The sequence below is a fragment of the Rhizobium sp. BK377 genome (genome assembly GCF_014193935.1).
Lineage (GTDB): Bacteria > Pseudomonadota > Alphaproteobacteria > Rhizobiales > Rhizobiaceae > Rhizobium.
Genome location: NZ_JACIAC010000005.1, coordinates 112,622 through 167,893 on the forward strand (window position 1 = coordinate 112,622; position 55,272 = coordinate 167,893).

The following is a 55,272-nucleotide window of genomic DNA, read 5'->3' on the forward strand; positions in this document are numbered from 1 at the left end:
CCAGAAACTGTCGGGCAACTTCGAGGCCGATACCGCGGCCAGCACCCGTCACGACGACATTGCGGTTTTCGAACAATTTGGGATGAAACACGAAGCTCTCCTCCTTGCGGGGCCGACCCCGCTGCGTGCGCTATCAGGCCTAACATATGCGGCCATCAGCCAAAAGAAAGTCCGAAGGTCTAGGCACCAGGGTCGAGAAGCCGCGCGCCGGCGCCTTGCCTGCCGAGCACGTCGAAGGGATTACGCAGCGGACAGGCGTCGATCGAGAGGCAACCACAGCCGATGCAGCTCGTCAGATGGTCGCGCAGCAGACTGAGCTGCTTGATGCGTGCATCGAGATCATCCTTCCAGAGCGCCGACAGTTTCTGCCAGTCCTCGACTGTCGGCGTCCGGCTCTGCGGCAGGGTTTCGAAAGCGGTCTGGATTTCGGCAAGCGGGATGCCGACGCGTTGCGCCACCTTGATGATGCCGAGGCGCCGTAGCACATCGCGGCCATAGCGGCGCTGGTTGCCGCGGGTGCGGATGCTGGAGATCAGCCCCTTCGCCTCGTAGAAATGCAGCGCAGAAACCGCAAGTCCGCTGCGCTCCGCCACCTCGCCCACCGTCAGGAGCCTGCTCAAGGAGAATGCCGGTTTCTGCTGCATAGCCTATTGACCTCAATATTAGTTGAGGTTTTATAGACTGCGCTCCCGAGGCCGTAAAGCCGACATAAGAAGGAGCAATGCATGCAGAAACCCATGAGGCTTGCCATCATCTATGGCAGCACGCGCGAAGGGCGCACCTGCGACAGGGTGGTGAAATGGCTCGAAAGAGAACTCGCCCGCTTTCCGCAATTCGAGATCGACATCATCGACCCGCTGACATTTTCGCTGCCGCGAGAGCATGTACCGCATCATCCGGAGGCAACACGGCTTGCGGACAGGCTTCATCAAGCCGATGGTTTCATCCTCGTCACGCCGGAATACAACCACAGCTTCACCGCCTCCTTGAAATTCCTCATCGATCTGTTCGCTGAACCCTGGCACGGAAAGCCCATCGCCTTCGTCTGCTATGGCGGCATCTCCGGGGGATTGAGGGCCGTCGAACAGCTCCGCCTCGTCTTCGCGGAGCTTCACGCCGTCACGATCTGCGATGCCGTCAGCTTCACTTCCCCCTGGCGCCGTTTCGACAATGAAGGCTGGCTACAGGATTCGGAGGATGCGTTGCGCCGGCTTTCCCGAATGATGGCCCAGTTGCAATGGTGGACTGAAGCGCTGATCGCAGCCCGCAGCGACACGCCCTACGCCGGCATCGCCGCCTGAGACAACGACATCCGATTCCGTTTCTGGCAGGTACGGAACCGGCTGGACACCCGGACAGGACCTCCGTCCGGGTGTTTTCCTCCCAGCACCTGGTGCGTCCGAACCCTTACCGACCGTGCAGCCGGCTAGGAATTTTACGGTTGCGATATCGCAGGCCCGGTGATAGCTTCCGCCACAATTCACGGGGGAGCTCCGAATTGCCGGGGCTGAGATGTGAGGCGCATGCCTCCGGACCCTTCAAAGCTGATCTGGGTAATGCCAGCGGAGCGAGGTCCAAGTGTTTTCCGGCGCACAAGTGTCTCTATATCCGATGTCCGGCAATTTCGTCGGCATCATCCTTGAAGCGATCAAAGCTCTCGATCCCTATCGCGATCGTCTTCGCATCGAAACCGACGATATTTCCACGCTGATGGTCGGTCCGCCCGACGTGCTGTTTGCCGCCATGCGCGACCTCTTCGTCTCGGCTGCCGCAAGCGGCGAGCATTGCGTATTGTCCGCTGCGATCTCGCGGGGCTGCCCCGGCGAACCGGATGATGCAATCTGCGGCGCCGGCCTGTCCTCCAGCCGATCAGAGCCGCTCGCCGAGCGGATGGAAGCCGCGATCGCGGCAGTCAGGGATACGACCGAAACCGGTCAGCCAACGGCCGCCCAATTCTCTCTCTATGTCATGGGAACGGGCACTCATATGGACGAGATCTACGGCTGCATCGATTTTCTGAAGCGCTCGGGCACATTCGACCGCTCTAAGAATTTCTGCACCAAGCTGCGCGGTGATGCCGGTGCGATCTTCGCCACTATCCATGAAGCTTTCTATCGCTTTGGCGATCCCGAAGGTCATGTGACACTGGATATCACGGTCTCCGCGAACAGCCCGAGCAAAGCCTGAGACGCCGGACGGCAATGACCTTATCGAAACCGGATTCGACATTTGCGCCATTGAGGCGGGCCCTGCCCGCAATTCTTGCCGTGTTTGCCTTCCTGGCTGTCTGGGAGCTGTATGTCGATCTCTCCGGCATCAAGCCCTCCATCCTGCCCTCGCCTTCGCGGATCCTGACACAGGGCTGGCTGAACAGGCAGGCGCTGCTCGACAATACCTGGCCGACGCTTGGCGCGACGCTCGGCGGTTTCGCTTTGTCGCTGGTCTTCGCCTTCGCCTCGTCGGTCCTGATGGATTTCGTGCCCTTCATGCGCCGCGCCCTGCTGCCGCTCTTCATCGTCAGCCAGACATTGCCGCTAGTGGCAATCGCACCCCTGGTCGTACTCTGGTTCGGTTTCGGGATATTGCCAAAACTTCTGCTCGTCGCCCTCGTCACCTTCTTTCCGTTGCTGGTCGCCCTGCTGCAGGGTTATGAAGCGACGGACCGGGATATCGCCGAGCTTATGAGCTCCATGAAAGCGAGCCGCTGGCGCATCTTCTGCCTGGCGAGGCTCCCCTCCGCCATGCCCTTCTTCTTTGCCGGCCTACGCATTTCGATCACCTATGCTGTGGTCGGGGCCATCTTCGCCGAATATGCAGGCGCCGCACGTGGCCTCGGTATCTATATCCTCAATGCCAAGAACAATTTCCGGCCGGATCTCGTGCTTGCCGCCGTCATTGTTAGCGCCCTCCTGACCCTTTGCCTCTTCGGTCTCACGCTGGCGGTGCAGCGTTTCGTCATGCCCTGGCAATCTGCTGCGGAGAAACGCCCATGAGAGGAATGCTTGAGCTGAAGAACGTCTCGAAGTCCTTCGATGGCATGGAAGTGCTGAAGGACATTTCTCTTCATATCGCCAGAGGTGAATTCGTCTCGATCGTCGGCCCCTCCGGCTCCGGCAAGTCGACGATCCTGCGGCTGCTGACACAGGCGCTGCAGGCCGATAGAGGCGACATCCTTTTTGACGGCATGCCGCTCTTGCAAGCGCAGCACGTCTTCGCCTTCATGCCCCAGCGCGATGCGCTGATGCCGTGGCGAAGCGTCATCGACAATGCGATCCTTGGTCTCGAAGTGCACGGCATGCGCCGCAGCCAGGCGCGCGCCGTTGCAGCCCCTCTCTTTGAACGCTTCGGCCTTGCCGGTTTCGAAAATCACTATCCCGTGGCCCTCTCAGGCGGCATGCGCCAGCGGGCGGCCCTGCTGCGCACGGTGATCCAGCGGCAGGACATGCTGCTGCTCGATGAGCCCTTCGGGGCACTCGACGCGCTGACCCGCACCCAGATGCAGGAATGGCTGCAGGGCATGTGGACCGATCATCGCTGGACGGCCCTGCTGATCACCCATGATGTGCGGGAAGCCGTTTTCCTGTCTGACCGTATCTATGTGCTTTCCGCCCGCCCGGCGGCCGTGATCAGGGAATTCGAAGTGCCGCTCGCAAGACCGCGCACGCTTGCCGATCTCGGCTCCCCGGCCGCCCAGGCGATTGAAACCGAAATTCTTCAAACATTGCTGCATCCGCAAAGAACCTGAGGAGGTTATGATGCTTCTCACCCGCCGACAGACCCTTTTTGCCGCCATGGCCGCAAGCCTCGCCGGCCGCACTGCCTTTGCCCAATCCGCCGCCAAGGTGCGTATCGCGCTCGACTGGACGCCGAACACCAATCACATCGGCATCTATGTCGCTAAGGCGAAGGGCTTCTATGAGGCCGCCGGCCTCGACGTCGAAATCCTGCCCTACGCCGATACCAGCGCTGGCACGCTGGTCGCGAACGGTGTTGCCGATTTCGGCATTTGCGGAGAGATCGAGGCCTTTACCCAGCGTGCCGCCGGCGCTGATGTGAAACTCGTCTATGCCGTCGTGCAGACGGAAACCGGCAGGCTGATCTTCAAGGGCGGCCGCAACGATATCAAAAGCCCGAAAGATCTTGACGGCAAGACCTATGGCGGCTTCGGCGGCGCCTGGGAGGAAGCCCTCGTCTCCGCGATGATCCGTAACGACGGCGGCAAGGGCACCTTCCAGAACGTCACGCTAGGCACCTCGGCCTATGAGGCTCTCGATAACGGCGCCGTGGACTTCACACTGGAAATTTACACCTGGGAAGGTATCGCCGCCCAACTGGAGAATCGGCAGGTCGGCCGCTGGCGCTACAGCGATTACGGCATTCCTGACGAACAGACGACCGCGATCGCGTCCAGCGACGCCTATCTGTCGGCCAATCCGCAAAATGCCCGCGCCTTCATCCAGGCAACGCTCAAGGGCTACGCCTATTCGGTCGACAATCCGGACGAGGCCTGTGACCTGCTGATTGCCGGCAGTAACGGCGCGTTGCTGAATACCGAACTGGTCAAGGCATCGCAAAAGGCATTGGTCGAAGGTCATTTCTTCAAGGGCGGCAATGGCACGATCGGCGTCGTCGATCCGGCCAAGGCAGAAGCGATCGGCACTTTTCTGTTCGATCATGGCATCCTGCTCGATGCCAATGGTGCAGCGCTGAAGGAAAAGCCCGACTTTTCCAGCTATTACACCAACGATCTGCTTGGCTGAGACGACCCTGCCCTTGCCGGCAGCAGCTTTCCGCTGCAAAGTCCGGCAAGGAGCGAGGGAGTGACATGCAACAGCAGGACCGGATGGCCGGAGCGGATTTCTTGCGTGCAGCCGCCTGCCTGCTGGTTCTCATCCATCATCTCATTCTGCGCGTCGATCTCAACAAGACCGAGGGATGGCAGCCGATGCTGACCGCCCTGCGTTTCGGCAATTTCGGCGTCGCCATCTTCTTCATCCTGAGCGGCTTCCTGCTGGCCCTGCCGTTCTGGCGCTCCCTCGATCCCGGTTGCGCCATGCCTGACCTGCGCACCTATGTGCTGCGTCGCGCGGCCCGCATCATACCCGGTTATTGGGTAGCTTTGACGGCGGGCTTCATCCTCAGCGTCACACTGCTTGGGCATGCACTGACGCCGGAACTCGTTATGCGCTATATCAGCGGGCTCTTCTTCATGAATCAATGGCAGTGGCGCACTTTCTTTCCTGTCGAAGGCAACGGCCCGCTCTGGTCCATATCTTTCGAGGTAACGAGCTATATCCTGCTGCCGCTTGGTTTCCTCTGGCTTTTCGCTATCCCGGAAAAACACCGTTCTCCGCTCCTCACGCGCCTTGCCTGGCTCGGCATCATTGCCGCGACCCTGCTTGCCCACGAGGCCTTCCGCACGCTTGTTCCCCCCAATGAGATAGACCGCGGCTGGCAATATGGCATGCAGGGCGGCGCGAAGGAGTGGATGCCCAACTACAATCCCATCGGCTTTTTCGCCATTTTTGCGCTCGGTTCATTCGCAGCCGGCATTCAGATTCTGCTGCCGCGAAAGCCTCGCATCTGGTTCGACATCATCGCATTCGCCTGCCTGGCCGCTGCCGCCCTACACTTTCCGCTTTCGACAGGTGGACCTTGGGAAGCCTATGGACGGCTCGGAATCCCCTACGCCTTTCCGCTGTTTCCGGTTCTGATCGCTGTCGCGCTTGTGGCCCTCTCGCGCTCCGTGCTGCTCGCGGCATTGCTCGACAATACTTTCATACGCTTCACGGCAACCGTCTCATTCGGCATCTATATCTGGCAGGACATCGTTCTGACGTCGATTCAAACGATCGCTCCGGCCGTATTCGGGATCGGCAAAGACGACCCGCTGCGAGACTGGTTTATTGGTTGCGCATTTGCGAGCGCGATCATTTTTCTTCTCGCAAGCCTCAGTTATTTCGCTCTCGAACGACAGGTAATACGTCATGCCGCACGCATAACGCGTAAAGATTCAGTCGTTACTCAATATAGTTAGTACAAACTCACAAAAAAATGTCGGGGACATATTTCGAAATACTCCCAAATTTGGCTCGATTATGGTTACGAAAACAATAAGGAAGCTCGTGACAAATTGATCTAGCCCATGTATTTGTGCCGGCGCGGTGCATAATGTGAGTATTTCTACGGACGTTACTTAATGAATGTGTTTACGCCGAACAAGTTTCAAGACACGGCTTTCTCTGCAAAAGCAGTGAGGATGAAGGCTTTCGATGCAGCGAATTCCAATATTCGCCAGCCCCAAAGCTTTGCCTCGTTAAGTGGCCGGAGCAGGCTTCAGTTTGGCTTGAAGAGGGCTTTCGACATTTTCGGTGCCACAAGCGCGCTGGTCATCCTATTTCCCGTTCTTCTGACGATCGCTCTTTTTATCGTGATCGACGACGGCGGGCCGGTGTTTTTCCGGCAGATTCGCTGGGGTCTGAAGGGTAGCAAAATCACAGTCTACAAGTTCCGCTCCATGCGGGTGGATCTCTGCGATCCCACCGGCGTCGAACAGACCGTCAAGGGTGATCGGCGCGTAACGCGGATCGGCGCCTTCCTGCGCAAGACCAACATCGATGAGCTGCCGCAGCTTCTCAACGTCATCAAAGGCGATATGTCGCTTATCGGCCCCCGCTGCCACGCTATAAACATGCGCGCTGCCGGCATGCTCTACGAGGAACTGGTTCCCGACTATCATTACCGCCATCTGATGCGGCCGGGCATTACCGGCCTCGCCCAGACGCGCGGCTGGCGCGGCCCGACAGAGCGCCCGACGGAGGCCCGCGCCCGCATCGCTAGCGATATCTATTACATCAGAAATTTCAGCCTCTGGCTGGATCTGAAGATCCTGTTCCGCACATTGCTGTCCGAACTGCGCGGGGGAACCGGCTTCTAAAGCAGTTCCAGCAAAAGTGCATAGGGGCTTTGCCCCTGGAAATGCATAAAAAATAAAGAGATGGAGCTTTCCCTGACTCGGAGGAAAAACGGAAATGCCATGAGAATTTCCTTTAAGGAACGCTCCGGGTACAGGCGGTCAAAACCCACCCTTTCGTTTCTGTGATCTCCACGCGGATGCCGCAGCCTCCGCGATGAAAGCCCGCTCCGGTATCAATAAACTCTCGGGGATGCCTTTCGTCACTTCGATGTGGCTCCTATACAGCCGGTGATGCGTGGCGAACGGCCGAATTCTGTTGTGGCAAAAAGAAAAGCGGCCTTGAAAGGCCGCTTTTCTCATTCTGCCTGTTGCCGGCCGTGCCGATCAATCCTGCTGGACGACGCCACGCAGGTGGGTCAATTCCATGATGAAATGCTCGAGCTTCGACTTGTGCTCGTGATGCTCGGCATCTTCGAGTTCCTTCTTTGCAGCTTCGATGCGACGGGTCAGTTCATCCTTGTTGAGTTCTTCAACCGGAACAGCCGATTCTGCGAGCAGCGTGCAGCCGGTCGGCAGAATATCGGCAAAGCCGCCGAATACGACATAGTTCTGCTTCGAACCGGAAGCGGAGCGAACGCTTACAATGCCCGGCTTGACGGTCGTCATCGTCGGGGCATGGTTGGCCATAACAGTCATTTCGCCTTCGGTCGCGGGAATGACGACCTCGGTCACCATCTGCGACAGCAGCAAACGCTCCGGCGAAACGAGCTCAAAGTTGAAATTGTCAGCCATCAGTGACTTACCTTCTCGGCTATGGCTTTTGCATCTTGCAATTTGGTCCCGCAGAACGGGCAGTGCAGTATCGCATGGTCGAGATAACCAAGGCCTTCCTCGGTCTGGGCCAGCCCAACAACCATCATCATCACGCCGTTGTCGGCACGGTAGATGATCGGCGCAGCCGGTTCAGGAAGCTCTGCCACGACACTTTTAAGGGTGTCGCAACAGAATATCTCGTCCTGAGCGTCGCTCATCAAGCGGCTGCGAGCTTCTTGGCCTTCTCGATAGCTTCTTCCATCGAGCCAACCATGTAGAAGGCAGCCTCCGGCAGGTGATCGTACTCGCCGTTGACGAGGCCCTTGAAGCCCTTGATCGTGTCTTCGAGAGCAACCAGCTTGCCCGGCGAACCGGTGAAGACTTCGGCAACGAAGAACGGCTGCGACAGGAAGCGTTCGATCTTGCGGGCGCGGGCAACCGACAGCTTGTCTTCTTCAGACAGTTCGTCCATGCCCAGGATGGCGATGATGTCCTGCAGGGCCTTGTAGCGCTGCAGCGTCGACTGAACCTTACGAGCAACTTCATAGTGCTCTTCGCCGACGACCATCGGGTCGAGCATGCGCGAGGTGGAGTCGAGCGGGTCGACGGCCGGGTAGATGCCCTTTTCAGCGATCGAACGCGACAGAACCGTCGTTGCATCCAAGTGGGCGAACGAGGTTGCCGGTGCCGGGTCGGTCAAGTCGTCGGCCGGAACGTAAATGGCCTGAACCGAGGTGATCGAGCCCGTCGTCGTCGTGGTGATGCGTTCCTGCATCTGGCCCATGTCGGTGGCGAGCGTCGGCTGATAACCAACGGCCGAAGGAATACGGCCGAGCAGAGCCGACACTTCCGAGCCAGCCTGCGTGAAGCGGAAGATGTTGTCCACGAAGAACAGAACGTCCTGGCCCTGGTCGCGGAAATGTTCAGCAACCGTGAGGCCCGTCAGAGCGACGCGAGCGCGAGCGCCCGGCGGTTCGTTCATCTGGCCGTAAACGAGCGCAGCCTTGGAGCCTTCGCCGCCGCCATGCTTGTTGACGCCCGATTCGATCATTTCGTGGTACAGGTCGTTGCCTTCGCGGGTACGTTCACCCACGCCTGCGAAGACCGAGTAACCACCGTGCGCCTTGGCGACGTTGTTGATCAGTTCCATGATGAGAACGGTCTTGCCGACGCCTGCACCGCCGAACAGACCGATCTTGCCGCCCTTTGCGTAGGGAGCGAGAAGGTCGACGACCTTGATGCCGGTGACGAGGATCTGCGCTTCCGTGGACTGCTCGACGTAAGCCGGAGCGTCCTGGTGAATGGCGCGCTTGTGAGCGGTGTTCAGCGGACCAGCTTCGTCGACCGGCTCGCCGATGACGTTCATGATACGGCCGAGCGTTTCGTCACCAACCGGAACCGAGATCGGAGCGCCGGTATCGGTAACCTGCTGACCGCGAACGAGACCTTCGGACGAGTCCATGGCAATCGTGCGGACTTCGTTTTCGCCCAGATGTTGAGCGACTTCGAGAACCAGACGGTTGCCGTTGTTGTCGGTTTCGAGCGCGTTCAAAATCGCCGGCAGTTCGCCTTCGAAAGCAACGTCGACGACGGCGCCGATAACCTGGGTGACTTTGCCGACAGAGCGGGTAGCTGCCTCAGCCATTTTCTTACCCTCTTTCCCTAACTCAGAGCGCTTCCGCGCCCGAAATGATTTCAATCAGTTCCTTGGTGATCTGAGCCTGACGCTGACGGTTGTAGCTCAACGTCAGCTTATTGATCATCTCACCAGCATTGCGCGTCGCATTGTCCATCGCGCTCATCTTGGCACCCATCTCACCCGCGACGTTCTCAAGGAGAGCGCGGAAGATCTGGACGGAGATGTTGCGCGGGATCAGATCGTCGAGGATCGACGCCGGATCCGGCTCGTATTCATAGACAGCGCTGGCATGGGCTGCATCTTCAGCAACGGCTTCAGGAGCCTTGGCTGGGATGAGCTGCTGCGCCGTCGGGATCTGACTGATCACCGACTTGAATTCCGAGTAGAACAACGTGCAGACGTCGAATTCACCGGCTTCGAACATCTCGATGATGCGCTTGCCGATCTGATCGGCATTCTCGAAACCGATCTTCTTGACTTCGCGCAGTTCCTTGCGCTCGACGATCATCGACGCGAATTCGCGACGCAGGATGTCATAGCCCTTTTTGCCGACAGTGAAGATCTTCACCGTCTTGCCTTCGGCAACCAGCTTGCGAACGTGATCGCGAGCAAAGCGGGCAATCTGCGAGTTGAAACCGCCGCAAAGGCCGCGTTCGGCCGTGCAGACGACGAGCAGGTGCACCTGGTCCTTGCCCGTGCCGGTCATCAGGACCGGCGCGCCGTCCGCATCGGTAACAGCCTTGGCGATGTTCGCCAGGACCGCACCCATACGCTGCGAGTAAGGCCGGGCGGCCTCGGCCGCCTCCTGCGCACGCCGAAGCTTCGCCGCGGCGACCATCTTCATCGCCTTGGTGATCTTCTGCGTCGCCTTGACGGAGGCGATCCGGTTTTTCAGATCCTTAAGTGAAGGCATCCGTTATCGTCCTAACCTAGGGTCCGATTACTGGAAAGACTTGGCGAAGCTGTCGAGAGCAGCAACGAGCTTGCCCTTCGTATCGTCGCTGATAGCCTTTTCCGTGCGGATCGCATCCAGGATAGCAGAGCCTTCTGAACGCAGGTAGGACAACAGGCCCTGTTCGAACTTGCCGACCTGAGCGACCGGCAGCTTGTCGAGGTAGCCATTGACGCCCGCGAAGATCACGGCAACCTGCTCTTCCGTCTTCAGCGGCGAGAACTGCGGCTGCTTCAGGAGTTCGGTCAGGCGCGCACCGCGGTTCAGCAGGCGCTGCGTAGCAGCGTCAAGGTCCGAGCCGAACTGTGCGAAGGCGGCCATTTCGCGATACTGGGCGAGTTCGCCCTTGATCGAGCCGGCAACCTGCTTCATCGCCTTGATCTGGGCCGAAGAACCGACGCGGGAAACCGACAGACCGACGTTAACGGCCGGACGGATACCCTGGTAGAACAGGTCGGTTTCGAGGAAGATCTGGCCGTCGGTGATCGAGATCACGTTGGTCGGAATGAAGGCCGAAACGTCGTTGCCCTGAGTTTCGATGACCGGCAGAGCGGTGAGCGAACCAGCGCCCTTGTCGTCGTTCATCTTTGCAGCGCGCTCGAGGAGGCGCGAGTGCAGGTAGAAAACGTCACCCGGATAAGCTTCGCGGCCCGGCGGGCGGCGCAGCAGCAGCGACATCTGGCGATAAGCAACGGCCTGCTTGGACAGGTCGTCATAGCCGATCAGCGCGTGCTGGGCGTTGTCACGGAAATATTCGCCCATAGCGCAGCCTGCAAATGGAGCGAGGAACTGCATCGGGGCCGGATCGGAAGCGGTCGCGGCAACGACGATCGAATACTTCAGTGCGCCGCGCTCTTCGAGAACCTTGACGAACTGGGCAACGGTGGAGCGCTTCTGGCCAACGGCGACGTAGACGCAGAAAAGCTTGTCCTGATCCGGGCCGTTGTCATGGATCGGCTTCTGGTTCAGGAACGTGTCGAGAATGATGGCGGTCTTGCCGGTCTGGCGGTCACCGATGACAAGCTCGCGCTGGCCGCGACCAACCGGGATGAGCGCATCGATAGCCTTGAGGCCGGTCGACATCGGCTCATGAACCGACTTGCGCGGAATGATGCCCGGAGCCTTGACGTCGACGCGCGCACGGCGGGTCGCGTTGATCGGGCCCTTCCCGTCGATCGGGTTGCCGAGAGCGTCGACAACGCGGCCGAGCAGTTCCGGACCAACCGGGACGTCAACGATCGCGCCGGTACGCTTGACAGTGTCGCCTTCCTTGATGTCGCGGTCGGAGCCGAAAATAACGACACCGACATTGTCGGATTCAAGGTTGAGCGCCATGCCGCGGATGCCGCCGGGGAACTCGACCATTTCACCAGCCTGGACGTTGTCCAGGCCGTAAACGCGAGCGATACCGTCACCAACGGAGAGAACCTGGCCGACTTCCGAGACTTCTGCCTCTTTGCCGAAGTTCTTGATCTGGTCTTTAAGAATTGCGGAAATTTCCGCAGCGCGGATATCCATCAGCCGACCTCTTTCAATGCAAGCTTAAGGGTAGAGAGTTTGGTACGAAGAGACGTATCAATCTGACGGGACCCGACCTTGACGATCAGACCACCAAGAATTGACGGATCAACCGTGACAGCAATTGCCACGTCTTTGCCGGTGACGCCCTTCAGCGCCGCCTTCAATTCATTTTCCTGCTCTGCGGAGAGAGCATGGGCCGAAGTGACTTCGGCAGAAATTTCGCCGCGATGATTGGCAGCAATGATGCGGAAGGCCTTGATCATGCCCGGCAGGGCAAAGAGGCGGCGGTTACGCGCCACGACCTTGAGGAAATTGGCAAAGAAGCCCGAGAGACCAGCCTTTTCGCTGATTGCAACGATGCCCTTGAGCTGATCTTCTGCGGAGAAAACCGGGCTCTGGACAAAGCGCTTCAGGTCGTCGCTTTCGTCCAGCATGGCCTGGAAACGGTCGAGATCGGCGGTAACGCTGTCGACTGCGCCTTCGTCGAGCGCCAGCTCGAAAAGCGATGAGGCATAGCGCTCTGCAACACCAGAAGTAAGCTGGGACGTGTCTGCCACGGGCACAAATTTCCCTGATTTCAATTCAAAATCCGACTTCCGGCGGGCGCCGAACCTATGACTTTGAATTCGTTTTGATTTCCCCCAGAAATCGCAAGAGAAGCCTCTTGCTTCTTCCGAAATTCGGGGTCCGTCTAACATAGGATGTTCGGACTCGCAACACGCGTAACGTCCGAATACGTGTTTCGCATGATTTTCTGTCTGCAAAATTACGCAAACGCCGGAAAGCGGCCCGCGAAACGCTTGAATTTCTGCTTTGGATCAGCCCTGCAGGAAGCCGAATACGTGTAGCAACGGCAATGCGGCTATCGCCACCTGCACAACCAGAAGTAAATAATTGAGGAGCGTGCTCCCCCTATCTGACAGGATTGAAATGATCCGTGCGAACGCTGCCATCGCGAAGGCCGCTCCGAGCGCCAGATAGGTCCAATCCTGCGCCAGCATGATCGCGGCGACGCCGAGACCGAGATAGAGGCCGCCCATCGACCGGACTTCGCTGAAGCCTTCACGCCGTTCGCCCCGTGGCGCCAGACCGAAGGCCTGCATGGCAAGACCGGGCGCGAACATGATGACGAAGCCGGCAAGCGCGGTGAAGGCCGCTGCGCCAAAGGCGAGCTGCTCGCCAAATTCCGTCGGAAAGTAGAATTCCATGCCTCACCCCAAATCGCCTGCTGATTCTGCGTTTATGCCATGATCAGCAACATACGGAAACGCCGGGTGGAAATGATCTACAGGAAGCTCTGAGGATCGATATCGAGCTGCACTTGAACCGTGCCCCGCTCCTTCGGCGCTTGCGACAGCATCGCGCGCAGATAGGCCTGCATGTCGGAATTCCGGCGTCCATGCACCAGCAGGCGGAAGCGATGGCGGCCGCGCACCAATGCCAACGGCGCTTCCGCCGGGCCGAGAACGGAAATACCCGAAACCTGCGGTGCGGCGTTACGCATGCCCCGAGCATAGTTTTCCGCGTCGTGCCGCGTGTCGGCCGAAACGATGATGGAGGCAAGCCTGCCGAAGGGCGGCAGGATCGCTCGCTCCCGCTCGCTGATTTCGCGCTCGTAAAAGGCCCGCGCATCCCCGGAGACGATGGCCTGCATGACCGGATGCTGCGGCTGATACGTTTGCAGCAGACCATGGCTTTTGAGGCCGGTTCGGCCGGCGCGGCCAGTCACTTGCGAGAGAAGCTGGAAAGTTCGCTCCGCCGCACGCGGATCGCCGTTGGCAAGGCCAAGATCCGAGTCGACAATGCCAACCAGTGTCATCAGCGGAAAATTGTGCCCCTTGGCGACAAGCTGCGTGCCGATGACGATATCCGCCTCGCCCTTGGCGATGGCATCAAGCTCCAGCCGTAGCCGCTTCACCCCACCCGTGATGTCGGAGGAGAGTACGATGGTGCGCGCATCCGGAAAATGCCGTTCCACCTCTTCGGCAATACGTTCCACGCCCGGCCCGCAGGCCACGAGATGGTCGAGCGTCCCGCATTCCGGACAGGCCTCCGGCGTAGGCTCGGAATGACCACACTGATGGCATTGCAGCTGCCGGCGAAAGCGATGCTCCACCAGCCAGCTTGAACATTGCGGGCACTGGAAACGATGGCCGCACACACGGCACAGCGTCAGCGGCGCGTAGCCGCGGCGATTGAGGAAGAGCAGCGCCTGCTCGCCCTTTTCCACCGTCCTGCCGATCGCCCGGATCAGGACCGGCGACAGAAAACCACCGCGCTCCGGCGCATGGCGCCGCATGTCGACAAGATGCAGGTCCGGCAATGCCGCATCGCCGAACCGTGTCGGCAGATGGATCGTGCTGTAGCGTCCGCTCTGGCCGTTGACCTGGCTTTCGACGGAAGGCGTCGCCGAAACGAGAACGATGGGAAAATCGCCGACCCGCGCCCGTACGACCGCCATGTCACGCGCGTTGTAGTAGACCCGGTCTTCCTGCTTATAGGCAGGATCGTGCTCTTCATCGACGATGATGAGGCCGAGATCTTCGAAAGGCAGGAACAGCGCCGAACGCGCGCCGGCCACCACCCGTACCTCACCCGTCACCGCCTGGCGCCAGACCTTTTCGCGCATGCGCGGGGCAAGGTCGGAATGCCACTCGGCAGGCTTCGCGCCGAACCGGTCCTGGAAGCGTTCGAGAAAACTTGCAGTGAGCGCGATCTCCGGCAGCAGGATCAGCACCTGTTTGCCGCGCCTCAAAGTCTCAGCAATCGCTTCGAAATAGACTTCGGTCTTGCCGGAACCGGTCACGCCGTCGATCAGCGAGACCGCGAATTCGCCTTTGCGCACCTCATCCAGAATTTCTTCGGCAGCTTCCTTCTGCGGACCCTCGAGGCGGGAACCGATGAAGTCCGGATCGGGCCTGGCGACGACAGGTGGCGGCGGCAGGAAGATCGTTTCGAAGATACCCTGTGCGATTAAACCGTCGACGACGCTGGTGGAAACACCCGCTGCATGCGCAAGGCCGGTCCGTGTCCAGGACAGCCCGTCCGCGGCGGTATCGAGCACGCGGGCGCGCGCCGGCGTCATCCGCTCGGGATCACCGCCGATGAAGCGCAACCCTTCCACCATCGGCTCCGGCTCGAAGGCATTCGGCGCCCTCAGCGCCATGCGCGCCACCAATCCCGGCGGAGAAAGCGTATAGGCGGCGACCCAGTCGATAAAATCCCGCATTTCCTTGTTGAGCGGCGGGCAATCGAAAACATGGGTTATGGGCCGGAGCTTCTTGGGATCGACGCCATCCTCGCCACTATCCCAGACGACGCCGATTACCTGGCGGGGGCCGAGCGGCACCTGTACGACCGAGCCGGGCTCCACTGCCATGCCTTCAGGCACCGAGTAGGAATAGGGTTTTGGCGCCGGCATCGGTACCAGGACCGGAACCGTGCGGTTCACCGGCGGGACTTCGAAAAGCGCACCAAAAAGATCGGACGAATCTGTGCTCATCGCGGCAGACCATGCCCGCAACAGCTGAAAAATGAAACCCGCCGAAAATGACGCTTAATCGTCGTCATCGTCTTCACCGGCGATCGTTCCCGTCAGCCGCATACCTTCGATCCACGTGGCGCCGTTCTCTCTGATAACTTTTCGCGGACGAATGCCGCAACGTTCGCGCACCGCTTCGGCCAGTTGCACCGAATGGGTAACGATCCAGACCTGGCTGCCCTTAGACGCTTCAGCGATCATGTCGGCGAGCGGCACCAGCATGTCGGGATGCAGGCTCGCCTCCGGCTCATTCAGGGCGATGAGCGGCGGCAGCCTGTAGGAGAGCAATGCGGCGGCAAGACCGAGGAAGCGAATCTGCCCGTCAGACAGTTCACGCGGATGGAAGACGCGGTGCGGGAAGTCCGGCAGCATTAAGCCAAATTCTGCTGTCTCGCCCGGTTCCGGCACGACCAGCCGTGCGCCGCCCAGCGCCGATGCCAGGATCCGATCGAGCTCGACTGTATCCTGCCGCGTATGGGCGAGCGTCGCAAAGACGGCCGCGAGATTGGCACCATCCTCGTCCAGCATAGGGCTGGTGACGGCAAGGCAGGGATGGCGAAGCGGCGAAGCCCTGTCCGTGCGAAAGCCGTGGAAGAAGCGCCAGTTGCTGACGATACGGCGGAAGGCGGCTATCTCCGGAAAATGACCGGCATCGCCGAGCAGAGCGATTGCAGTCTCCGATGTCAGTGCCTCGTCAGGATAGTCCTGCATCCGCCCTGCCGCATCGCGAACGGAAATGCCGGGACCGGCGCGCTTCATCATCGTCACGGCGCGCCGACCGGCTTCGACGGAAAGTTCCTCGGCCTTGATCTGCGGCTCCAGCGCAAAACCTGCCGCATCTATCGGCGGACGCAGCCCAGCCTCGACATAATATCGAAATGTGATTGCCCGCTCTTCGTCGACAATCTCTACCTCCAGACGAATGCGGGCAGGACCGTCGGATTTACGACGTGTCCCCGCCCAGAGGGCCGAGAGCATTCCACCCTCAGAGGCAAGCTCATAGGCCAGCCGGCCGCGAACCGCCGCCTGCACAAGCTGCAGCGCACGATAGAGATTGGACTTGCCGGCGCCGTTCTCGCCGAGAAATAACGTCGTGTCAGCCAGATCCATGCGGATCGAGCGCAGTGACCGATAATTCTTGGCAAACATGGAGCGAAGACGCATGCTTCCGCTTTAGCGCAAAGCAACGCTAAAAAGAATGGGCCGCAATGGGCTCCGGCAACAGTTGCCGAGACACAGGCACGAAGCGTGAGTCGCCATCAACAGCCATATCATGGACCGTGTGCCTTTCCAGCGCCTTCGTCACCTCGTTCAGATCGCCGTCGAGCTCTTCTGCGGGAATGAGATTGCCGATGACGAAATCGAAACGATCACCCTTCTTGTTCAGAAGTTCATAGAAAACCGTCATGTCGCGCAGTTCGGTCGACCATTTGGCAAACCAGTAGAAGAGCCCGGAATTGCGGGCCGTCATGTGAATAGGGAGGATCGGCAGACCGTATTTGCGGGCAAGGCCGACGGCGGAGGTTTTCCATGGCCGCTCGTTCAATCGCCCGTTCGCCCAATAGGCGATGCGGCCCGAAGGGAAGAGCACGGTCGCCTTGCCCTCCTTCACCGCATGGTTGGTGAGCTGCAGCGTCTCGCGCGCCTTGATTTTGCTCTTGAATTCCTCACGCCATTCGACCGGGATGATCATTTCTGCAAAGCGCGGATTGACACGTACCGCATCGCGGTTGGCGAAGAACATCATGTCCGGCCGACGCGTCTTCAGAAGATCGAACACTGCCACGCCATCGGCAATGCCGGTCGGATGATTGCTGACGAGAATGAAACCGCCGGATGCCGGAATGCGCTCGGCATTGGTGACGTTGATGTCCAGCTTCAGCAGGTTGCTCATATATTCGAACGACTGGAAGCCCGGCATGTTGGTGACATCATTGGCGAATTCGATCGCCTTATTGTAGCGCAACAGCGTATAGAGAAACGGTCGCATGAGCGGCCACAGAGGATGGCGGACGATCTTCTGTCCGCGCTCGGCAATCAGAGTATCGACGATATGGCCGGGCTTTCCGTGTGAAACCAGGGCAATCGCTTCCGCGAGCTGTCCAAAGGCCGTCATGGAATCGCGCCGTGCCATGAAAATTCCTGTCTTACGGAAGCTATAAGCTATCTCAGTGAATTATGATCGATACATGACAAGGGCTTGGCAAGCATTAGCAATTCCATAACGCCACTGTTTCAGAATTGGCGTCACGGAAATCAAATTCAAGAGCCATGAACGTGAATGAACTCCTGATCATCGCCGATCCGCACCTGATGGCGGAACGCAGCGCCTGGCTCGAGAACCTCGCCCGGGAACGCCGCCTTTCCGGACATACGCTTGATGCCTATGAGCGCGACACGCGTCAGTTCCTGACCTTCATGACCGGTCATCTCGGCGGCCCGACGACGTTGCGCGATATCGAAACGCTGCGGCCGGCAGACTTCCGCGCCTTTCTGGCGGCTCGGCGCAAGGAGGGCTCCGGCGCTCGCTCGGTAGCCCGCAATCTCGCCGGCATTCGCTCCCTTCTGCGTTACCTTGAAAAGAAGGGCCTCGTGAATGCGGCAGGTGCCGGCGCCGTGCGATCTCCGAAACAACCGAAATCTCTTCCAAAGCCTTTGTCGGACAGACAGGCCATCACCGTAGTCAGCAACGAAGCCCAGCTCCATGACGAGCCGTGGATTGCCGCGCGCGATGCCGCCGTCATGACGCTTCTTTATGGTTGCGGCCTGCGCATTTCCGAAGCACTCGACGTGACGCCTCCTGACATCAGGGGCGATACCACCACGCTGCGCATCACCGGCAAAGGCAACAAGACGCGCCTCGTGCCGTTGTTGCCCATTGTTTTCGAAGCCGTCGAGAAATACCGAGCACTCTGCCCCTTTCATCTTGACGAAGGCGAGCCGCTCTTTCGCGGCGCCCGCGGCGGCAAGTTGCAGCCTGCCATTATTCAGCGCGCCATGCAGAAATTGCGCAGTGCCTTCGGCCTGCCGGAAACGGCGACGCCGCATGCACTGCGCCACTCCTTCGCCACGCATCTGCTGGCCGGCGGCGGCGACCTGCGCACCATTCAGGAGTTGCTCGGCCATGCCAGCCTTTCCACCACGCAGGTCTACACCGGCGTCGATGCATCAAGGCTTCTGGAAGTGTATGATAAGGCGCATCCGCGCGCGTAAGCCTTCGTTAACACTGTCTCTTAAAGGAATATGCGCAAGCCCGGCGTAGAGCATGAGGCTTGAAGCACATGTGACCGGATTACCATCATGACGATCTCTATCGGCCACCGCACTTTGCGTATCGCGCAGCCGGGCAATGTCCTGCTCTGGCTGATCGCCAGCTTTCACATGCTGCTTGCCGTCGCATTGCTCGCTGTCGTCTTTTCCGTCACGCCGGCCAATGCCGCCGAGGACAGTTGCACCGGAAAGAACCTGCTCACGGAGCTGCAGCAGAACGAACCGGACCGATATGCCGAAGCGGTGAAAGAGGCAGATGCCACACCGAACGGCAAAGGCATCTTCTGGAAGATAGAAAAACCGGGCTTCAAAACCTCCTGGCTGCTCGGCACCATGCACGTCACCGATCCGCGCGTCTTGAACCTCCCGCCCCGCGCGCAGGAAGCCCGTGACGGTGCCGACACGATCATCATAGAATCAGACGAGATCCTCGATGAGAAGAAGGCCACTGCGTCGCTTCTGATGCGACCGGACCTGATGATGTTCACGGACGGCACGACTATCGAAAAGCTTCTTTCGCCTGAGGACTATACCCGCCTCGAAACCGGACTGAAGCAGCGCGGCATCCCGCTCTCGGCCGTTTCCCGCATGCGCCCCTGGATGATCGCGAGCGCCGTGGCACTTCCCGCCTGCGAGATCGCCCGCAAGGCCAGGGGCGCGCAGTTCCTCGACCAGAAGATCGCTACCGATGCAGCCTCCGAAGGCAAGCAGGTCAAGGGGCTGGAAACGCTTGCCGAGCAGCTGCAGGCCATGGCCGAGCTGCCGATCGAATTTCATCTGAAGTCGCTGATCGAGACCTTGGAACTCGGGACCAAGATGAATGACGTGGTCGAGACCATGACCGATATCTATCTCTCCGGCGATATCGGCATGACCATGCCGATGCTGAAGACCGTCACGTCCGAAGGCAGCGACGAGGACAGCGACTACGCCGCCTTCGAACAGCGCATCATCCTCGACCGCAACGAGGTGATGGCTGAGCGCGCCGCCCCCCTCCTCGCCAGCGGCAACGTCTTCATGGCCGTCGGAGCCCTGCACCTGCCGGGCAAGGAAGGCGTCATCGAACTGCTACGCCAGCAGGGCTTTACGGTCACGGCCGTTAACTGACCGCCTTATCGCTTAACCGACAGTCATCCGCCGCAACACATCGGTCTTCCAATAGAACTGGTGGACCAACGCACCAAAGACATGCGCGACAATGACGATCCAGAGGATGAGCTTCAGGACGTCGGCATGCAGCGAGCCCAATGCTTGCGCACCAAAATAATAGACCGCAATGCCTGACGCCGGCAGGGCGAGCAGCAGCAGATAGAGGCTCGCATGCGCCAGCCGTGCAGCGAACCGAAAGATTGCCGGTTCGTCTGAGGCTTCGAGCGGAACGCCCTGCACGAAGCGCAGGCCGAGCCTCAGGACCGTCATAAGCAGGATTGCGATACCGACATAGGCGTGGATATTGGCCGAAGCGATCTGTTCCGGCGATGGCGTGCCGCCATGGCGGACAAGCCGCTGCCAGGCATTCATGCCATCAGGCAAAAGAAGATTGAAAAGGACCAGGAGCACGGTCGCCCAGTGAAGGAACCGTTGCGAAAGGCTGTAGCCGACAACGACGCGGTCATTCATTTTCTTGGCTTTCGTCAAATAGTTAGCGAAGCTTGCCTGTTAAATAAAAATGCCGCCTGCCCGAAGGCAAGCGGCATTATGAATAATTGCTGATATTTAAGCTTACATATGGATCGGCTTGAAGAAGGCGGCGAGCGCTGCTTCCTTCACGGCTTCCGACATGGTCGGATGCGCATGGCAGGTGCGGCCGAGATCCTCTGCCGAACCGCCGAATTCCATCAGCACGGTAATCTCGTGGATCATCTCGCCCGCGCCGAAGCCGACGATATGGCCGCCGAGCACGCGGTCGGTTTCCTTGTCGGACAGAATCTTCACGAAACCTTCGGTCGCCAGCATCGCGCGGGCGCGGCCGTTTGCCGTGAACGGGAACTTGCCGACCTTGTAAGCGACACCGGCAGCCTTCAACTCTTCCTCGGTCTTGCCAACGGAGGCGACTTCCGGCTGCGTGTAGACGACGCTCGGGATGACGTCGTAGTTCACATGCCCGTGCTGGCCCGCGAGGATTTCGGCGAGCGCGACACCCTCGTCTTCGGCCTTGTGCGCCAGCATCGGGCCCTGCACGACGTCGCCGATCGCATAGATGCCCTCGACATTGGTCTTGAAGTGACCGTCGATTTCGACGCGGCCGCGATTGTCGAGCTTGACGCCCGCTTCTTCGAGACCAAGACCAGCCGTGTAGGGAATGCGGCCCGTGGAGATCAGGACGACATCGGCTTCAAGCGTCTGGGCTGCACCGCCGGCGACAGGCTCAAACGCCACCTTGGCGCCCTTGTCACCCTTCTCGACGCCGGTCACCTTGGAGCTCAGCTTGATATCGATGCCCTGCTTGCCGAGCATGCGCTGGAACTGCTTGGAAACATCGGCATCCATCGCACCGAGGATCTTGTCGAGAAATTCGATGACGGTGACCTTCGCACCGAGGCGCGACCAGACCGAACCAAGCTCGAGGCCGATGACGCCGCCGCCGACGACGATCATCGTTTCCGGCACCTTTTCCAGTGCAATGGCGCCTGTAGAGGACAGGATAATCTTCTCATCGATATCGACCTTGACGCCCGGAATGCCGGCAACGTCGGAACCCGTGGCGACGACGATGTTCTTGCCTTCGATTTCCTGCACCGTGCCGTCTTCGGCAGTCACGGAAACCTTGCCGGCAGAAACGATCTTGCCAGTGCCATGGAAGGCTTCAATCTTGTTCTTCTTGAACAGGAAGGCCACGCCGTCAACATTGGACTTTACCGTCGCATCCTTATGCGCCAGCATCTTTTCCAGATTGAGCTTCGGAGCAGCGACCTCGATGCCGAGTTCATCCATGTGATGCGTTGCATGGAACATTTCGGAAGCGTGCAGCAGCGCCTTGGAGGGGATGCAGCCGACATTCAGGCAGGTGCCGCCATAGGTGGCGCGCTTCTCGACGACAGCGACCTTGAGGCCGAGTTGGGCGGCCTTGATTGCCGCGACATAGCCGCCGGGGCCGGTTCCGATAACAATCACATCATAGGACATTGCTTTTCCCTTTACGTTATTGACTAGCGCCCGCCGCTCACATTGAGGATCGCGCCTGTTATGTAGGATGCCGAAGGCGAGAGCAGATAGACGATCGCATCGGCTACTTCTTCCGCTTGTCCGGCTCGCTTCATCGGGATCGATGAAGCCATTTCTTTTGGCCTGTCCGGTTGTCCGCCGGAGGCATGAATATCCGTTTCGATGATGCCGGGGCGGATCGCATTCACTCTGACGCCTTCAGCCGCGACTTCTTTGGAAAGCCCGACCGTAAAAGCATCGATTGCTCCCTTGGAGGCGGCATAGTCGACATATTGCGCAGATCCGCCGAGCACTGCGGCCATGGAGGAGATGTTGACGATCGCACCGCCCTGCCCGCCACGCGCGGTTGACATGCGCCGCACTGCCTCACCGGCGCAGAGAATGGAACCGGTCACATTGATCCGCATCATCCGTTCGAGACGATCGACGGACATTTCATCAACACGCGCGGTGTGATCGACGATACCGGCATTGTTCACCAGCCCGTCCAGCCGCCCGAAATATCTATCGACCGCCTCGAACATTGAGACGATATCGGCGGCATTGCCGACATCACCCTTGATGGCGATCGCATCGCCGCCAGCCTTCTTGATCTCGGAAACGACGGCATTTCCCGCAACCTCGTTCGAAGTGTAGTTCACCGCAACGCGCCAGCCATGGCGGGCGGCAACCAGGCAAGCGGCAGCACCAATGCCGCGGCTGCCGCCGGTCACGAGCAGAACGGGACCATCAGTCATTGTGCGCATCCTTTGAAATCGAGGACATCCCACGGCGCGATCTTTGCCTTGCCGTCACCCCAAGCCGAAGACTGGCGGATTGCCGGGCCGAGGCCGGGAAAGACGATCCTTTCCGCCGCCGGACTGTCACCGGACTGCAAATTATCGAGCCCGCCACTGGCGCTTGCGCGATAAACGAAGCCCTGCCAGACCATGCAGGCATCGAGATCGGCGCCGGTGACATCGCCATCCGGGCAGTTGAACATCACCATGCCCATGGTCCGCTCCGGATCGTCGGATGGCATCACATAGCCATTCATGACGACAGGGCTCTTCAACGCGCTGAGCTTGAATTGATGGGTCGAGGTCATGGCCTCGGAGGTAATCGGCGAGAAGCGCAGTTCATAGGCACCGTCACGATCTCCATAGATCGCGCTGGCCTGCTTGCACTCGACAGCGATGGCGGAAGCCGGCGTCCAGGACAGTGCGGCGATAACGATCGCTGCCAGACCCTTCCGTTTTGTAGCCATTTGCTCTCCACCCATTAGAGGCTCGGCTTTCTGCGCCCGTCGGCGTTTTTGATGACCTGGAAATCCGTCAGCAGCACCAGTGGATGCTCGTCCTTGTCCATGCCCCAAAACACGGGATAGAAGCCGTCGCCCGAGCCGCTCCAGAAGATTGCGACATTGCCCTTCTTGCCGGCCATTGGCCGGTGCAGGGCATAGACACCCTTGTTGGCATCGAGCTCCGGAGCGAGCACGTCGTCATAGTAATTCGCGTCGGAATCGGGCTTCTGACCCTGCACCTGTTGCTCGCGCTCCCCGATCAGGTCGAGCGTATCGGCATCCATGTAGCTGCCGAGGCCTGCATCGACGGGGTAGCCGAAGATCTCGTCATCCTTGAGCGTCGCGATATCCTGACCGGGAACGGTCGCAAGCTCCCAATGATCGGGCTTGCCTTCGCCGAAACGCATGCTGGCGGCGGCAACACGCCCGAAAGCCTCATAGAGTCGCACCGGATAGTCGCCTGCAGGAACCGTTCTTGCGAAGGCCGGCCGGTCCGGCTGCGCCAGCGGATCAGCGGCGACGATATGGCCGGAAGTGAGCTCGACATTGCCCATATCGACCGTCTTGAGGGAGCGTGCGGAAAGCTCCGCATCGCTGAGCGACACGAGGTCGAAATTGCTGCTCGCCTTGTTCACGTCGAAAGCGAGAGCCGAGACCGGCATGAACGCAACCATGGCACAGAATACTGCGCCTGCCGCTCGCATGACCCGGTCTCGCATGGCAGATCGCTCCGCTTAGAGGTCCAGAACCAGACGTTCCGGATCTTCCAGGCTTTCCTTGACGCGCACGAGGAAGGTCACGGCTTCCTTGCCGTCGACGATGCGGTGGTCGTAGGAGAGCGCCAGATACATCATCGGACGGATGACGACCTGACCGCCGATGGCGACCGGACGCTCCTGGATCTTGTGCATCCCGAGAATGCCCGACTGCGGTGCATTGAGGATCGGTGAAGACATCAACGAGCCGTAGACACCACCATTGGTGATGGTGAAGGTGCCGCCCTGCATTTCGGCCATCGAGAGCGAACCGTCACGAGCCGCCTTGGCAAGACGCCCAAGTTCCTTTTCGATTTCGGCGATCGACATCTGGTCGGCGTCGCGGATGACCGGGACGACGAGGCCTTTGTCGGTGCCGACGGCCATGCCGACATGGCAGTAGTTCTTGTAGATGATGTCGGTGCCGTCGATCTCGGCGTTGACGGCCGGCAACTCCTTGAGCGCATGCGTGACCGCCTTGGTGAAGAAGCCCATGAAGCCGAGCTTCACACCGTGCTTCTTCTCGAAGACATCCTTGTATTTGTTGCGCAGGTCCATGACGGCCTTCATGTCCACCTCGTTGTAGGTGGTCAGCATCGCAGCCGTGTTCTGTGCATCCTTCAGGCGCTTGGCGATCGTCTGGCGCAGGCGCGTCATCTTCACGCGCTCTTCGCGGGCGGCGTCTTCGACCGTCGACGGGCCGCGCGCTGCAACGGGTGCCGCCGGAGCAGCAGCGGCCGGAGCCGCCGCAGCCTTGGCGACGGCGGCGATGACGTCACCCTTCAGAACCTGGCCGCGCTTGCCGCTGCCATCGACCTGCTCGGCAGACAGATTGTTTTCTGCGAGCATCTTTGCCGCGGCCGGAGCCGGCGGCACGGACGATACCGACGTGGCGGGAGCAGCGGCAGTTGCTGCCGGAGCAGCCGGCGTCGGGGCCGGAGCCGCAGGTGCGGCCGCCGGGGCGGCGGCAGCGGGCGCAGCGGCGGCTGCCGCACCTTCTGCGATCTGGCCGAGAAGCGCGCCGAGACCAACCGTCTCGCCAGCCTGGGCGACGATTTCTGAGAGCGTGCCTGATGCCGGCGCCGGAACTTCGATGGTCACCTTGTCGGTTTCAAGCTCGAGAATGGGCTCGTCAGCCTTGACGGCGTCGCCGACCTTCTTGAACCAGGTGCCGACGGTTGCCTCGCTGACGGATTCACCGAGTGTTGGAACGCGGATTTCTGTGGCCATTGTTCAAATCCTGATTGTGCTTGTTATCGTGTTAGATAGCGGTCTCGGCCTGCGGCCGGAGAATGATTGAGGGCATTGGCGAGACATCGAAACGGAAACCGAGGCCGGAAGAGACGATCGGGTCCGCATCGGCAAGCGCCTGCGCTGCCGCCTGGTCCGCAACCTCGACGACCGCGATGCCGAATGCCCCTTCGCCCGCGAAGACGGGGCCGACGGCAATCGCCGATCCCGCAAGAGCGTTCTGGTGCCAATATTCGGCATGGCGCTTCATCGCAGCCATCTCCTCCCCGGTCCCGTCATGCGGGAACGTGGAGCGCGGCGGCACAAGTTTCATGAAGAAATATGCCATCGCGCTTCCCCCTTTTTGTTAGCCGCCCAGCGCATCCTCGAGGAACGCGGCGAGCTGCGACAGATGCTTGGACATCAGGCCAGTTGCCGGCGAAGCGGCGGCCGGCCGGCCCGTGTAGCGAACACGCTGATACTTCGCATCAATATGAGCGAGCACCCACTCGAGATACGGGTCGATGAACGACCAGGCGCCCATGTTCTTCGGCTCTTCCTGGCACCAAACCATCTCGGCGTTGCGGAAGCGGGACAGCTCGTTGATGAGCGCCTTGGCCGGGAACGGATAGAGCTGTTCGATGCGCAGCAGGTAGATGTCGTCGATGCCGCGCTTTTCCCGCTCTTCCAGGAGGTCGTAATAGACCTTGCCGGTGCAGATGACGACCCGACGGATCTTTGCGTCCTTCTGCAGCTTGATGGGACCATCCTTGATAACTTCCGCATCGTCCCACAGGAGACGGTGGAAGGAGGATTCGCCGGCCATTTCGGCAAGCGTCGAGACCGCGCGCTTGTGGCGCAGCAGCGACTTCGGCGTCATCAGGATCAGCGGCTTGCGGAAGTCACGCTTCAGCTGGCGGCGCAGGATGTGGAAGTAGTTCGCCGGGGTCGTAACGTTGGCGACCTGCATGTTGTCTTCCGCGCACAGCTGGAGAAAGCGCTCCAGACGGGCGGACGAGTGTTCCGGCCCCTGGCCTTCATAGCCATGCGGCAGCAGGCAGACGAGACCTGACATGCGCAACCACTTGCGTTCGCCAGACGAGATGAACTGGTCGAACACGACCTGTGCACCGTTTGCGAAGTCGCCGAACTGAGCTTCCCAGAGCGTCAGCGCATTCGGGCGGGCCAGCGAGTAGCCATACTCGAAGCCGAGAACGGCTTCTTCCGAAAGCATTGAGTTGATGACTTCGTAACGGGCCTGCGTCGGCGACAGGTTCGCCAGCGGAATGTAGCGCTCTTCGGTTTCCTGATCGTAGAGAACCGAATGGCGCTGCGAGAAGGTGCCGCGTTCGCAATCCTGGCCGGATAGGCGGATCTTGTGGCCCTCAACGACGAGCGCACCGAAAGCCAGCGCTTCGGCCATCGCCCAGTCGAGGCCTTCACCGCTCTGGATCATGTTGGCGCGGTTTTCCATGAAGCGCTGGATCGTGCGATGCGCATTGAAGCCTTCAGGAATTTCCGACAGCTTGCGGCCGATATCCTTGAGTGTCTTCATCGGCACGGCGGTCTTGCCGCGGCGCTGTTCGTCGGCATTGTCTGCCGTGCGCAGACCGGACCATTCGCCGTCCAGCCAGTCGGCCTTGTTCGGCTTGTAGTGCTGACCGGCTTCGAACTCCTGCTCGAGATGGGCGCGCCAGTCGGCCTTCATCTTTTCGACTTCGCCGTCGGTGAGCAGGCCTTCGCGGACGAGACGATCTGCATAGAGCTGCAGAACCGTCTTGTGGCCACGGATGACCTTGTACATCTTCGGCTGCGTGAAGGACGGCTCATCGCCTTCATTGTGGCCGTAGCGGCGGTAGCAGAACATGTCGAGCACGACCGGCTTGTGGAACTTCATACGGAATTCGGTCGCAACCTTGGCCGCATAGACGACAGCTTCCGGATCGTCGCCGTTAACGTGCAGGATCGGCGCTTCGATCATCTTGGCGACATCGGACGGATAAGGCGACGAGCGCGAGAAGGCCGGGTTCGTCGTGAAGCCGATCTGATTGTTGATGATGACGTGCATCGTGCCGGCGACGCGATGGCCGCGAAGACCGGACAGGCCGAGGATTTCGGCAATGACGCCCTGGCCGGCGAAAGCTGCGTCACCGTGGATGAGAAGCGGCAGAACCTTGGAGCGTTCGGACAGCGGAATGATGTCGCCGTCCCAGACAGTAGCGCTCATGTCCTGCTTGGCGCGAGCCTTGCCCATGACGACAGGGTCGACGATTTCGAGATGCGACGGGTTTGCCGTCAGCGAAACGTGCACTTTATTGCCGTCGAATTCGCGGTCGGAGGAAGCGCCGAGATGGTACTTCACGTCGCCGGAACCTTCGACTTCGTCAGGCGCGTAGGAACCGCCCTTGAATTCGTGGAAAATGGCGCGGTGCGGCTTGCCCATGACCTGGGAGAGCACATTCAGGCGGCCGCGATGGGCCATGCCGAATACGGCTTCCTTGAGGCCGAGAGAACCGCCACGCTTCAGGATCTGTTCGAGCGCCGGAATGAGCGATTCACCGCCGTCGAGGCCGAAGCGCTTGGTGCCCTTGAACTTGACGTCGAGGAACTGTTCGTAGCCTTCGGCTTCGACGAGCTTGGCGAGGATCGCCTTCTTGCCTTCGGCCGAGAAGGCAACGCCCTTGTCCGGACCTTCGATACGTTCCTGAATCCAGGCCTTTTCTTCCGGATTGGAAATATGCATGAATTCGACGCCGAGCGTCGAGCAATAGGTGCGCTCAAGAATCTCGATCATCTCGCGAATGGTCGCGTATTCGAGACCGAGCACGTTGTCGATAAAGATCTTGCGATCGTAGTCTGCAGCCGTGAAACCGTAATTTTCAGGCGCAAGCTCGTGATAATCATCCACCGGGGCGGCGATGCCGAGCGGATCGAGCTTGGCATGCAGATGGCCGCGCATGCGATAGGCGCGGATCATCATGATGGCGCGGACGGAATCGCGCGTCGCCTGCAGCACATCGGCGGCATTTGCCGGCTGGCCAGCGGCTTCGGCCTTCGCCTTAACCTTGGTTTCGATGACCTTTTCGACGATGCCCCAGTCGCCATCCAGTGCCGAGACGAGATCGCCGCTTGCCTGCAGCGGCCAGTTCTTCTTGCGCCAAGATGCTCCCTTGGCCGCCTTCTTCACATCAGCAGGATCGTCTTCCAGCGCCTTGAAGAAGGACCGCCACTGGTCGTCTACCGAGTTGGGGTCGTCTTCATAACGGGCGTAGAGCTGCTCGATATAGGCAGCGTTGGCGCCATCCAAAAACGAGGTGATCTGAAATTGCTCGTTGGCTTCTTGCCGTGCCATGGTGTTACGCGGACGCTTCCGTCCGCCTCCTGACTTAGATGAATTTGCCGGCTTCATCGCCGGCTGCCGCATTCCGATTGCCGCCTGTCCGCGGCGCATCCGCATTGAGTAAGTGGAGAGCCGGGCGGAGGCCAGGATGCCGTTCCTCCGCCCGAGGTATATAAGTTGGATTAGCCCTTGAGGACTTCAACCAGCGTCTTGCCGAGGCGAGCCGGAGATGGCGACACCTTGATGCCCGCCGATTCCATTGCTGCGATCTTCGATTCCGCGTCGCCCTTGCCGCCGGAAACGACAGCACCGGCATGGCCCATGGTGCGGCCCTTCGGCGCGGTACGGCCTGCGATGAAGCCGGCCATCGGCTTCTTGCGGCCCTTCTTGGCTTCGTCCTTGAGGAACTGAGCTGCGTCTTCTTCAGCCGAGCCGCCGATTTCGCCGATCATGATGATCGAGGTCGTGGCTTCGTCGGCCAGGAACATTTCGAGCACGTCGATGAATTCGGTGCCCTTGACCGGGTCGCCGCCGATGCCGACAGCCGTCGTCTGGCCGAGACCTTCATTGGAGGTCTGGAAGACGGCTTCGTAGGTCAGCGTGCCCGAGCGGGAGACGATACCAACGGAACCCTTGCGGAAGATCGAACCCGGCATGATGCCGATCTTGCATTCTTCCGGCGTCAGGATGCCCGGGCAGTTCGGTCCGAGCAGGCGCGAGTTGGAACGGTCGAGGCGGGCCTTGACACGAACCATGTCCATGACCGGGATGCCTTCGGTGATGCAGGTGATGAACGGGATCTCGGCGTCGATCGCTTCGATGATCGCATCGGCGGCACCTGCCGGCGGAACATAGATGACGGACGCGTTGGCGCCGGTCTTTTCCTTGCCCTCGGCAACGGTTGCGAAGATCGGCAGGCTTTCGCCCTTGGAGCCGGTCCAGGTTTCGCCACCCTTCTTCGGGTGAATACCACCGACCATCTGCGTGCCGTAGTAAGCGAGCGCCTGTTCGGTATGGAACGTGCCGGTCTTGCCGGTTAGGCCCTGAACCAGAACCTTGGTGTCTTTGTTGACGAGAATGGACATGCGAGGCCTTTGTTTAGGAGAGGTTGGAAGACGTGAGGGACGCGCGACGATAGGTGCCGCTGACGACCTCCTGCCAAGTATCGCTGCCTGCAGGCGAAAAGCTGACGCCCATCCGGTAGCAGTCTTCATTTTCAAATGTGAATACGGTGCGCTGTCTGCCGCGCGGTGAAGCCTTCATCAGCACCAATTCATTGCCATTCCACGCACCGGAAGCCGGTGAGGGCGGAGCAAAACCGACGCTGTCGAACTGGTAGAGCTTGTAGCTCTGGTCCGAACCGTCGAAGCCAAAAATATTACGGGCTTCGAAGGAAACTTCTCCGTCACGCATCTGGCGGTAAGATTGCTCGACGAAGAACCCGCCGAACAGCGCCTCGCCGGAGAGCGAAGCGCTGGCCTTGCCTTCCTTCGTCCAGGCCGAAGCCGCGACATGCTCTTCCCCTTCCCAGAGGCCGGCAAAGACCTCCAGACGGAAATGAGCAGCACTGGGCGTGGACTGGGAAGCCATGACCGTTCTCAACCGTTGATCGCAGTGACGATCTTCTTGGCCGCATCATCCAGATCGTCAGCAGCCGTAATGGCCAGACCCGATTCGTTCAGGATCTTCTTGCCGAGCTCGACATTGGTGCCTTCAAGGCGAACCACGAGCGGAACCTTGAGACCGACTTCCTTGACCGCGGCAATGACGCCCTCGGCAATGACATCGCACTTCATGATGCCGCCGAAGATGTTGACGAGAATACCTTCGACCTTGGGGTCGGCGGTGATGATCTTGAAGGCTGCAGCAACCTTCTCCTTACCGGCGCCACCACCGACGTCGCAGAAGTTTGCCGGCTCCTTGCCGTAGAGCTTGATGATGTCCATCGTCGCCATGGCAAGGCCGGCGCCGTTGACCATGCAGCCGATGTTGCCATCGAGCGCCACGTAGGCGAGGTCCCACTTCGAGGCCTCGATTTCCTTGGCGTCTTCTTCCGTCTCGTCGCGCAGCGCCTTGACGTCATCGTGACGGAACAGAGCATTACCGTCGAAAGACATCTTGGCATCGAGAACGCGCAGATGGCCGTCCTTCATGACGATCAGCGGGTTGACCTCAAGAAGGGCCATGTCCTTCTCGCCGAACGCCTTGTAGAGCGCCGGGAAGAGCGTCTTGGCATCTTCTGCGGCTGCACCGTCGAGCTGCAGCGCCTTCGAGATTGCGGCAACGTCGGCAGCCGTAACGCCTGCTTCCGGATCGATCGCGATCGTGTGGATCTTCTCAGGCGTGTCGTGGGCGACCGCTTCGATATCCATGCCGCCTTCGGTCGACACGACGAAGGCTACCTTGCCGACCGAACGGTCGACCAGGAGCGAGCAATAGAGTTCGCGGGCAATGTCGGCGCCATCTTCGATATAGAGGCGATTGACCTGCTTGCCGGCTTCACCGGTCTGTGCGGTCACCAGCGTATTGCCGAGCATTTCCTTGGCATGAGCAACGACTTCGTCGATCGACTTGGCGAGACGAACGCCGCCCTTGGCATCCGGACCAAGTTCCTTGAACTTGCCCTTGCCGCGGCCGCCCGCATGGATCTGGCTCTTGACCACATAAAGCGGACCGGGAAGCGACTTGGCGGCAGCCTCGGCTTCTTCAACCTTGAGGATAGCCACACCCTGCGCGACCGGCGCGCCATAGGTCTTCAGCAGAGCCTTGGCCTGATATTCATGAATGTTCATGGGTTTATCCCTATTTCGATAACGTCAGCGCACCGATTACTTGAGGGCGGGCGCGATGTTGATGCAGGCTTCGCAGAGACCGGCGACGGCGCCGACGGACTTGTCGAAGGCTTCCTTCTCGGTCTTGTTGAGATCGATCTCGATGATGCGTTCGACGCCGCCGGCACCGATGACGGTGGGAACACCGACATACATGTCCTTGACGCCGTACTGGCCGGTGAGGTGGGCAGCGCAGGGCAGGACGCGCTTCTTGTCCTTGAGATAGGATTCAGCCATTTCGATCGCAGAAGCGGCTGGAGCGTAATAGGCCGAACCGGTCTTCAAGAGGCCGACGATTTCGGCGCCGCCGTCACGGGTGCGCTGGATGATTTCTTCGAGGCGTTCCTTGGTGACCCAGCCCATCGTGACGAGGTCGGTCAGCGGAATGCCGCCGACGGTCGAATAACGGGCAAGCGGCACCATCGTGTCGCCGTGACCGCCGAGAACGAAGGCCGTGACGTCCTGAACGGAAACGTTGAATTCCTTGGCGAGGAAAAGACGGAAACGCGAGGAGTCGAGAACGCCGGCCATGCCGACGACCTTGTTGGCCGGAAGGCCGGAGAACTTCTGCAGCGCCCAGACCATGGCGTCGAGCGGGTTGGTGATGCAGATGACGAAAGCGTTCGGGGCATATTTCTTGATGCCGGCGCCGACCTGCTCCATGACCTTGAGGTTGATGCCGAGAAGGTCGTCGCGGCTCATGCCCGGCTTGCGCGGAACACCGGCAGTGACGATGCAGACGTCAGCACCTTCGATGGCGGAATAGTCGCTGGCGCCAGTCAGGTTGGCATCGAAGCCCTCGACCGGGGAGGACTGTGCGATATCGAGACCCTTGCCCTGGGGAATGCCGTCGGCAATGTCGAAGAGGACGATATCGCCCAGTTCCTTCAGGCCGGCGAGATGCGCCAGCGTGCCACCAATCATGCCAGAACCGATGAGTGCGATCTTGTTACGCGCCATTTCGCTTTTCCTTTGCGATCAAAATCCGTCGGGCGACGCGCGGGCATCGCCCAATGCCGCAATCGCATAGACCTAAAGCCAAAAAATGGCAATGCATTATTTTTGGTGCAATAATTTCAATCGTTTAGATATTAAAATTCTTACGTAAACGTAAGATCGTTTGTCACTAAAGTGTTACTCGGCAGCCCGCCGTTCATGGTGCGCTGCGAGATATTCCGCGCTTCTCATCTCAAAAAGGCGAGATGCCGTACGATCGAATTCAAAGCCTTCAGTGCCGCGTCTTTCAATGAGCAGATCTTCGGGCATGGCGGCGGCGGAAGCATAGAGGCGGGTGCCATGATCGTAGAGCGTATCGATCAGAATGATGAAGCGTTTGATCTGGTTCCGCTTTTCAGGGCCGAGCAAGGGAATGTGATCGAGGAAGATCGTGTCGAAGCGTTCGGCGATAGCCAGGAAATCGGCAGCACCCAGCGGTTTTTCGCAGAGAGCAGAGAAGGAGAAGCGCGCCATGCGGTCGACAGCAAGCGGCACATGGATTGTCCGCCCCTTCATGGCAATTTCCGTTGGCTGCGCCTTGCGGCCGTGCAGCGCCTGCGTCCACGACGCATCCATCGCCATGTCGGTGCGCTCATCGATCGGGACGAGATAGACCGGCTGGCTGTTCAGCTTCTCCATCCGGTAGTCGGTCGGCGAATCGAGCGAGACGATCTCGACATGTTTCTTGAGGAGACTGACGAAAGGCAGGAAAAGCCCGCGATTGAGGCCATCCTTGTAGAGATTGTCGGGCTCGACATTCGAAGTCGCCACCAGCACGCAGCCGCGCTCGAAAAGCTCGGAAAACAGCCGCGACAGGATCATCGCATCGGCGATATCGGTTACGGTGAATTCGTCGAAGCAGAGCAGTTCCGCTTCCGCGAAAAGGGCAGCGGCGACCGGCGGCATCGGATCGGCCTGCTTCGTCTCGCCGTTCTTCAGCTTTTGCCGATGGACGGCGATGCGATTGTGCACATCCGCCATGAATTCGTGGAAATGCGCGCGCCGCTTTTTCCGGCAGGGCGCCATTTGGAAGAACATATCCATGAGCATAGTCTTGCCGCGCCCGACGCTGCCATGGATGTAGAGGCCTCTAATACCGGCCTCGGTCTTCTTCTTGGGAGCAAACAACCAGCCGAGCGCGCTACTCTTGGCAGCAGGCTGCTTCCGCTTGAGAGCGGCAAGCACCCGGTCGAGGCACTTGGCCACATCCATCTGGGCAGAATCAACCTGCAACGTCCCCGATGCGGTCAGCGATTTGAGCTGCTCGGTGACGCTGAGCGAATAGTCTGGCATTGGCTGCATGAGGGCTTGTCCGCCTATGCGTAACCGGCGGAACCCCGCCGGACTGTCTTACCGGCTGAGGGTGATCGGCTGCCCGGTCGAGGTCTGGCCATTGAAGCTGTTGTCGGCGACCTTGTAGACGGAACCGATCTGGTTGCCGCTGCGATCCTTGAGCAGAACCTGCTTGCCGGACACTTCCCAGGAGCCCATGGCTGTCAGCTCACCAACGCAACCGCGCGTACCGCCGCGCGATCCGCTGCCGAGATTGGTGAGCGTCAGGAACATGTCGCAGGTGCCGTTGACACGCCAGCTGCCGACCATCGATTCCTTGGTGACATCAAGCGAAGTCGCTGGTGCAGCACCGCCCGGCTGGACACCCGCCGTCGGCGCCGTCGAAGTCGGAGCGGCGGGAAACTGTCCGGTCGGAGGAGGCAGCTGGCCGCCCTGTACGGAAGGTACCGGCTGCGCGGTCAGCGGCGGAGGTGCGCTGTTACTGCTGTAATCGTATGAGGTGCGTTGGCATCCCGCCAAGGCCAGAGCGGCCGTTAGACCCGTCACCACATATCGCAACTGCATCATCAAGCTCCCGAATGTCCGCCTCAACCGCAGAGATATTTCAATTCTGGGTTCGAATTACCGTATTTCACTTTGGTTAATCAAGTCAGCACAATACAAATCAGCCTTCGAGACACCTATGGCGAAGCCGGCACAATTCAACCAACCGCTCGCCGGACTTCTTGCTGGTAAAATATGTCAGCAAGGTGTTGTGCCCGGGCGTCTCGTTCTTGATTAAGTTTGATCCGTTCGGCGAAGTCGAGATAACGCTCAATTGAATTCGATGGAGGCGTCGGCGCTCACACGCGACGCTCGACCATCATCTTCTTGATTTCGGCGATTGCCTTGGCCGGATTCAAACCCTTCGGGCAGGTCTGCGCACAGTTCATAATCGTGTGGCAACGATAAAGGCGGAAAGGATCCTCGAGATTGTCGAGGCGCTCGCCGGTCGCTTCGTCTCTGGAGTCGATCAACCAGCGATAGGCTTGCAGCAGGACGGCCGGGCCGAGATAACGGTCGCCGTTCCACCAGTAGCTCGGACAGGAAGTCGAGCAGCAGGCACATAGGATGCACTCATAGAGACCGTCGAGCTTCTGACGATCTTCATGGCTCTGCTTCCATTCCTTGGCGGGCGTCGGCGAAACCGTCTTCAGCCAGGGCTCGATCGAGCGATGCTGGGCGTAGAAATTGCTGAGATCCGGAACCAGATCCTTGACCACGGGCATATGCGGCAGCGGGTAGATCTTCACCGTGCCCTTGATGTCGTCCATGCCCTTGGTGCAGGCGAGCGTATTCGTGCCGTCGATATTCATCGCGCAGGAACCGCAAATGCCTTCACGACAGGAACGGCGCAACGTCAGCGTCGGATCGATCTTGTTCTTGATGTAGAGAAGCGCGTCGAGAACCATCGGCCCGCAATCGTCGACATCGACATAGAACGTGTCGATCGACGGGTTCTGGCCATCATCGGGGCTCCAGCGATAGACGCGGAACTCGCGGGTGTTCTTGGCACCCGCCGGCTTGGGCCACACCTTGCCTTCGCGCATCTGGGAGTTCTTGGGAAGAGCGAGTTCAACCATGTCAGGTTCCTCTGATCAGTATACGCGGGCCTTCGGCTCGATCTTATGGGGATCGATTCCGTCTGCGATGAGGTCGGTGTGGACAGGCCGGTAATCGAGCTTCACGTCGCCCGACTCGCTCACCCAGGCCAGCGTGTGCTTGCGCCAGTTGACGTCGTCACGGCCTGCGAAGGCACCTGACGTGTAGTCTTCGCGGGCATGCGAACCGCGGCTTTCCTTGCGAGCCTCGGCGCCGTAGATCGTCGTGATGGCGTTTGCCATCAGGTTCTGCAGCTCAAGAGTTTCGACGAGGTCGGAGTTCCAGATCATCGAGCGGTCGGTGACCTTGATATCCTTAAGCTCGCCCCAGATTTCCGAAAGGCGGCGGCAACCGGATTCCAGCGATTCCTGGGTGCGGAACACGGCTGCGTCTTCCTGCATGGCGCGCTGCATCTTCTCGCGCAGCACCGCCGTCGGCGTGCCGCCATTGGCGTAACGCAGGCCGTCGAAACGGTCCATGATCTTGTCGCAGGCAGCCTTGTTCAGCGCCGGTACCGGCTCGTTGCGGTCAATGATCTCGCCCGCACGGATGGCGGCGGCGCGACCGAAGACCACGAGGTCGATCAGCGAGTTGGAGCCAAGGCGATTTGCCCCGTGAACCGAGGCACAGCCGGCTTCACCGACGGCCATCAGGCCGGGAATGATGCGTTCCGGGTTGGAACTGTCGGCATTCAGCACCTCGCCCCAATAGTTGGTCGGAATGCCGCCCATATTGTAGTGGACGGTCGGCAGGACCGGGATCGGTTCGCGGGTCACATCGACGCCTGCGAAGATCTTGGCGCTCTCGGAAATGCCCGGCAGGCGCTCGTGCAGCACGGCCGGATCGAGATGGTCGAGATGCAGGAAGATGTGGTCCTTGTTCTTGCCCACACCGCGGCCTTCGCGGATTTCCAGCGTCATGCAGCGCGAAACGACGTCGCGCGAGGCGAGGTCCTTGGCCGACGGCGCATAGCGCTCCATGAAGCGCTCGCCTTCGGAATTGACGAGATAGCCGCCTTCGCCGCGCGCGCCTTCGGTGATGAGACAGCCGGAACCATAGATCCCGGTCGGGTGGAACTGCACGAATTCCATATCCTGCAGCGGCAGACCCGCGCGCGCGATCATACCGCCGCCGTCGCCGGTGCAGGTATGAGCAGAGGTCGCCGAGAAATAGGCGCGGCCGTAACCGCCGGTTGCCAGCACTACCATCTTGGCAGCGAAGCGATGGATCGTGCCGTCGTCGAGGCACCAGGCGACGACGCCGGTGCAGCGGCTGCCGTCATCGGACATGATCAGGTCGAGCGCAAAATATTCGACGAAGAATTCAGCATTGTTGCGCAGCGACTGGCCGTAGAGCGTATGCAGGATAGCATGGCCGGTACGGTCGGCAACGGCGCAGGTGCGCTGCACCGGCGGGCCTTCGCCGAAATTCTGCATGTGGCCGCCGAACGGGCGCTGGTAGATTTTGCCTTCCTCGTTGCGCGAGAAGGGCACGCCGTAATGTTCCAGCTCATAGACCGCCTTCGGCGCTTCCATGGTGAGATACTGCATGGCATCGACGTCGCCGAGCCAGTCGGAACCCTTGACGGTGTCGTAGAGGTGCCACTGCCAGCTATCGGGCGTCATGTTCTGCAGCGAGGCGGCAATACCGCCCTGGGCGGCAACCGTGTGCGAGCGGGTCGGGAATACCTTGGTGATGCAGGCCGTGCGGAAACCCTGTTCGGCCATACCGAGCGTGGCGCGCAGGCCGGCGCCGCCGGCGCCGACGACGATCACATCATAGGAGTGATCGACATAGGTATAGGCCTTCCCATTCTGAGCGGGTGAAGACGTTGCCATGATACGGTTATCCTACGAATGCGATTTTCAGAATGGCGAAGAGACAGAGGCCGGCGACCAAAACCGCGAAGAAGGTGTTCAGCATCAGGAGCAGCAGCTTGCCGATCTCGCCGTGAACATAGTCTTCGATGATGGCCTGCATCCCGAGCTTCATATGGATGGTGCCGGAGATGACCATCAAGCCCATGATGACGGCAACGAACGGATTCGACAGCGCGCGAACCACGTCAGGATAGGGCGCGCCGGCATAGACGATCATGAAGATGGCGAAGAAAATGATGAGCGGGATGTTGGAGACAGCCGTCAGGCGCTGGCGCCAGAAATGATCGGTGCCTTCCTTGGCGGAGCCGAGACCGCGAACCTTGCCCAGAGGAGTGCGCATATCCATGAGTGCGACCTTCAGAAGCGAATGATGAAACCGATCACCCAGACCAGCACGGTCAGACAGAGCGATCCAATGACGTTGGCGATGGCGAGCTTGGTGGAGAATTCCTTCTCGAATCCGTGTCCGAGATCCCACATCAGGTGACGGAAGCCGCCGAGCATATGGTGCAGCAAGGCCCAGGTATAACCGAGCAGGACGAGCTTGCCGATAATGCTGCCAAGCACCCAGTTGGCCCAGTCGTAATATGCCTGGCCGGTGGCCGCCGCGATGAGCCACCAGGCAATCAGCAGCGTGCCGAAATAAAGAGCGCCACCGGTAATGCGGTGAACGATCGACATGGCCATAGTGGGGATAAGCTTGTAAACTTGCAGATGCGGCGACAGGGGCCGGTTTGTCACATTCGCCATCAGAACCTCGCGGCGTCTTCCATTTGCCCTTGATGTCAGGGGCATTCTCAGTCAACCACACGAATGACAAAATTCTGTGTGCGTTGCATCATTCTCGACGTTTAATCACCGAAACCCCTGACGACAAGCATAATTGCTGCCTGCTTTTAATTTAATCGATTCGCGTTACCGGGAAGTTTTCAACACCGCGAAACTCGTCTCTTTCGCTCATTTTTTAAGCCGCCCTTATGCCGCGTGGACAAGATCAGCCTTTAGGCGCAATCTGGCGTTAACGATTTGTTAGCGTTTCGGAGTTTGGTCCATGTTTCGCAGTCTGTCCAAGACCACCCTTGCTCTCCTTGCGGTGCTGACAGCGCTACCAGCAGCAGCAGGAGAGCGCAACTTCGATCATCGCTTTCCGCGCCATAACGGTTTCAGTGACGGCGTCTTCCTCGGCAGGCGCACTCATTGGGATAGTGGCCTGCACTTCAGACGCGACAACGTTATCCGCTATCGTCCTCGTACCCCGTTTCTGAAGCAGTTCAGCTATCCGGGGACAAGCCGCTATGGCCGCAGCAACATCGTTATCATTGCGGCCCAGCCCCAGAGCTATGATCAGAATTACGGGAGCAACGGCATCTACGCTGGATCGTCCTATGCCTATCAGACCGATGGCGGGACCTATGTCGGCGGCGACGGGTACTATCGTCTGGCTGCGCCGGAACGTAACCTTGCCCCGAAGGCCAAGGTCATCGATGTCGGCATCGCTGATGATCCCTGCTCCTATGAGACCAATGTCTGTGTCATCCGACCTTAAGTATGTCGCGCAAAAGTGCGCAGCGGTTTTGCGACAACGACATGCTAAAACAAGAGCTTAAAGCGTAGCAGGCGAATCTGAAAGATCGCGATACGCTTTAGGGCCTGAACCGCCAGACAGTCGTCTTCTTGACCTCGCTGTCTTCAAGCGCCCGGGTCACGGGCACCTCATAAACGGCACAAAACTCCAACCTGTCTTTTGGCAGATAGGCCCGCCCCGGATCGCCGACCAGGACATCCTTGCCCTCGGCAGAGAGAGTTTCGAACCAGGGCACCAGCGCACAGGCGAAGGATTTGTCATAGAAAACGTCGCCTGCAAGAACCACATCCGCATCGACATTCTGCCCAATGAGATCGGCTCCGGTGAAATCCAGTGAGACGGAATTGACGGCCGCATTCAGCCGCACCGCCGTCTGCGACCACGGATCGATATCGGCGGCCGTCACCTTGGCCGCACCAGCCTGGCTTGCGGCAATTCCCACCAATCCGGAACCGCTCGCGAAATCGAGGACGCACTTTCTTTTGACCGTTTCGGGATGATCGAGAACATAGCGCGCCAACCCCTGCCCGCCCGCCCAGGCAAACGCCCAGAAAGGCGGCGGCAGGCCGATTGCCTCAAGCTCCTCTTCCGTCTTCAGCCAGAGTTCATGAGCTTCGCTCGCCAGATTGAGCCGGATCTCCGGCACATGCGGCGGAGCAAGCAGGCTGGTATTGGCGCGGATGAAGGTTTCCGGGTCGGTTTTCAAAACGGCTCAGCGCGGCGGGTTGTCAAAACCGCCCATGCGGCAAACCTCGGCCCATTCGTCATCCGTCACCGGCTGCACGGAAAGCCGCATCGAGGTGACCAGCGACATCTTGGACAGTTTCTCATTTGCCTTGATATCCTTCAGCGTCACCGGCTTCGGCACATCCATGACCGCGCGGATATCGACACAATCCCAGCGATCGTCGCCCTTCGCCGTCGAATCCGGATGCGAGAGCGCACAGACCTCGACGATACCGACGATCTCCAGCCCGTCGTTGGAATGGTAGAAGAAACCCTTGTCGCCTATCTGCATGGCCCGCATGTTGTTGCGCGCGAGGTAGTTGCGCACACCGGTCCATTCGGTGCCCTTCTCTCCGGCGGCCTTTTGCTGCTCCCAGGACCAGGCCGCAGGCTCGGATTTATAAAGCCAGTACGCCATCCCGCTTAAGCCTCCGGCTTATTGAAGACCCAGTTGAAGGGCTTGACTTCGACGTTTTCGAAGAGACCGGCCAGCGCGTAAGGGTCGGCAGCGCCGAGCGCGTTGGCTTCTTCCAGTGTTTCTGCATGAACAATGACGAGACTGCCATTCGACTTGCCTTCAGCATCGAGGAATGGGCCAGCCATGGCAAGCTTGCCTTCAGCATTCAGCTTGTTGAGATAATCGAGATGGGTCGAGCGCGTTTCCATGCGCACGTTGAGATGGCCGGGCTTGTCCTTGCAGAGAAGGGCGAAAAGCATGTCTGTCTCCTATTCGGTCGTAATCGGACGCGTCATCAATTGTTCGATGGCTTCGGATATGCCGAGCTTGCCTTCGATGATCGCAGAAACCGCATCGGTGATCGGCATCTCGACACCGAGTTCTTCGGCAAGCCGCGAGGCAACCGCCGCCGCAAAGGCGCCTTCCACCAGTTCGCCGCGCGAAGGGTCGACCTTTTCGCCGCGCCCGAGCGCGATGCCGAAACGCAGGTTGCGCGACTGATGGCTGGTTGCCGTCAGTACCAGGTCACCTAGGCCGGAAAGTCCCCGCGCCGTATCGGCATTGCCGCCCTTGGCGACGATGAAGCGCGACATCTCGGCAAGCCCGCGGGCAATCAGTGCCGCACGCGCCGAATCGCCGATACCGCGGCCTTCGACAATGCCGCAGGCAATCGCCAATACATTCTTCAATGCTCCGCCAAGCTGCACGCCGATGCGGTCTGCTGAGGCATAGAGCCGGAAGGTGCGCCCGGAAATCGCCTGCGCCAGCCGTTCGGCAATCTGCATGTCAGCCGCGGCGATCGCCATGGCCGTCGGCAGCCCCTTGGCGATGTCGGCGGCAAAGCCTGGACCGGAGAGCACGCCGACCGGGTGATCGGGCAATTCCCGTTCCAGCATGTCGGTCAGAAGCGCACCGGTCTGCCGTTCGATGCCCTTCGCGCAGGTGACCACGACAGCGTCCTTAGCCAGGTAAGGACCATACTGCCGCGCGGCATCCCCCTGTGCCTGCGAGGGCATGGCAAAGAGCACGATGCCCGCGTCGCCGATTGCATCTGCCTCAGCGGAAAATTCCAGCGCTTCAGGCAGTGGGATGCCAGGCAGAACAGCGTCATGAAGCCGTTCGGACCTGAGATCTTCGATCAGCGCGGGATCGCGGCCGACGAGTACAGCCGAATTGCGCCCTGTGAGCGCGATGACGGATGCAAGCGCCGTACCGAAAGCTCCCGATCCGACCACAGCGATCCGTTCGCTCATGCCTTGGCTCCCCGCTTTCCGGATCCGAGCACGGTCCCGGTCCTGGAATCGAGCGGCCAGCGCGAACGGGGCTGCACATCGAGATCGTCTGGTGCGACGCCCTTCGCCATGCGCTCAAGTCCGGCCCAGGCAATCATCACGGCGTTGTCGGTGCAGAGGTGGAGCGGCGGCGCGATGAAACGGAAGCCATTCTTGTCGCAGAGCGCCTGCAGCGTGCTGCGGATCTCCTGGTTCGCTGCGACACCGCCGGCCACCACCAGCGCCGGCTTTTCGGGAAGGTCCGGAAATTCCACCTTGAACCGCTGCAGGCCGCGGCCGATGCGATCTTTCATTGTGCGGGAAATCGCTTTCTGGAAGGAGGCACAGACATCGGCGACATCCTGATCCGTCAGCGGCGCGATCTCGGTCGCTGCCTGGCGCACGGCCGTTTTCAGCCCCGAGAAGGAAAAATCGAGCCTCGCTTCGCCGACGAGCGGCCGCGGGAAATTGAAGCGATCGGCATTGCCACCCTGCGCCATCTGCTCCACCGCCGGCCCGCCGGGGTAGGGAAGGCCGAGCAGTTTCGCCGTCTTGTCGAAAGCTTCGCCCAGCGCATCGTCGATCGTCGTGCCCCAGCGCTCGTACTCGCCGATGCCGCGCACGAGGATGAGCTGCGTATGGCCGCCGGAAACGAGCAACATCAGATAAGGAAAGCAAAGACCATCCGTCAGCCGCGCCGTCAGCGCATGGCCTTCCAGGTGGTTGACGGCATAAAGGGGTTTGCCGGTCGCCTTGGCGATCGCTTTGCCAGTCATCAGCCCGACAAGCAAACCGCCGATCAGGCCGGGGCCCGATGTCGCGGCAATCGCATCGACATCCGAGAGCGACACATTGGCGCGCTTCAGGGCCTCGTCGATCAACTCGTCGAGCGCTTCGACATGGGCGCGAGCGGCAATTTCTGGCACCACGCCGCCATAGGCACTATGCTCGTCCAGCTGGGAAAGAACGACATCCGACAGCACCTTGGAGCGGCCTTCGGCATCGCGCTCGACGACCGCAGCGGCGGTCTCGTCGCAGCTTGTCTCGATGCCCAGGATGCGCAGAAAGGGAGCCATGAAACCTGTTCGTTGATTGCGATAGGGTTTAAACCCGTTTACGAGAACTCCGGTAACAACGGATCAAAGCGGATGCAAACAAAACCTTTCCGGATCGGCACGCGGGGCAGCCCGTTGGCGCTCGCGCAGGCACACGAAGCCCGCGACAGGCTTATGGCGGCTCACAATCTGCCGGAGGAAATGTTCGAAATCGTCGTTCTGACGACCAAGGGCGACCGCATTACCGACCGTTCGCTGGCCGAGATCGGCGGCAAAGGACTTTTCACGGAAGAGCTCGAGCAGCAGCTCGCGGCCGGCGATCTCGATCTCGCCGTGCATTCGAGCAAAGACATGCCGACTGTACTACCGGAAGGTCTTTATCTCTCCGCGTACCTTCCGCGCGAAGATATCCGCGACGCCGTCGTCGGCCGCACCGCGCCGAAGCTGATCGACCTGCCGCACGGCGCAACTGTCGGTTCATCCTCGCTGCGCCGTCAGGCGCTCATCCGCCGCATGCGACCGGACATCAATGTCATCACCTTTCGCGGCCTCGTCGACACCCGCCTGCGCAAGCTTCAGGAAGGCCAGGTGGATGCGACCCTTCTGGCACTTGCCGGTCTCAAGCGCCTCGGCAAGGTCGAGGTGATCACCGATATTCTTGACCCTGACAGCTTCCCGCCGGCACCCGCCCAGGGCGCCATCTGCATCGAAAGCCGCATCGGCGACACAAGGATCGACGAGCTGCTGGCGCCGATCAATGATGCGCCCACATTCGACACGGTCTCCTGCGAGCGCGCCTTCCTGGCCGCCCTTGATGGCTCCTGTCGCACGCCGATCGGCGGCTACGCCGTCTGCGAGGGGGATCAGATCCGATTCTCGGGCCTTATTCTCACGCCTGACGGCCGCCACCAACATGCAATCACCATCGACGGCAACCGCCGCGACGCCGCAGCCCTTGGCACCCGCGCCGGACAGGACGTGCGCGCAAGGGCCGGCAGCAGCTTCTTCGAGGACTGGAGCTAGCCTGCATGCGCGTGCTCGTCACCCGTCCGGCGCATTCGGGCGAGCGCACCGCTCAACGTTTGCGCGAACTGGGTCACGAGCCACTATTGCTGCCGCTCACCCGTCCCGTCCACGACAAGGCCGCCGCTCGGCAGGCCCTGGAAACGACCACCGGGGCGATAGCCGTAACGAGCGCCGAAGCTGTGCGCACCTTGCAGTCACTGGGGGAGGCGCTGACGCCTCACCTTTCGCGCCGTCTCTTTGCCGTTGGTGAAACCACAGCCTACGAGGCCCGCAGGCTGGGATTCCATTCTGTCTCGGCATCGTCGGGCAGCGGCCGCGAGCTGGCGGAGCTGATCGCGGCAAGCAAGGTCGATAGGCTTCTCTATCTCGCCGGCAATCCGCGCGCCGAGACTTTCGAGAGGCGCCTGACGGAGCTCGGGCGGCATTTCTCGGTGGCCGAGTGTTACCGAATGGAGCCTGTCGCGCCCAGCCCCGAGGCCGTCGCAACCCTCCTGACGAACAACCCTCCCGATGCTGTTCTTTTCTATTCCCGCCAGACGGCCGGAAATTTCTTTGATATCCCGAGGGTAGAGTCCCTTTTGCTGCAGCTGCCGAAAATCCGTCTCATTTGCCTCAGCAACACTGTTGCGGAAGCTGTTCCATCCATTTTGAGGACAGTCCTGGAGATTTCACCGATGCCGGATGAAAAAAGCCTTTTGTCGCTGCTTAGAAGGCTTTAGCCGCCCAAATTTGATCTAACCTCTTCCCTTAATTGCCATCCCTGTCTAGTTTCGTTGCAATGCAGGATAATGAGGACCTCATGGTATCGGGAAATCCGCCACGCCACTCGAAGAGCTCCGATAAGCCGGTCACGATTGACCTGGACGCGCAGGACTTCACCCCGGCGGCCGATTCCGAAAAGCCTGCCGAAGAAGCCGCACAAGCAGCCAATGACACGCCTGTCGCCGAAGCCGCTGCGGAGGCCAGCGGTGAACCGCTGTCGGAACACGAGAGCGAACGCGCCGCCGGCTCGCAGGAAGAGCCCCTCTCCAAGGAGCTCCCGCCATCGGAACCGCTACAGCTGCCTCCACCACAAAAGGGCGTGGTCACGTCGGGCCTGATTGCCGCCGGCATCTTCGGCGGTCTTGTCGCGCTGATTGGCGCCGGCGCGATTCAATATGCCGGTTATCTGCCGGGCTCCTCCACCCGGCAGACGAACTCTGCCGAAATGGCCGACCTCTCCGGCGAGATCGAAGGCCTCAAGCAATCGGTTGCAAGCCTTGCCTCCAATCCGCCGCCGGCAGCCGATAATAGTGCCCTCGAAAAGCGCATCGCGGCTCTCGAAGCGGTGCCTCAGACGGGGGCATCCGATACATCGACCGGCTCCGCAGGTATCGAAGCACTCAACCAGAAGATTGCAGATCTGACAGCTCAGATTGCTCAGTTGAAAACGAGCATTGCGCAGACCACCGAACAGCAGGCCTCAAACGGTGCCGACATTACGAGCCGCCTTGCCGAAGCCGAAAAGAAGCTGAACGAACCGCGCGAGGATGTCGCCGTTGCCCGCGCCATCGCAGCCGCAGCTCTCAAGGCCGCGATCGACCGCGGCGGCCCCTTCATCGCCGAACTCGATACATTTGCGGGGGTAGCACCCGATGATCCGGCTGCAGCCGATCTGCGCGGCTTTGCCGAAACGGGCGTTCCCTCCCGTGCCGAACTGATTCGTCAGGTTCCCGATGTCGCCACCGCCATCATTGAATCCGTCAATCAGCCGGATCCTAATCAGAGCTGGTCGGACCGACTGATGTCGAGCGCCAAATCTTTGGTCTCGGTCCGTCCCGTCGGCAATGTCGAAGGCGAAAGCGTTGAAGCGATCGCCGCGCGCATCGAGGACAAGGTCAAGAACGGCGATCTGCCCGGTGCAGCTACCGAATGGAACAGCCTGCCTGCTGTCGCAAAACAGGCTTCTGCCGCCTTCAAGCAATCGCTCGAAGCTCGTATCCGCGTCGAGGATCTCGTCAGCGGTACTCTCTCCAAGGCCGTTTCCGGCACCGGCAAGGAAGGATGAGCATGGTCCGTCTGATTATCTTCGCGCTCCTCGTCCTCGTTCTCGCCTATGGTTTCTCCTGGCTTGCCGATCGCCCCGGCGACCTGTCGCTGCTCTGGGAAGGTCAGATCTACCAGACAAAACTGATTGTCGCGGCAAGCGCCATCATCGCGCTGATCGCCGCCGTCATGGTGGCCTGGTGGTTCGTCCGCCTGATATGGACATCGCCGCATTCGGTGACGCGCTACTTCCGCGCCCGCAAGCGCGATCGTGGCTACCAGGCCCTGTCGACTGGCCTCATCGCCGCCGGCGCAGGCAATGCCCTGCTCGCCCGCAAGATGGCCGCCCGCTCGCGCGGCCTTATCCGCGCCGATCAGGAACCGCTGATCAACCTTCTGGAAGCACAGGCCGCTCTCATTGAAGGCCGCTACGACGAGGCTCGTTCTAAATTCGAGACCATGGCCAACGACCCCGAGACGCGCGAACTCGGCTTGCGGGGTCTTTACCTGGAGGCCAAGCGCCTCGGTGCTAACGAGGCCGCCCGTCAATATGCGGAAAAGGCGGCCGACAATGCCCCTTACCTACCCTGGGCCGCGCAGGCGACGCTCGAATATCGCAGCCAGTCCGGCCGCTGGGACGACGCCATCCGTCTCCTGGAACAGCAGAAGGCAGCTAAGGTCGTCGAAAAGGCAGAGGCAAACCGCCTCCATGCCGTGCTGCTGACTGCCCGCGCCGATGACAAGCTGGAGAGCGATCCTGCCGGCGCACGCGACGATGCCCTCCAGGCGCTGAAACTGTCGGCTGATTTTGTACCCGCCGCACTGATTGCTGCAAAGGCGCTGTTCCGTGAAAACGGTATACGCAAAGCGGCCTCCATTCTCGAACAGGCGTGGAAGGCTGGACCACATCCCGAGATTGGCCGTGTCTACGTCCGCGCCCGCAGCGGCGATTCCACGCTCGATCGCCTGAAGCGCGCCGAGCGACTGGAGGGCATGCGGCCGAACAATGTCGAATCTCTCCTCGTCGTCGCTCAGGCTGCACTCGATGCGCAGGAATTCGCCAAGGCGCGCGCCAAGGCGGAAGCTGCCGCCCGTATCGAGCCCCGCGAGGCGGCCTTCCTGCTGCTTGCGGATATCGAGGAAGCAGAGACCGGCGATCAGGGTCGCGTGCGACATTGGCTGGCACAGGCACTGAAGGCGCCGCGCGATCCAGCCTGGGTTGCCGATGGTTTCGTTTCCGACAAATGGCTGCCGGTCTCGCCGGTGACCGGCCGTCTCGACGCCTTCGAGTGGAAGGCGCCTTTCGGCCAGCTCGAAGGACCAATCGAGGAAGGGTCGACCACCTCGATCGAAACGGCGCTGAAGACCTTGCCGCCGCTGCGCGATACCCGGCCGGAAAGCGTGGTGAACGACCACCGAATTATAGAACTGGAACGGGCCGCAACAATTGCGGAAGCCGTGCGGCCGGGAGCTCCGGCCCCCGCGTCGGCAAAAGTCAACGAACAGTCCGCTTCCCGATCGGCTCCTGCTGCGTCCGAACCAAGACCCTTCTTTGGCGGCCTGCCGGATGACCCTGGTGTCCGCGATCCCAAGATGGAACCGGAAACCAAGACACGGCTCCGCCTTTTCTGAATGGAACGAAAACCACATGTTCGAACGCTTTCAGGCATTCTTCCAGAATCTGACCGCCGACCGCCCGAAATCAGGCTTTGCCCCCGATGACCCGCGCATCGCGGTCGCCGCGCTCTGTATGCAGGTCATGGAGGCCGACGGCCAGATCAAAGACAGCGAGAAGAAGCGGCTGCGCAAGCTCCTGAAGGAGCAATACGCGCTCGATGGCAAACAGCTGGACGCCCTGATGGCCGCGGGGCTGGAAGCCGAAAGCACGGCAGTCGATTATTTCCGCTTCACCTCCGATCTCAAGAGACATCTCAATACCGAGCAGCGTCTGGAGCTGATCGGTATTCTCTGGGATATCGTCTATGCCGATGGCGAGCGCAGCGAGATGGAGGACCATGTGATCTGGCGGATCGCCGATCTCCTGGGTGTGTCTTCCCGTGAGCGTATTCAGAAGCGGCAGGAGGCGGCCGCAAGGGTTACGGACGCACAGGTGGTGCAGGATGACGCTGACTGACAGAAGCATCAGACGCGACAGGCGCCCTATTCTCATCATACTCCATCAGGAGCGCTCCAGCCCCGGTCGTGTCGGCCAGCTTCTCGTTCAGAAAGGCTATCATCTCGATATCCGTCGCCCCATCCTTGGCGACCCCTTGCCTTGCACCCTTGAAAACCATGGCGGTGCCGTAATCTTCGGCGGCCCGATGAGCGCCAACGATCCCGACGAATTCGTCAAGGCGGAGATCGACTGGCTGGAAATACCGCTCAAGGAAAACCGCCCCTATCTCGGCATCTGCCTTGGCGCGCAGATGTTGGCTCGCAATCTCGGCAGCAAGGTCGCCGCCAATAATGATGGGTCGACAGAGATCGGCTGGTATCCGCTGCATACGACCGAAAGGGGTCGGCGGCTGATGCGCTGGCCGAAGATGGTCTACCACTTCCATCGGGAAGGCTTTGAACTGCCGCATGGCGCCGAGCTGCTGGCATCCGGCGACGCCTATCCTAACCAGGCCTTCCGCTACAATGGCAACGCCTGGGGCCTGCAATTCCATGCGGAGCTGACGCGGGTGATGATGCATCGCTGGGTCGTGCACGGCGCCCATCGCTTCATCCTGCCGAATGCACAGCAGGGACGCGAGCATCTGGAAGGCCGCATGCTGTTCGACGCGCCGCTCAAAGCCTGGCTCGACGACTTCCTGGATATAGTCTTCGAAGGCAAGACGGCAGCAGCTGCTACGCGGCTTCTCGTATAGGCGCGTCGAGCGTATCGATCTTCCTGAGCTTCGGAAAGCCGCTTGCCCAGATTGCCGCGACTGCAAGCGTGCCGATGCCGCCGATAATGACAGCCGGAACAGCGCCGAAAACCGACGCCATAGTGCCCGCGCGGAATTCCCCGAGCTCGTTGGATGCGCCGACAAACACCGTATTGACCGCGTTGACGCGGCCACGCAGATGATCCGGCGTCCAGAGCGCAATCAGGCTCTCGCGAACATAGACGGAAATCATATCCGCAGCGCCCATGAGGGCGAGCGCTGCGATTGAAATCTCAGTATTGGTCGAGAAGCCGAATACGATCGTACCGAGGCCGAAAATCGCCACCCCGATAAACATGTACAGGCCGGCCTTATGCTTCAGCGGATAGGCGGCAAGGAAGATCGCCATGATGATGGCGCCGACACCTGGCGCCGAGCGTAGCAGGCCGAGGCCCCACGGCCCGAGCGTCAAGATATCTCGCGCAAAGATCGGCATCAGCGCGGTAGCGCCACCGAGGAGAACGGCGAAGAGATCGAGCGAGATGGCACCAAGCACCACCCTCTCTTCCCGAATATAACGGAAGCCGCCGAGGATCATATCCCAGCTCTTGGCCTCGCCAGCCGTTTTCTGCGGCGGTTTAGGGATCATATAGAGCAGAATCGCGCCGAGCACGGAAAAGATGACGGCGACCGTGTAGGCCGTCGATGCACTGACGCCGTAAAGCAGACCGCCAAGCACAGGGCCGGTAATGGCTGCCAGCTGCCAGGAAGACGAATTCCATGCGATCGCATTGGAGAGATCCTCTTCCGGGACGAGGTTTGGCGCAAGCGACTGCACCGCCGGCGTCATGAAGGCGCGCTCGATACCGAAGATTAAGAGCACGACGAAGACCGGGATCGGAGAAAAGCTGCCAGTAATCGTCATTCCCAGGAGCGCAAGCGTGCAGAGCGCGCTGACGAGCGAGCAGATCGAGGCGATGGCGCGACGATTGTGCCGATCGGCCACCGAGCCGGTGACGAGGATCAGGACGAGAGACGGCAGGAACTGCACGAGCCCGATCAGGCCGAGATAAATGGCGCTGCCGGTCTGGTCGTACATCTGCCAGCCGACGGCAACGCTGACGATCTGCTGCGAGAAGGAAAGCAGAAACCGCGCGAAGAAAAAACGGGTGTAGGACGGATGCCGGAAGGCGGCAAAACGGTCTCCGGTGGGTGAAAGCGACATGAAGCTTTTCCGAGGAAACGAGCGCCGAAAGCCATGCAGGAGCGGCCGCTAAATATGATTCACCGTACGTTTCCACACGGCACTTGCTCGTTTAGTCGCCAATGTCTACATGTCTGTCAACAACGAATTGGAGACGACGATGATTGCACTGTTTCAAACCATTGATTTGGCTTTGCAACTTTATACCTGGATCCTGATCGCCAGCGCTATCTTCTCTTGGCTCTACGCATTCAATGTCATCAATTCCAGCAATCACTTCGTTAATCAGGTTGGAACATTCCTCTACATCGTCACGGAACCGGCCCTGCGTCCGATTCGCCGCCTGCTGCCCAATCTCGGCGGCATCGATATTTCGCCGATCATCCTGCTGCTGATCATCTTCTTCCTGCGCTCCTTCCTCTGGACGACGATCTATCCGCTCGTCGTTTGAACCCGCCCTGGAAAAAACTTGATGATCACGTCCGCCTCGCCGTGCGGCTGACGCCGAATGGCGGGCGGGATGCCATCGGCGGCGTCGAACCCGATGGCGAAGGGGAGATGTTGCTGAAAGCGCGCGTCTCCACCGCCCCTGAAAAGGGTAAAGCGAACAAAGCACTCATAGCGCTCGTCGCCAAATCTCTCGGTATCGCCAAATCCTCCATCAGCATCGTGTCCGGCGACACGTCGCGTAAAAAAATCCTCCGGATCGACGGAGACCCGGAGGATTTGATCAAAAAGCTTGAAATGCTTGTCGCCTGAAGATCAGGCCTTTTCTTTCTTGGCGCGTTCGATCGCTTCGAGGATGAGACCACCGGCTTCCTTGGAATCGCCCCAGCCGTAGATCTTCACCCACTTGCCGGGTTCCAGATCCTTGTAGTGCTCGAAGAAGTGCTCGATCTGCTTCAGCGTGATTTCCGGAAGGTCGGTGTAGTCCTTGACCTTCTCGTAGCGCAGCGTCAGCTTCGGCGACGGAACGGCGATGATCTTCTCATCCTTGCCGGAATTGTCTTCCATCTTTAGAACGCCGATGGGACGGACGTTGATAACGCAGCCCGGAACCAGCGGACGGGTGCTGGCGATCAGCACGTCGATCGGGTCACCGTCTTCCGAGAGCGTATGCGGCACGAAGCCGTAGTTCCCCGGGTAGGTCATCGGCGTATAAAGGAAACGGTCGACGACCAGCGTGCCGGCTTCCTTGTCCATTTCATACTTGATCGGATGACCGCCGACCGGAACCTCGACGATAACGTTGACGTCTTCAGGTGGATTCTTACCGATTGAAACGGCGTCGATGCGCATAGGAAACTCCCGGGAGGTTGAATTGCTCGAAGCCAGTTAATCGGTTTCATCTCGCAACGCAACATGCCTCGCAAGCGATGTATAATATGCGAGGCCCCAGAATATAAAATTTCTCTAATGAAAGATGCAGCATCTTCGGCGCATGCAATCAGTTCCAAACGAAGCCGATCTTTTTAATCTGCTTATGGTCGAAATTTTCCATGCCCTCGCAGAAGTCCATACCACCGTGGTCGCGATAAAAGTTGGCGGCGGTCTCGTTTTCCTCCAGGCACCAGACGACGAGGCCGTTGCAGCCGAGAGATTTCAGCAGCCGCCGGGCTTCGCCGAAAAGCAGTTTTCCGAGACCGATCCCCTGATATTCCGGGCGCAGATAAAGCTCGTAGATTTCGCCTTCTTGAGGCAATGCGCGGGCGCGATTAAGGCCGAGGGTTGCGTAGCCCGCAACGGTGCCTGCTACATCCAGGACAAGCAAAGTTGCCGGACCGCGGGTCGCCTTGCGCCACCAGTTTTCTCCGCGACGTTCGATCATCTGGGTCAGAGCGCGATGAGGAATGATGCCGGCATAGGTATGCTGCCATGAAAGCCGGTGGGCTTCCGAAATGGCTCGGGCATCATGCGGTTCGGCCCGCCGGACATCGATCGACAACGTCTTCATAACGCTTACTCTGGTCCTGCCGGAGGCAATTAACCATATGCGGCGACCGCATCGTGATCGATTGCCCACAGACTTGATATGTGGACGACGGAGAAAATTTAACGCTTTTTTAACGATTGTCACAAGCCGGAATCGGCGCAGCGCACAATAAAAAACCCCGGCACGAAGGCCGGGGTTTGAAGCTGCAGCTTAGGCTCTTAGAGAGCGGCCTTCGACTTTTCGAAACGCTTACGGTCGTTGGCGTCGAGATACATCTTGCGCAGACGGATCGATTTCGGCGTCACTTCGACCAGTTCGTCCTCCTGGATCCAGGAAAGTGCACGTTCCAGCGTCATGCGGATCGGCGGAGTGAGCTTCACGGCTTCGTCCTTGCCGGCGGCGCGGATGTTGGTCAGCTTCTTGCCCTTCAGCACGTTGACTTCGAGGTCGTTGTCGCGCGTGTGGATGCCGATGATCATGCCCATATAGACCTTCTCGCCGGCGTCGATGATCATCGGGCCGCGGTCTTCCAGGTTGAACAGGGCATAGGCAACGGCCTCGCCGGCTTCGTTGGCGAGCAGTACGCCGTTGACGCGGCCGCCGATCTCACCCTTGTATGGCTGGTAGCTGTGGAACAGGCGGTTCATGATCGCGGTGCCGCGCGTATCCGTCAGCAGTTCCGACTGGTAGCCGATGAGGCCGCGGGTCGGCGCGTAGAAAACGAGACGGACGCGGTTGCCACCCGACGGGCGAAGCTCGACCATTTCGGCCTTGCGCTCGGACATCTTCTGGACGACGACACCGGAATGCTCTTCGTCAACGTCGATGAGGACTTCTTCGATCGGCTCGAGAAGCTGACCGGCGTCATCCTTGTGCATGACGACGCGCGGACGCGAAACGGCAAGCTCGAAGCCTTCGCGGCGCATGTTCTCGATGAGAACGGCGAGCTGAAGTTCGCCACGGCCGGACACGAAGAACGAGTCCTTGTCGGCGCTTTCCTCGATCTTCAGCGCAACGTTACCTTCCGCTTCCTTCAACAGACGGTCACGGATGACGCGGCTCGTGACCTTGTCACCTTCGGTACCTGCAAGCGGCGAGTCGTTGACAATGAAGGACATGGTAACGGTCGGCGGATCAATCGGCTGGGCCTTCATGGCTTCCGTCACGGACGGATCGCAGAAGGTATCGGCTACGGTGCCCTTCGAGAGGCCAGCGATGGCAACGATGTCGCCGGCATGGGCTTCTTCAATCGGCTGGCGCTCGATGCCGCGGAAAGCGAGAATCTTGGAGATACGGCCCTGTTCGATAAGCTTGCCATCTTGGCCCAGAACCTTGACTGCCTGGTTCGGCTTGATCGAGCCAGAAGCGATACGGCCGGTGATGATGCGGCCGAGGAAGTTGTTGGCTTCGAGGATGGTGCCGATCATGCGGAACGGACCTTCTTCCACCTTCGGCGCCGGAACGTGCTTGACGACGAGGTCGAGCAGCGGCGCGAGACCTTCATCGGTCGGACCTGCCGGATCGTAGTTCATCCAGCCGGCACGGCCGGAACCGTAAAGGATCGGGAAGTCGAGCTGTTCGTCGGTCGCGTCGAGCGCGGCAAAAAGGTCGAAGACTTCGTTGACGACTTCCTCGGCGCGAGCGTCCGGGCGGTCGATCTTGTTGATGGCAACGATGGGGCGCAGGCCAACTTTCAGGGCCTTGCCAACGACGAACTTGGTCTGCGGCATCGGGCCTTCGGCAGCATCGACGAGAACGATAGCGCCATCCACCATCGACAGGATGCGCTCGACTTCACCGCCGAAGTCGGCGTGGCCGGGCGTGTCGACGATGTTGATGCGCGTGTCTTTCCACTCGATCGACGTCGCCTTGGCGAGAATGGTGATGCCGCGTTCTTTTTCGATATCGTTGGAGTCCATCACGCGTTCCATGACGCGCTGGTTCTCGCGGAACGAACCGGACTGTTTCAGAAGCTCGTCGACGAGGGTCGTTTTGCCATGGTCAACGTGCGCGATGATCGCGATGTTGCGAAGTGCCATATGTCATAATCTCTGAGGCTGGGGCGCTACGCCAAGTGGACGCGCCATTTATGTTGGCGCGCTCATACCGTTTTTTTCGCGATTGCGAAAGGGGGTGGCACGCGAAAGCTGCGGCATGGTTCTCACCATGCCGCTTTGCTCGATGTCATCAAACTGTCTTAAGCGTCGCTGCCTGTCAATTCCTCGAAGGTCGCAAGTCCCTTCTTGACCAGCATTGCGTCCGGGCTCGGCAGCTTGCCGCGGAAAGCCTTGTAGGCGTTTTCCGGATCGACGGAGCCGCCAGTGGAGTAGATGTTGTCCCGAAGCTTTGCGGCCATCTCGCCGTTGAAGGCATCGCCCGTCTCTTCGAAGGCGGCAAAAGCATCTGCATCCAGCACTTCCGACCACATGTAGGAATAATAGCCGGCCGAATAACCGCCGGAGAAGATATGCTGGAAGTGCGGCGTGGCGTGGCGCATGACGATCGATTTCGGCATGCCGATCTCCGCAAGCACCTCAGCCTGAACGGCCATCGGATCGTCCACCTTGTCGCGCGTATGGAAGGCCATGTCGACCAAGGCGGAAGAAGTGAACTCCACGGTGTTGAAGCCGGAATTGAAGGTGCGGGCGGCGAGCACCTTGTCGAGCAGAGCCTGGGGCATCGGCTCTCCGGTTTCGAAATGCACGGCATATTCCTTGAGGATGGCAGGAACCGTCAGCCAGTGCTCATAGAGCTGCGAGGGAAGCTCCACGAAATCGCGGGAGACGCCGGTACCCGATACCGAGGGATAGGTGACGTTGGAGAGCATGCCGTGCAGCGCGTGGCCGAACTCGTGGAATAGCGTGCGCGCGTCATCGAGCGAAAGCAGCGCCGGCTTGCCTTCTGCGGGCTTTGCGAAGTTGCAGACGTTGTAGATGATCGGTAGCTCGCCGTGATGGCCGTTCTTCAGCGTCAGCTTGTGCTGAGACTGGAAAGAGCTCATCCAGGCGCCCGAGCGCTTTGAACTGCGAGCGAAATAATCACCGAGAAAGAGTGCGACCAGCTTGTCGTCCCGGTCGCGGATCTCGAAGACCCGCACGTCGGGATGATAGGCAGCAATGCCCTTCTTCTCGACGGCGCGAATGCCGAACAGCCGGCCGGCAACGTCGAAGCAGGCATCGATGATCTTTTCGAGCTGCAGATAGGGCTTCAGCTCCGCTTCCGAGAAATTGAATCGCTGCGCGCGGATCTTCTCCGCATAATGGCGCCAGTCCCAAGGCATAACCTCATGGTTCTTGCCCTCGGCCGCAATCAATCCGGCGATATCGGCTTCTTCCTCACGGGCGCGTTTCACCGCTCTCGTCCATACGGCGCGCAACAGATCGTTCACGGCCTGGGGTGTCTTCGCCATCGTGTTATCGAGCTTCAATTCGGCGAAGTTGCCGTAACCGAGAAGCTTCGCCACCTCGTCACGCAGGGCAAGAGTCTCTCTGATAATGCCGCGATTGTCGGTCGCGCCGGCATTTTCGCCACGCGCCACCCAAGCCTTGAAGGCCTGTTCGCGCAGATCGCGGCGCTCCGAAAAAGTCAGGAACGGCTCGATGATCGAGCGCGACAGTGTTACGGCATATTTGCCATCCTCACCGCGTTCGCGGGCAGCCGCCGCCATCGCGTCGCGCAGGAAATCGGGAATGCCAATGAGGTCTTCTTCACCGGAGAGGATCAGCGACCAGCTCTTCTCGTCTGCGAGCACGTTCTGCCCGAAGCCGGTGCTGAGGCCCGCAAGTTTTTCATTGATCGCCGCAAGCTTCTCCTGCTCTGCCTTCGGCAGCTTTGCGCCCGATTTGACAAAGCCTTTCCAATGCCGCTCCAGCACGCGCGTCTGCTCCAGCGTCAGACCGAGGCTTTCGCGCTTTTCCCAGAGTGTATCAATGCGCTTGAAGAGATCCGCATTCATGCCGATCTTCGAATAGTGCCGTGACATTTTTGGCGAGATTTCCCGTTCCAGCGCCTGGATGACATCGTTGGTATGAGCACCTGCCCGGTTCCAGAAAAGT

58 protein-coding genes and 1 riboswitch (2 of these 59 only partly in view) are annotated in these 55,272 nt (G+C 60.0%); of the genes, 18 read left to right on the forward strand and 40 right to left on the reverse strand.

The genetic code is table 11. From position 1 onward, the window contains the following. On the reverse strand, positions 1–91 hold the 5' end (the start) of the coding sequence (locus FHT92_RS20160) for an SDR family NAD(P)-dependent oxidoreductase (RefSeq protein WP_183749503.1). 680 nt of this gene lie to the left of the window's left edge; only the first 91 of its 771 coding nucleotides appear in the window; its start codon is at positions 89–91; its stop codon lies off the left edge, out of view. 88 nt (positions 92–179) lie between these two features. After that, the gene (soxR, locus tag FHT92_RS20165; protein ID WP_183749502.1) at positions 180–644 is read right to left on the reverse strand and encodes a redox-sensitive transcriptional activator SoxR; all 465 of its coding nucleotides are present in this window, start codon (positions 642–644) and stop codon (positions 180–182) included. 81 nt (positions 645–725) lie between these two features. On the opposite strand from soxR, the gene FHT92_RS20170 reads away from it, so the two are divergent. The 7 genes from FHT92_RS20170 (at position 726) to FHT92_RS20200 (ending at position 6,937) form a co-directional block, all read left to right on the forward strand. Further along, entirely contained in the window at positions 726–1,301 is a 576-nt protein-coding gene (locus tag FHT92_RS20170) for an NADPH-dependent FMN reductase (RefSeq protein WP_183749501.1), read from the forward strand. A gap of 173 nt (positions 1,302–1,474) precedes the next feature. Continuing rightward, a riboswitch (TPP riboswitch) is annotated at positions 1,475–1,589 on the forward strand. Continuing rightward, on the forward strand, positions 1,579–2,187 hold the full coding sequence (locus tag FHT92_RS20175) for a YkoF family thiamine/hydroxymethylpyrimidine-binding protein (RefSeq protein WP_183749500.1): 609 nt from the start codon (positions 1,579–1,581) through the stop codon (positions 2,185–2,187). Its footprint overlaps the riboswitch before it by 11 nt. A 14-nt stretch (positions 2,188–2,201) precedes the next feature. Further along, the gene (locus tag FHT92_RS20180; RefSeq protein ID WP_183749499.1) at positions 2,202–2,993 is read left to right on the forward strand and encodes an ABC transporter permease; all 792 of its coding nucleotides are present in this window, start codon (positions 2,202–2,204) and stop codon (positions 2,991–2,993) included. Positions 2,994–2,998: 5 nt separating this feature from the next. After that, a complete protein-coding gene (locus FHT92_RS20185; protein ID WP_409527164.1) occupies positions 2,999–3,745 on the forward strand; it encodes an ABC transporter ATP-binding protein in 747 nt (248 codons plus the stop codon). A 7-nt stretch (positions 3,746–3,752) separates the two neighbouring features. Further along, entirely contained in the window at positions 3,753–4,760 is a 1,008-nt protein-coding gene (locus tag FHT92_RS20190; protein ID WP_183828691.1) for an ABC transporter substrate-binding protein, read from the forward strand. 65 nt (positions 4,761–4,825) lie between these two features. After that, positions 4,826–6,037, forward strand: coding sequence for an acyltransferase family protein (locus FHT92_RS20195; RefSeq protein ID WP_183828694.1), 1,212 nt, complete (start codon positions 4,826–4,828; stop codon positions 6,035–6,037). 162 nt (positions 6,038–6,199) lie between these two features. After that, a complete protein-coding gene (locus FHT92_RS20200; protein ID WP_409527161.1) occupies positions 6,200–6,937 on the forward strand; it encodes a sugar transferase in 738 nt (245 codons plus the stop codon). A gap of 363 nt (positions 6,938–7,300) precedes the next feature. On the opposite strand, the gene FHT92_RS20205 is transcribed toward FHT92_RS20200, so the two are convergent. The 10 genes from FHT92_RS20205 to FHT92_RS20250 all read right to left on the reverse strand — a co-directional run bounded on the left by FHT92_RS20205 (position 7,301) and on the right by FHT92_RS20250 (position 17,516). After that, positions 7,301–7,708 (reverse strand): F0F1 ATP synthase subunit epsilon, encoded by a 408-nt coding sequence (locus tag FHT92_RS20205; RefSeq protein ID WP_183749495.1) that lies wholly within the window; start codon positions 7,706–7,708, stop codon positions 7,301–7,303. Beyond that, positions 7,708–7,947, reverse strand: a complete 240-nt coding sequence (locus FHT92_RS20210) for a hypothetical protein (RefSeq protein WP_183828696.1) — start codon at positions 7,945–7,947, stop codon at positions 7,708–7,710. Before FHT92_RS20210 ends, FHT92_RS20205 begins: the two co-directional genes overlap by 1 nt. Further along, entirely contained in the window at positions 7,947–9,374 is a 1,428-nt protein-coding gene (atpD, locus tag FHT92_RS20215) for a F0F1 ATP synthase subunit beta (RefSeq protein ID WP_183749493.1), read from the reverse strand. The genes FHT92_RS20210 and atpD overlap by 1 nt, the downstream gene beginning before the upstream one ends. A 22-nt stretch (positions 9,375–9,396) precedes the next feature. Then, a complete protein-coding gene (locus FHT92_RS20220; protein WP_183749492.1) occupies positions 9,397–10,281 on the reverse strand; it encodes a F0F1 ATP synthase subunit gamma in 885 nt (294 codons plus the stop codon). Positions 10,282–10,308: 27 nt separating this feature from the next. Then, positions 10,309–11,838, reverse strand: coding sequence for a F0F1 ATP synthase subunit alpha (gene atpA / locus FHT92_RS20225; RefSeq protein ID WP_183749491.1), 1,530 nt, complete (start codon positions 11,836–11,838; stop codon positions 10,309–10,311). Beyond that, positions 11,838–12,404: a F0F1 ATP synthase subunit delta gene (locus FHT92_RS20230; RefSeq protein WP_183749655.1), complete on the reverse strand. Its 567-nt coding sequence runs from the start codon at positions 12,402–12,404 to the stop codon at positions 11,838–11,840. Before FHT92_RS20230 ends, atpA begins: the two co-directional genes overlap by 1 nt. A 255-nt stretch (positions 12,405–12,659) precedes the next feature. Then, positions 12,660–13,049: a DUF4345 domain-containing protein gene (locus tag FHT92_RS20235; protein WP_183828699.1), complete on the reverse strand. Its 390-nt coding sequence runs from the start codon at positions 13,047–13,049 to the stop codon at positions 12,660–12,662. Between the two features lie 77 nt (positions 13,050–13,126). Then, positions 13,127–15,343, reverse strand: coding sequence for a primosomal protein N' (locus FHT92_RS20240; protein ID WP_183828702.1), 2,217 nt, complete (start codon positions 15,341–15,343; stop codon positions 13,127–13,129). A gap of 54 nt (positions 15,344–15,397) precedes the next feature. Then, positions 15,398–16,546 (reverse strand): AAA family ATPase, encoded by a 1,149-nt coding sequence (locus tag FHT92_RS20245; RefSeq protein ID WP_183749488.1) that lies wholly within the window; start codon positions 16,544–16,546, stop codon positions 15,398–15,400. 25 nt (positions 16,547–16,571) lie between these two features. Continuing rightward, positions 16,572–17,516, reverse strand: a complete 945-nt coding sequence (locus tag FHT92_RS20250; RefSeq protein ID WP_183828705.1) for a GNAT family N-acetyltransferase — start codon at positions 17,514–17,516, stop codon at positions 16,572–16,574. 143 nt (positions 17,517–17,659) lie between these two features. Here FHT92_RS20250 and FHT92_RS20255 point away from each other — a divergent pair, with 143 nt between their 5' ends. Both FHT92_RS20255 and FHT92_RS20260 read left to right on the forward strand, forming a co-directional pair. Beyond that, positions 17,660–18,595 (forward strand): tyrosine recombinase XerC, encoded by a 936-nt coding sequence (locus FHT92_RS20255; RefSeq protein ID WP_183828708.1) that lies wholly within the window; start codon positions 17,660–17,662, stop codon positions 18,593–18,595. 87 nt (positions 18,596–18,682) lie between these two features. Then, positions 18,683–19,759 (forward strand): TraB/GumN family protein, encoded by a 1,077-nt coding sequence (locus FHT92_RS20260; protein ID WP_183828711.1) that lies wholly within the window; start codon positions 18,683–18,685, stop codon positions 19,757–19,759. A gap of 12 nt (positions 19,760–19,771) precedes the next feature. On the opposite strand, the gene FHT92_RS20265 is transcribed toward FHT92_RS20260, so the two are convergent. From FHT92_RS20265 to sdhC, 18 genes are all read right to left on the reverse strand, one after another. Further along, positions 19,772–20,272: a cytochrome b gene (locus tag FHT92_RS20265; RefSeq protein WP_183828714.1), complete on the reverse strand. Its 501-nt coding sequence runs from the start codon at positions 20,270–20,272 to the stop codon at positions 19,772–19,774. Positions 20,273–20,374: 102 nt separating this feature from the next. Next, positions 20,375–21,778, reverse strand: a complete 1,404-nt coding sequence (gene lpdA, locus FHT92_RS20270; RefSeq protein ID WP_183828717.1) for a dihydrolipoyl dehydrogenase — start codon at positions 21,776–21,778, stop codon at positions 20,375–20,377. A gap of 23 nt (positions 21,779–21,801) precedes the next feature. Next, positions 21,802–22,554: an SDR family oxidoreductase gene (locus tag FHT92_RS20275; protein ID WP_183828721.1), complete on the reverse strand. Its 753-nt coding sequence runs from the start codon at positions 22,552–22,554 to the stop codon at positions 21,802–21,804. Continuing rightward, positions 22,551–23,063, reverse strand: coding sequence for a hypothetical protein (locus tag FHT92_RS20280; RefSeq protein ID WP_246735522.1), 513 nt, complete (start codon positions 23,061–23,063; stop codon positions 22,551–22,553). Before FHT92_RS20280 ends, FHT92_RS20275 begins: the two co-directional genes overlap by 4 nt. 14 nt (positions 23,064–23,077) lie before the next feature. Then, positions 23,078–23,818 (reverse strand): DUF4241 domain-containing protein, encoded by a 741-nt coding sequence (locus FHT92_RS20285; RefSeq protein ID WP_183828726.1) that lies wholly within the window; start codon positions 23,816–23,818, stop codon positions 23,078–23,080. A gap of 15 nt (positions 23,819–23,833) precedes the next feature. After that, entirely contained in the window at positions 23,834–25,084 is a 1,251-nt protein-coding gene (odhB, locus tag FHT92_RS20290; RefSeq protein ID WP_183828728.1) for a 2-oxoglutarate dehydrogenase complex dihydrolipoyllysine-residue succinyltransferase, read from the reverse strand. Positions 25,085–25,115: 31 nt separating this feature from the next. Next, on the reverse strand, positions 25,116–25,433 hold the full coding sequence (locus FHT92_RS20295) for a YciI family protein (protein ID WP_183749478.1): 318 nt from the start codon (positions 25,431–25,433) through the stop codon (positions 25,116–25,118). 18 nt (positions 25,434–25,451) lie between these two features. Further along, the gene (locus FHT92_RS20300; protein WP_183749477.1) at positions 25,452–28,436 is read right to left on the reverse strand and encodes a 2-oxoglutarate dehydrogenase E1 component; all 2,985 of its coding nucleotides are present in this window, start codon (positions 28,434–28,436) and stop codon (positions 25,452–25,454) included. A 170-nt stretch (positions 28,437–28,606) separates the two neighbouring features. Next, positions 28,607–29,509, reverse strand: a complete 903-nt coding sequence (sucD, locus tag FHT92_RS20305; RefSeq protein WP_183749476.1) for a succinate--CoA ligase subunit alpha — start codon at positions 29,507–29,509, stop codon at positions 28,607–28,609. A gap of 13 nt (positions 29,510–29,522) precedes the next feature. Further along, positions 29,523–30,014: a DUF1579 family protein gene (locus FHT92_RS20310; protein WP_183828731.1), complete on the reverse strand. Its 492-nt coding sequence runs from the start codon at positions 30,012–30,014 to the stop codon at positions 29,523–29,525. 8 nt (positions 30,015–30,022) lie between these two features. Continuing rightward, the gene (gene sucC / locus FHT92_RS20315) at positions 30,023–31,216 is read right to left on the reverse strand and encodes an ADP-forming succinate--CoA ligase subunit beta (protein ID WP_183828734.1); all 1,194 of its coding nucleotides are present in this window, start codon (positions 31,214–31,216) and stop codon (positions 30,023–30,025) included. 36 nt (positions 31,217–31,252) lie between these two features. Then, positions 31,253–32,215 (reverse strand): malate dehydrogenase, encoded by a 963-nt coding sequence (gene mdh / locus FHT92_RS20320; protein WP_007822364.1) that lies wholly within the window; start codon positions 32,213–32,215, stop codon positions 31,253–31,255. A gap of 174 nt (positions 32,216–32,389) precedes the next feature. After that, positions 32,390–33,553 (reverse strand): cell division protein ZapE, encoded by a 1,164-nt coding sequence (gene zapE / locus FHT92_RS20325; RefSeq protein WP_183828738.1) that lies wholly within the window; start codon positions 33,551–33,553, stop codon positions 32,390–32,392. A 48-nt stretch (positions 33,554–33,601) separates the two neighbouring features. Then, entirely contained in the window at positions 33,602–34,108 is a 507-nt protein-coding gene (locus FHT92_RS20330; protein ID WP_183749654.1) for a protease inhibitor Inh/omp19 family protein, read from the reverse strand. A gap of 278 nt (positions 34,109–34,386) precedes the next feature. Beyond that, positions 34,387–35,166 carry a succinate dehydrogenase iron-sulfur subunit gene (locus tag FHT92_RS20335; RefSeq protein WP_007822372.1) on the reverse strand — a complete coding sequence of 260 codons (780 nt, stop codon included), beginning with the start codon at positions 35,164–35,166 and terminating at the stop codon, positions 34,387–34,389. Positions 35,167–35,181: 15 nt separating this feature from the next. Further along, positions 35,182–37,023 carry a succinate dehydrogenase flavoprotein subunit gene (gene sdhA / locus FHT92_RS20340; protein WP_183828741.1) on the reverse strand — a complete coding sequence of 614 codons (1,842 nt, stop codon included), beginning with the start codon at positions 37,021–37,023 and terminating at the stop codon, positions 35,182–35,184. 7 nt (positions 37,024–37,030) lie between these two features. Then, complete coding sequence (gene sdhD / locus FHT92_RS20345; protein ID WP_183749471.1) at positions 37,031–37,411, reverse strand: succinate dehydrogenase, hydrophobic membrane anchor protein; 381 nt, start codon at positions 37,409–37,411, stop codon at positions 37,031–37,033. Between the two features lie 11 nt (positions 37,412–37,422). After that, on the reverse strand, positions 37,423–37,815 hold the full coding sequence (gene sdhC / locus FHT92_RS20350) for a succinate dehydrogenase, cytochrome b556 subunit (RefSeq protein ID WP_183749470.1): 393 nt from the start codon (positions 37,813–37,815) through the stop codon (positions 37,423–37,425). Between the two features lie 301 nt (positions 37,816–38,116). Between sdhC and FHT92_RS20355 the strand changes: the two genes are divergently transcribed. Next, entirely contained in the window at positions 38,117–38,611 is a 495-nt protein-coding gene (locus FHT92_RS20355) for a hypothetical protein (RefSeq protein WP_183828744.1), read from the forward strand. Between the two features lie 97 nt (positions 38,612–38,708). Here the strand turns inward: FHT92_RS20355 and FHT92_RS20360 are convergent, their stop codons facing one another. The 5 genes from FHT92_RS20360 to tsaD are packed head-to-tail and all read right to left on the reverse strand — an operon-like array spanning position 38,709 to position 42,180. Continuing rightward, positions 38,709–39,356 carry a methyltransferase gene (locus FHT92_RS20360; protein WP_183828747.1) on the reverse strand — a complete coding sequence of 216 codons (648 nt, stop codon included), beginning with the start codon at positions 39,354–39,356 and terminating at the stop codon, positions 38,709–38,711. Positions 39,357–39,362: 6 nt separating this feature from the next. Further along, a complete protein-coding gene (locus FHT92_RS20365) occupies positions 39,363–39,794 on the reverse strand; it encodes an EVE domain-containing protein (RefSeq protein ID WP_183828750.1) in 432 nt (143 codons plus the stop codon). 5 nt (positions 39,795–39,799) lie between these two features. Beyond that, positions 39,800–40,093 (reverse strand): YciI-like protein, encoded by a 294-nt coding sequence (locus FHT92_RS20370; RefSeq protein WP_183749466.1) that lies wholly within the window; start codon positions 40,091–40,093, stop codon positions 39,800–39,802. A 9-nt stretch (positions 40,094–40,102) separates the two neighbouring features. Next, entirely contained in the window at positions 40,103–41,086 is a 984-nt protein-coding gene (locus FHT92_RS20375) for an NAD(P)H-dependent glycerol-3-phosphate dehydrogenase (RefSeq protein ID WP_183828753.1), read from the reverse strand. After that, positions 41,083–42,180 (reverse strand): tRNA (adenosine(37)-N6)-threonylcarbamoyltransferase complex transferase subunit TsaD, encoded by a 1,098-nt coding sequence (gene tsaD, locus FHT92_RS20380; protein WP_183828756.1) that lies wholly within the window; start codon positions 42,178–42,180, stop codon positions 41,083–41,085. Before tsaD ends, FHT92_RS20375 begins: the two co-directional genes overlap by 4 nt. Positions 42,181–42,252: 72 nt before the next feature. On the opposite strand from tsaD, the gene hemC reads away from it, so the two are divergent. Genes hemC through FHT92_RS20410 form a run of 6 tightly spaced genes read left to right on the forward strand, consistent with a single transcriptional unit; the run spans position 42,253 to position 48,080 of the window. After that, entirely contained in the window at positions 42,253–43,182 is a 930-nt protein-coding gene (gene hemC, locus FHT92_RS20385; RefSeq protein WP_183749463.1) for a hydroxymethylbilane synthase, read from the forward strand. Positions 43,183–43,187: 5 nt separating this feature from the next. Continuing rightward, positions 43,188–43,904 (forward strand): uroporphyrinogen-III synthase, encoded by a 717-nt coding sequence (locus FHT92_RS20390; protein WP_183828759.1) that lies wholly within the window; start codon positions 43,188–43,190, stop codon positions 43,902–43,904. 59 nt (positions 43,905–43,963) lie between these two features. Continuing rightward, positions 43,964–45,232, forward strand: coding sequence for a COG4223 family protein (locus FHT92_RS20395; protein ID WP_183828761.1), 1,269 nt, complete (start codon positions 43,964–43,966; stop codon positions 45,230–45,232). Between the two features lie 2 nt (positions 45,233–45,234). After that, positions 45,235–46,842, forward strand: a complete 1,608-nt coding sequence (locus FHT92_RS20400; protein WP_183749460.1) for a heme biosynthesis protein HemY — start codon at positions 45,235–45,237, stop codon at positions 46,840–46,842. Positions 46,843–46,858: 16 nt separating this feature from the next. Continuing rightward, positions 46,859–47,344 (forward strand): TerB family tellurite resistance protein, encoded by a 486-nt coding sequence (locus FHT92_RS20405; protein WP_183749459.1) that lies wholly within the window; start codon positions 46,859–46,861, stop codon positions 47,342–47,344. Then, entirely contained in the window at positions 47,331–48,080 is a 750-nt protein-coding gene (locus FHT92_RS20410; protein ID WP_183828765.1) for a glutamine amidotransferase, read from the forward strand. Before FHT92_RS20405 ends, FHT92_RS20410 begins: the two co-directional genes overlap by 14 nt. On the opposite strand, the gene FHT92_RS20415 is transcribed toward FHT92_RS20410, so the two are convergent. After that, the gene (locus tag FHT92_RS20415) at positions 48,061–49,305 is read right to left on the reverse strand and encodes an MFS transporter (RefSeq protein ID WP_183828768.1); all 1,245 of its coding nucleotides are present in this window, start codon (positions 49,303–49,305) and stop codon (positions 48,061–48,063) included. The genes FHT92_RS20410 and FHT92_RS20415 overlap by 20 nt on opposite strands. A gap of 139 nt (positions 49,306–49,444) precedes the next feature. On the opposite strand from FHT92_RS20415, the gene FHT92_RS20420 reads away from it, so the two are divergent. Further along, positions 49,445–49,735, forward strand: coding sequence for a YggT family protein (locus tag FHT92_RS20420; protein ID WP_246735523.1), 291 nt, complete (start codon positions 49,445–49,447; stop codon positions 49,733–49,735). After that, a complete protein-coding gene (locus tag FHT92_RS20425) occupies positions 49,732–50,043 on the forward strand; it encodes a DUF167 domain-containing protein (protein WP_183828773.1) in 312 nt (103 codons plus the stop codon). The genes FHT92_RS20420 and FHT92_RS20425 overlap by 4 nt, the downstream gene beginning before the upstream one ends. Before the next feature lie 3 nt (positions 50,044–50,046). Here the strand turns inward: FHT92_RS20425 and ppa are convergent, their stop codons facing one another. From ppa to FHT92_RS20445, 4 genes are all read right to left on the reverse strand, one after another. After that, positions 50,047–50,583, reverse strand: a complete 537-nt coding sequence (ppa, locus tag FHT92_RS20430; RefSeq protein ID WP_183828776.1) for an inorganic diphosphatase — start codon at positions 50,581–50,583, stop codon at positions 50,047–50,049. A gap of 148 nt (positions 50,584–50,731) precedes the next feature. Beyond that, complete coding sequence (locus FHT92_RS20435; protein WP_183749653.1) at positions 50,732–51,238, reverse strand: GNAT family N-acetyltransferase; 507 nt, start codon at positions 51,236–51,238, stop codon at positions 50,732–50,734. A 197-nt stretch (positions 51,239–51,435) separates the two neighbouring features. Then, complete coding sequence (gene typA, locus FHT92_RS20440) at positions 51,436–53,256, reverse strand: translational GTPase TypA (RefSeq protein ID WP_183749454.1); 1,821 nt, start codon at positions 53,254–53,256, stop codon at positions 51,436–51,438. Between the two features lie 158 nt (positions 53,257–53,414). Beyond that, positions 53,415–55,272, reverse strand: partial view of a M3 family metallopeptidase gene (locus FHT92_RS20445; RefSeq protein ID WP_183828779.1) — the 3' portion only. Its footprint extends 230 nt past the window's final position; only the last 1,858 of its 2,088 coding nucleotides appear in the window; its start codon lies beyond the right edge, outside the window; its stop codon occupies positions 53,415–53,417.

Excerpts from the sequence above, each read along its gene's own strand:
- mdh (WP_007822364.1), bottom strand. The coding sequence starts at position 32,215 with ATGGCGCGTAACAAGATCGCACTCATCGGTTCTGGCATGATTGGTGGC.
- atpD (WP_183749493.1), bottom strand. The coding sequence starts at position 9,374 with ATGGCTGAGGCAGCTACCCGCTCTGTCGGCAAAGTCACCCAGGTTATC.
- FHT92_RS20200 (WP_409527161.1), top strand. The coding sequence starts at position 6,200 with ATGAATGTGTTTACGCCGAACAAGTTTCAAGACACGGCTTTCTCTGCA.
- FHT92_RS20335 (WP_007822372.1), bottom strand. The coding sequence starts at position 35,166 with ATGGTTGAACTCGCTCTTCCCAAGAACTCCCAGATGCGCGAAGGCAAG.
- FHT92_RS20180 (WP_183749499.1), top strand. The coding sequence starts at position 2,202 with ATGACCTTATCGAAACCGGATTCGACATTTGCGCCATTGAGGCGGGCC.
- sdhD (WP_183749471.1), bottom strand. The coding sequence starts at position 37,411 with ATGGATATGCGCACTCCTCTGGGCAAGGTTCGCGGTCTCGGCTCCGCC.
- FHT92_RS20310 (WP_183828731.1), bottom strand. The coding sequence starts at position 30,014 with ATGGCTTCCCAGTCCACGCCCAGTGCTGCTCATTTCCGTCTGGAGGTC.
- FHT92_RS20275 (WP_183828721.1), bottom strand. The coding sequence starts at position 22,554 with ATGACTGATGGTCCCGTTCTGCTCGTGACCGGCGGCAGCCGCGGCATT.
- FHT92_RS20330 (WP_183749654.1), bottom strand. The coding sequence starts at position 34,108 with ATGCAGTTGCGATATGTGGTGACGGGTCTAACGGCCGCTCTGGCCTTG.
- FHT92_RS20245 (WP_183749488.1), bottom strand. The coding sequence starts at position 16,546 with ATGCGTCTTCGCTCCATGTTTGCCAAGAATTATCGGTCACTGCGCTCG.
- FHT92_RS20195 (WP_183828694.1), top strand. The coding sequence starts at position 4,826 with ATGCAACAGCAGGACCGGATGGCCGGAGCGGATTTCTTGCGTGCAGCC.
- soxR (WP_183749502.1), bottom strand. The coding sequence starts at position 644 with ATGCAGCAGAAACCGGCATTCTCCTTGAGCAGGCTCCTGACGGTGGGC.
- lpdA (WP_183828717.1), bottom strand. The coding sequence starts at position 21,778 with ATGTCCTATGATGTGATTGTTATCGGAACCGGCCCCGGCGGCTATGTC.
- FHT92_RS20210 (WP_183828696.1), bottom strand. The coding sequence starts at position 7,947 with ATGAGCGACGCTCAGGACGAGATATTCTGTTGCGACACCCTTAAAAGT.
- FHT92_RS20365 (WP_183828750.1), bottom strand. The coding sequence starts at position 39,794 with ATGGCGTACTGGCTTTATAAATCCGAGCCTGCGGCCTGGTCCTGGGAG.
- FHT92_RS20285 (WP_183828726.1), bottom strand. The coding sequence starts at position 23,818 with ATGCGAGACCGGGTCATGCGAGCGGCAGGCGCAGTATTCTGTGCCATG.
- FHT92_RS20405 (WP_183749459.1), top strand. The coding sequence starts at position 46,859 with ATGTTCGAACGCTTTCAGGCATTCTTCCAGAATCTGACCGCCGACCGC.
- FHT92_RS20395 (WP_183828761.1), top strand. The coding sequence starts at position 43,964 with ATGCAGGATAATGAGGACCTCATGGTATCGGGAAATCCGCCACGCCAC.
- FHT92_RS20260 (WP_183828711.1), top strand. The coding sequence starts at position 18,683 with ATGACGATCTCTATCGGCCACCGCACTTTGCGTATCGCGCAGCCGGGC.
- FHT92_RS20295 (WP_183749478.1), bottom strand. The coding sequence starts at position 25,433 with ATGGCATATTTCTTCATGAAACTTGTGCCGCCGCGCTCCACGTTCCCG.
- FHT92_RS20410 (WP_183828765.1), top strand. The coding sequence starts at position 47,331 with ATGACGCTGACTGACAGAAGCATCAGACGCGACAGGCGCCCTATTCTC.
- FHT92_RS20170 (WP_183749501.1), top strand. The coding sequence starts at position 726 with ATGCAGAAACCCATGAGGCTTGCCATCATCTATGGCAGCACGCGCGAA.
- FHT92_RS20415 (WP_183828768.1), bottom strand. The coding sequence starts at position 49,305 with ATGTCGCTTTCACCCACCGGAGACCGTTTTGCCGCCTTCCGGCATCCG.
- FHT92_RS20190 (WP_183828691.1), top strand. The coding sequence starts at position 3,753 with ATGATGCTTCTCACCCGCCGACAGACCCTTTTTGCCGCCATGGCCGCA.
- FHT92_RS20435 (WP_183749653.1), bottom strand. The coding sequence starts at position 51,238 with ATGAAGACGTTGTCGATCGATGTCCGGCGGGCCGAACCGCATGATGCC.
- FHT92_RS20400 (WP_183749460.1), top strand. The coding sequence starts at position 45,235 with ATGGTCCGTCTGATTATCTTCGCGCTCCTCGTCCTCGTTCTCGCCTAT.
- FHT92_RS20205 (WP_183749495.1), bottom strand. The coding sequence starts at position 7,708 with ATGGCTGACAATTTCAACTTTGAGCTCGTTTCGCCGGAGCGTTTGCTG.
- FHT92_RS20370 (WP_183749466.1), bottom strand. The coding sequence starts at position 40,093 with ATGCTTTTCGCCCTTCTCTGCAAGGACAAGCCCGGCCATCTCAACGTG.
- sdhA (WP_183828741.1), bottom strand. The coding sequence starts at position 37,023 with ATGGCAACGTCTTCACCCGCTCAGAATGGGAAGGCCTATACCTATGTC.
- sucC (WP_183828734.1), bottom strand. The coding sequence starts at position 31,216 with ATGAACATTCATGAATATCAGGCCAAGGCTCTGCTGAAGACCTATGGC.
- FHT92_RS20355 (WP_183828744.1), top strand. The coding sequence starts at position 38,117 with ATGTTTCGCAGTCTGTCCAAGACCACCCTTGCTCTCCTTGCGGTGCTG.
- zapE (WP_183828738.1), bottom strand. The coding sequence starts at position 33,553 with ATGCAGCCAATGCCAGACTATTCGCTCAGCGTCACCGAGCAGCTCAAA.
- FHT92_RS20390 (WP_183828759.1), top strand. The coding sequence starts at position 43,188 with ATGCGCGTGCTCGTCACCCGTCCGGCGCATTCGGGCGAGCGCACCGCT.
- FHT92_RS20300 (WP_183749477.1), bottom strand. The coding sequence starts at position 28,436 with ATGGCACGGCAAGAAGCCAACGAGCAATTTCAGATCACCTCGTTTTTG.
- odhB (WP_183828728.1), bottom strand. The coding sequence starts at position 25,084 with ATGGCCACAGAAATCCGCGTTCCAACACTCGGTGAATCCGTCAGCGAG.
- FHT92_RS20265 (WP_183828714.1), bottom strand. The coding sequence starts at position 20,272 with ATGAATGACCGCGTCGTTGTCGGCTACAGCCTTTCGCAACGGTTCCTT.
- typA (WP_183749454.1), bottom strand. The coding sequence starts at position 53,256 with ATGGCACTTCGCAACATCGCGATCATCGCGCACGTTGACCATGGCAAA.
- sdhC (WP_183749470.1), bottom strand. The coding sequence starts at position 37,815 with ATGGCGAATGTGACAAACCGGCCCCTGTCGCCGCATCTGCAAGTTTAC.
- FHT92_RS20220 (WP_183749492.1), bottom strand. The coding sequence starts at position 10,281 with ATGCCTTCACTTAAGGATCTGAAAAACCGGATCGCCTCCGTCAAGGCG.
- FHT92_RS20185 (WP_409527164.1), top strand. The coding sequence starts at position 2,999 with ATGCTTGAGCTGAAGAACGTCTCGAAGTCCTTCGATGGCATGGAAGTG.
- hemC (WP_183749463.1), top strand. The coding sequence starts at position 42,253 with ATGCAAACAAAACCTTTCCGGATCGGCACGCGGGGCAGCCCGTTGGCG.
- tsaD (WP_183828756.1), bottom strand. The coding sequence starts at position 42,180 with ATGGCTCCCTTTCTGCGCATCCTGGGCATCGAGACAAGCTGCGACGAG.
- atpA (WP_183749491.1), bottom strand. The coding sequence starts at position 11,838 with ATGGATATCCGCGCTGCGGAAATTTCCGCAATTCTTAAAGACCAGATC.
- FHT92_RS20240 (WP_183828702.1), bottom strand. The coding sequence starts at position 15,343 with ATGAGCACAGATTCGTCCGATCTTTTTGGTGCGCTTTTCGAAGTCCCG.
- FHT92_RS20280 (WP_246735522.1), bottom strand. The coding sequence starts at position 23,063 with ATGGCTACAAAACGGAAGGGTCTGGCAGCGATCGTTATCGCCGCACTG.
- FHT92_RS20235 (WP_183828699.1), bottom strand. The coding sequence starts at position 13,049 with ATGGAATTCTACTTTCCGACGGAATTTGGCGAGCAGCTCGCCTTTGGC.
- ppa (WP_183828776.1), bottom strand. The coding sequence starts at position 50,583 with ATGCGCATCGACGCCGTTTCAATCGGTAAGAATCCACCTGAAGACGTC.
- sucD (WP_183749476.1), bottom strand. The coding sequence starts at position 29,509 with ATGTCCATTCTCGTCAACAAAGACACCAAGGTTCTGGTTCAGGGCCTA.
- FHT92_RS20250 (WP_183828705.1), bottom strand. The coding sequence starts at position 17,516 with ATGGCACGGCGCGATTCCATGACGGCCTTTGGACAGCTCGCGGAAGCG.
- FHT92_RS20420 (WP_246735523.1), top strand. The coding sequence starts at position 49,445 with ATGATTGCACTGTTTCAAACCATTGATTTGGCTTTGCAACTTTATACC.
- FHT92_RS20375 (WP_183828753.1), bottom strand. The coding sequence starts at position 41,086 with ATGAGCGAACGGATCGCTGTGGTCGGATCGGGAGCTTTCGGTACGGCG.